Source organism: Streptomyces sp. NPDC013187 (assembly GCF_042899705.1).
Taxonomy (GTDB): Bacteria; Actinomycetota; Actinomycetes; order Streptomycetales; family Streptomycetaceae; genus Streptomyces; species Streptomyces hawaiiensis_A.
The window spans coordinates 76495-132501 of record NZ_JBIBAF010000008.1 but is presented as its reverse complement, the minus strand read 5'-3'; the positions used below and the strand labels follow the sequence as shown (position 1 = coordinate 132501).

The following is a 56007-nucleotide window of genomic DNA, read 5'->3' as shown; positions in this document are numbered from 1 at the left end:
GGCGGAGCTGGTGGACACCTCGGCGACGGCCGGGCTCACTCTGGAGCTGATCAGCGGGCCCGTGCCGGTGTCCGTGGCGGTGAAGTCCGTGGCGGGGAACTGAGGTTCGCGGCCGACGACTCGTCGGGTCCTAGAACAGGGGCAGTTGACCGGGGAAGTCCGGGACCGTGTAGCCGTCCAGGGACGGCTGCTCCGGGCCCGGGCGGGCCTGGCGGCGGGAGCCCGGGCACGAGGTGAGTTCGCCGTGCTCGCGGGCGCCGGGCGGGTCGTGGCGTGCGTACCGCCCGGCGACGACGGCGATCTCGCGGCGGCACTCGGGGCAGAGTCTGCGGCGGGAGGACATGGGGCCAGTGTGCCGCGCGGGTACGACAGTCATGCCCCTCCCCTGCGGCGACGGCCCTTTTCCACGTGCCCGGTGTCACGTTTCCAGCGGCCTCGCCGGGGTGGTGCGCTCCGCGGACGGTGGGACGCCGGTCGCCGAGGCCGCGGTCATCGTGACGGACGCGCGGGGAGGTGCTGGCCACGGATCGGACGGACGTACTGGGCGAGTTCGCGGTCACGGACCTGGTGCCGGGGCCGGTGACCCTCGCGGTCAGCTCTCCCGAACACCGGCCGCTGGCCCAGGTCGTCGAGATCGGCGCGGCCGGGACCACCCGGGTCGCGCTGGAACTGCGACCCGGCGCGCAGGTGCGGGGCACGGTGTGCGCAGGGGGCGCACCGCTGAGCGACGCGCGGGTGACGCTGGTGGACGCGGCAGGCCACGTGGTGGCCACGACACGTACCGGCCTCGATGGTGCGTACGCCTTCTCCGACCTGGACGCCGGCGCGTACACGGTCACCGCGACCGGCTACCCGCCACGTGCGACGCCGCTGACCGTCCTCCTGGGCACCGGCGTGGACGACCACGACTTCGAACTGGCCCACGCCGACAGCGAGTAGGGCGCCCGGGGCGGGGGCGTGCGGGTGCGTGCAGGTGCGTAAGGAGTGCGCTGGGGGGCGCGCAGGTGGGGGTGGGCGCCTGCCCCTCCCGCATGCCCCACCCCCCAACCGCCCGCGCGAAGCCACTTCAGCCGGTTGCCGATCCGAACCACCTGGGCAGCCGGTCGAGCAGATCCTGCTGGTCGTCGCCGACCCATGCCACGTGTCCGTCCGGTCGCAGCAGCACCGCGGGCACGTCGAGTTCCTCGCTGACGTCGACGACGTGGCCGACTCGGTCCGACCAGCCCGCCACCGACAGCCGGCCGCCGGTCTGGTCGAGCAGCAGCCCCCGGCCGTCACGCATGCGCTCGTAGAGGCGGCCCCGCCGCAACTCAACGTCCCGCAGCCTCCGGCCGAGCAGTTCGTGGCCCTCGCCGCAGTCGTAGCGGACGGCGATCGCGGTGACCTTCTCGATCAGGAGCCGGTTCACCTCCTCGAAGTCCATCAGCTCCGCCAGGAGCCGGCGCACGGCCTGCGGTCCCGGCTCGGGCGCCAGCAAGTGCATCTGCGCGCGGGTGTTGTCCAGCACTGCGGCGGCCACCGGATGGCGTTCGGTGTGGTAACTGTCCAGCAGCCCCGCCGGTGCCCAGTCCTGCAGCTGCGCGGCCAGCTTCCAGCCGAGGTTGAAGGCGTCCTGGAGGCCGAGGTTGAGCCCCTGCCCACCGGTCGGCGGGTGAACGTGCGCGGCGTCGCCGGCCAGCAGGACCCGGCCCGTGCGGTAGCGCTCGGCCTGTCGAGTGGCGTCACCGAAGCGGGAGAGCCAGCGCGGCGAGTGCACACCGAGGTCGGTGCCGGCGAACTTGTGCAGCTGCTGCCTGAATTCCTCGAAGGTCGGCGGGGCCGTGCGGTCCTCGGCCACTCCCTCGGCGGGCACGATGACGCGGTGGACCCCGTCTCTGATCGGCATGGCGCCGAACCGGAAGTGGGTCTTGCGGACTTCGGCCATCACGGTCGCCAGTTCCTCCGGTGACGCGGCCACCTCCATCTCGCCCATCAGCGTTTCGACCCTGGAGGGCTCACCGGGAAAACCGATGCCGAGCAGCTTGCGCACCGTGCTGCGACCGCCGTCGCACCCCACGAGGTAGCGGGAGCGCAGCCGCGTGCCGTCAGCCAGTTCGGCGGTCACACCGTCGTCGTCCTGGCTGACCCCGACCAGTTCGCAACCGCGTCGGATCTCGGCGCCGAGCTCGGCCGCGTGCTCGGCCAGCAGGCGGTCGGTGACGGGCTGCGGGATGCCGAGGACGTACCCGTGCGCGGTGTCCAGCCGAGCGGGTGCCGGTTTGGCGAGTCCGGCGAAGAAGCCGCCGAGCGGGTGCTTGCTGCCCTCGGCGAGGAAGCGCTCCAGCAGCCCGCGTTGGTCGAGCATCTCGATGCTGCGCACGTGGAGGCCGAGCGCGCGAACGTACGGGGTCGGCTCCGCCTCCTTCTCCAGCACGAGCACACGCACGCCGTGCAGCCGCAACTCCCCGGCCAGCATCATGCCGGTCGGACCGCCGCCGGCAATGACCACATCAATCAAGGCAGACCCCAATTTTCGCCCGTTTTGACTTCAGGCCGAAGATTGTGCGGCACAACCGGGGCCTTGCCGCAAGGCCCCCCGTGCGCTATATGTTGAGAGTGGCAAGGAGTAGGTGACTCCTTGCCTTTCTCATGTGCGCATTTCTCTGGGGAACGGCAGGTCAGAGGCCTTCATGTAGGCCGCTGCGCACGGTCGTCGATCCTGGCTGGAGGCACTGTGAGGGAACATCGATGAGGGAACATCGATGAGGGAGCGTTGATGAGGGAGCGTTGATTGCGGGAGCGCGATTGCGGGAGCGTCGCATTGAGGGAACGAGGAAAGCCCCTTCTCATCTGCGTCTGCGGAGTTGAGAAGAGGCTTTCCCGGTGTTACGGCGCCAATGGCCGGGCCGGGGAAAGGCTGAACCTCAGATCCCGGCCTAGTTGCCGAAGGCGTCAGCGCACGTCGACGTAGTCGGCCGCGCTGGTGGCGACGCCGGTCGTGGAGTTGCCGTAGTACACCCAGCGGAAGGAGCCGTCGACCGAGGCGGTGACCGTGGTCTTCAGTCCCCCGGTGCTGCTGGTGGTGGCCTTCTTGAGCGTCTTGTAGCTGTCGGCGCCCTTGGCGCGGAACTGGAGGCTGACCGTACGGCCGCTGTAGGCGTCGTACTTCTTCGTGCTCCAGTTCGCCCGGGTCAGCTTGCCCGTGACGGTGATCGTCTTGCCCTTGGTGACCGGCTCCGGCGAGGCGTTGGTGGTGACCTTGGCCGCACGCTTCAGCTGGGCGGTCGTGGACCGCGTCTCCAGTTCCCCGGCCTTGAGGCCGCCGTCGGCCTTCCAAAGCTTCAGCGAGACGCCGACCTCCCAGGTCGTGGCGTCGCTGTTGGAGTCGACATGTTCCTGACTCGGGTGCGGGTCGATGTAGAGGTTGCCCTCACAGCGAGCGTGCTTGGAGTCGATCTCGTAGCAGGTGTAGCTGCCCGGCTGGATGAAGTTCTCACCCGAGTCGGCCGCCGTCTTGATGCTGCCGCGGTAGAGGAAGGGGTACGCGTCGTAGCGGGAGGGGTCTGCGGTGCTGTACCCGGAGGGCAGCGCGACGTTGAAGCTGACGGGCGGCTCCACCACTTTCGACGTGCCGACGACGATCGGCTTGCCGTTGTTGATGACGATGTCCGACACGGTGATACCGGTGTCCGCCGCCTGCGCCGCCGGCGCGTTCAGCACCGAGAGTCCCAGCGCCCCCACGAGCGTGGCCACCGCGACGGTTCGTCTGCCTGTTTTCATTACACCTCTTCAGAAGGGTGCCGTTACGAGAGCCGGCAGCCTATCTGACGCGTTCACGCCCACCGGCCTGGCGAGGTGGAGTGATCATGCTCACCACTGGGAGAGACCCGGGGGCACCGGGGGCCACCGGGGGGCCGGGCGACCAGGAGGGACGACGAGGCGGGTGGTGCCGACCGGAGACACGAAAAACCCCCTCCAGCCAGGTGAGTAACCTGATCAGAGGGGGTCTTCCCCAGTGTGGCGGCGCCAGGATTCGAACCTGGGAAGGCTGAGCCGGCAGATTTACAGTCTGCTCCCTTTGGCCGCTCGGGCACACCGCCGGGGTTGCTGCCCTTCGAGCCGCTCTTCTGCGGCGCTCCGTGGCAACGACGTAAACAATACCTGATGCCGAGGGGTGCTTCGCCACCCGATTGATCGGCGCTCGGAAGGCCTGGGGTGGCTAGGCTTGTCCGGATGCGGCCCGGGACCTGAACGGGCCCTGCGGCCGCCCCCACACGCCGGTACGCACGATACGCACCCCGATACAAGGAGCCACAGGACATGGCCGACTCCAGTTTCGACATCGTCTCGAAGGTCGAGCGGCAGGAGGTCGACAACGCACTCAACCAGGCCGCCAAGGAGATCTCGCAGCGCTACGACTTCAAGGGCGTGGGTGCCTCGATCTCGTGGTCCGGGGAGCAGATCCTCATGGAGGCGAACTCCGAGGACCGGGTGAAGGCCATCCTCGACGTCTTCCAGTCCAAGCTGATCAAGCGGGGCATCTCGCTGAAGGCTCTGGAGGCGGGCGAGCCCCAGCTCTCCGGCAAGGAGTACAAGATCTTCTCGTCGATCAAGGAGGGCATCTCCCAGGAGAACGCGAAGAAGGTGGCGAAGACCATCCGCGACGAGGGCCCCAAGGGCGTGAAGGCGCAGGTGCAGGGCGAGGAGCTGCGGGTCAGCTCCAAGAACCGTGACGATCTGCAGGCCGTCATCGCCCTGTTGAAGGGCAAGGACTTCGACTTCGCCCTGCAGTTCGTGAACTACCGGTAGGTCCGGTCCCGGCCCCGCGCCCGCACGGACGCGTGAAGGGTGGGCACCGCCGGGGTGCCCACCCTTCACGTCTGCCGGCTGCCGTCGGCGGGCCCGTCAGTCGCGGGAGTTGCCGAACAGGAGGCGGTAGGCGATCAGGAGGACGAGCGATCCGCCGATCGCCGCAGCCCAGGTCGCACCGTCGTAGAAACCCTTGGTGATCGGGTGGTCCATCCAGCGGGCCGAGATCCAGCCGCCGATGAACGCGCCCGCGATGCCGATCAGGGTCGTGCCTATGAGGCCGCCCGGGTCGCGGCCCGGCAGCAGGAACTTCGCGATGGCGCCGGCCAACAGTCCCAGGATGATCCAGCTGATGATGGTCATGCCGTGAACCTGCCCTTTCACGCTGTGCCCGCACTGTCCCGCCCGTGTGATCTTGCTTTCGGCAGGCAGGGGCCTGTGCGTCGTACGTCGGGCGTCCCGCGCGCGGCCTCCTCGCCCCGCACGTTCACACCGTCTTGGTGGGGAGGACGCCCCGGCCCCGCCCGTCGGTTGCACTGATCAGTAGGGTGCGACGCATGACAGCCTCCGGCCCTGGATTGCGCCGCACCCTCGGCGTGGGCGACGCCGTCGTCATCGGACTCGGCTCGATGGTGGGAGCCGGGATCTTCGCTGCCCTGGCGCCGGCCGCGCACGCCGCCGGCTCCGGGCTGCTCCTCGGGCTGGCCGTCGCCGCTGTGGTCGCCTACTGCAACGCCATGTCGTCGGCTCGCCTCGCCGCCCTGTATCCGGCCTCGGGCGGTACCTATGTGTACGGGCGGGAGCGGCTCGGGGAGTTCTGGGGGTATCTCGCGGGCTGGTCCTTCGTGGTCGGGAAGACGGCCTCCTGTGCGGCGATGGCGCTCACCGTGGGCACGTACGTCTGGCCGGGACAGGCGCACGCCGTGGCGGTCGCGGCCGTGGTGGCACTGACAGCGGTGAACTACGGCGGTGTCCAGAAGTCCGCCTGGCTCACGCGGGTGATCGTGGCGCTCGTCGTGGCTGTCCTCTCGTGTGTGGTGGTCGTGTGTCTGGCATCCGGTGAGGCCGATGCCGGGCGGCTGGACATCGGGGCCTCGGGTGGGGCGGACGGCGTGCTGCAGGCGGCCGGTCTGCTGTTCTTCGCCTTCGCGGGGTACGCCCGGATCGCGACCCTCGGCGAGGAGGTGCGGGATCCGGCGCGCACCATTCCGCGCGCGATCCCGCTGGCGCTGGGCATCGCCCTGGTGGTCTACCTGTGTGTCGCGGTGGCTGTCCTTTCGGTGCTGGGGTCGGGCGGTCTCGGGGCCACGACGGCGCCGCTGGCCGAGGCGGTACGGGCGGCCGGGGCGCCCTGGCTCGTGCCGGTGGTGCGGGTCGGTGCCGCCGTGGCGGCGCTGGGGTCGCTGCTGGCGCTGATCCTCGGGGTGTCGCGGACGACGCTTGCGATGGCACGGGACCGGCATCTGCCGCGGGCGCTGGCCTCCGTGCATCCGCGGTTCCAGGTGCCGCACCGGGCGGAGCTGGCCGTGGGTGCGGTGGTCGCGGTCCTGGCGGCCACGGTGGACGTCCGGGGCGCGATCGGGTTTTCCTCCTTCGGTGTGCTGGCGTACTACGCCGTGGCCAACGCGTCGGCCTGGACCTTGTCTTCGGCGCCGTCGGCAAGGGTGGTGCCGGCGGTGGGGCTGGCCGGGTGTGTGGCGCTGGCGTTCTCGCTGCCCGGAGTGTCGGTGGTCGTGGGCGCGGGGGTGCTGGTGGTGGGGGTGGTTGCGTACGCGGTGCGGCGGTGGAGGCAGGCAGGGACTGGGACTGGGGCCGGGGAACGGTAGAGCCGGCCTCCACGACGGCCCGGGCCTTCAGGAACCTCTCGGCTCGGGCCTTTCCCGGCCTCTCGAATCGGGCCCTGCACGGTCTCTCGCCACGGGTCCTCCGGGCCCTCTCATCGGGGCGGACGGTTCGGGGCGCGGAGTGCCACCCGCCCAGCGGGCGTTGTGCGTATTGGTCGTCACTCGGGTCGGCAACTGCTCGGTCGCGGTCATGGGTGCATCATGCGGGCCGCCGCTGACAGTCGGGCGGGCCTGTGGACAACCCCCGGCCTGTGGACAACGGAGGGCAGGCGCCCTCTTCGTCAGCGCACCGCGAACGGCTCGTTCGTCCGCACGATGTCTCGGCCGAGCGGGAGCAACGAGACCGGGATGAGCTTGAAGTTGGCGATGCCCAGCGGGATGCCGATGATCGTGACGCACAGGGCGATGCCGGTGGCGATGTGGCCCAAGGCGAGCCACCAGCCGGCGAGCACCAGCCACAGAACGTTGCCCACACAGGACGGCGCGCCCGCGTCACGGCGCTCGATCGTCGTGTACCCGAAGGGCCACAGGGCGTAGACGCCTATGCGGAAGGCCGCGATGCCGAACGGGATGCCGATGATGGTGATGCAGAGCAGCAGGCCCGCGAGCATGTAGGCGAGGAACAGCCAGAAGCCGCTCAGGACGAGCCATATGACGTTGAGTATGGTCCTCACTGGTTCCCACCTGCCATCTTCTCGAGCCGGGCGATCCGTTCCGCCATCGGCGGGTGTGTGGAGAACATCTTCGAGAGGCCCTGGCCGGGCCGGAACGGGTTCGCGATCATCATGTGACTGGCGGTCTCGATGCGCGGCTCGGGCGGCAGCGGGAGCTGCTTCGTGCCGAGTTCGAGCTTGCGCAGGGCGCTGGCCAGGGCGAGCGGGTCGCCGGTGAGCTGGGCACCGGAGGCGTCCGCCTGGTATTCCCGCGAGCGGCTGATGGCCAGTTGGATGAGCGAGGCAGCGAGCGGGCCCAGGAGCATGATCAGCAGCATGCCGAGCAGACCGGGGCCGTCGTCGTCGTCCGAGCGTCCGATGGGGATCAGCCAGGCGAAGTTGACAAGAAACATGATGACCGAGGCGAGGGCGCCGGCGACCGACGAGATGAGGATGTCGCGGTTGTAGACGTGGCTGAGCTCGTGGCCGATGACGCCGCGCAGCTCACGCTCGTCCAGCAGGCGCAGGATGCCGTCGGTGCAGCACACGGCGGCGTTGCGTGGATTGCGGCCCGTGGCGAAGGCGTTGGGTGCCTCCGTCGGGGAGATGTACAGGCGCGGCATGGGCTGGCGCGCCTGGGTGGAGAGCTCTCGGACCATGCGGTAGAGCGCCGGAGCCTCGAACTCGCTCACCGGGCGGGCGCGCATCGCGCGTAGTGCCAGTTTGTCGCTGTTCCAGTACGCGTACGCGTTGGTGGCCAGTGCTACCAGGACGGCGATGACGAGCCCCATGCGGCCGAAGAAGCTGCCGATGACGATGATGAGTGCGGACAGTCCTCCCAGGAGTATCGCTGTCCTGAGCCCGTTGTGCCGGCGGTGCACGGTACGCCCTCCAAGTCGTGCGGCAGGGGAACCCTTGCTTGCTGAATCTGCGGTGCCACTGGTGCCGCGTCGTCACGTCCAGTGGACCCTCCCGTACTGGTCAACGCCAGGCGGGAGGCTCGAGTTCCCTGGTACGTGCGGCGGCGGGTGTGGACCGTCCGGGTTACGGCGCCGACGAGCGGCACGCGCGCGTGGGGGCGAGTGCCCCGCACGCGCGCGGTGTAAGCGGCCGTCTTTCCGGTGGGGCCGCTGTGTCCATTTGGAACGGGGCTCAGAAGAGGCCGGTGTCGGTGAAGCGCAGGACCAGCTGGGGTGCGCCGGACAGGGCGATGCCGAGGACGCCGGTCAGGGCGATCGCTGCGGTGACCGGTCCGGGGACACGGTGCCTCTCGGGTTCGCCCTTGGGGGCGCGGAACAGCAGGGCCGTCCACTGCAGGTAGTAGAACAGCGCGACGACGACGTTGACGGCCATGACCACGGCCAGCCAGCCGAGGCCGGCGTCGACGGCCGCCGAGAAGACGGTGACCTTGGCGAAGAGACCGATGATGCCCGGCGGCAGTCCGGCGAGGCAGAGCAGGAAGAACGCCAGGAGCAGCGCGGACAGCGGGCTGGAGGCGTACAGGCCGCGGTAGTCGGCGACTCGGTTGAGGACCCTCGTGCGGCCCACGAGCGCGGCCACCGCGAAGGCGCCGAGGTTCACGGCGCCGTACATCAGGGCGTAGGCGACGGTGGAGCCGATCGACTTCTCGGCGTCCTTGGAGTACGCGGCGGCGGCGATCGGCACCAGGAGGTAGCCGGCCTGTCCGACGGAGGACCAGGCGAGCAGGCGTACCGCGCTGTACGCGCGCGTGGCCTGCTGGCGCAGCGCTCCGGCGTTGCCCACGGTCATGGTGAGCGCGGCCAGGGCTGCCAGGGCGGGGCCCCAGACGTGGGCGTATGACGGGAGGGCCACGACCGTGACGAGGATGAGGCCGCTGAAGCCGACCGCCTTGCCGATGACCGACAGGTAGGCCGCGATCGGCAGGGGTGCCCCCACGTAGGTGTCGGGGACCCAGAAGTGAAACGGCACGGCGGCCGTCTTGAAGGCGAAGCCGACAAGGGTGAGGACGACGCCTGTCTGGGCGAGCGTGTGGAACTGCCCGTCGACGTCCTGGATGCGGTCGGCGACCTGGGTGAGGTAGAGGGTGCCCGTGGTGGCGTACACGAAGCTGATGCCCATCAGGCTGACCGCGGTCGCGGTGACCGAGGACAGGAAGAACTTCAGGGCCGCCTCGGAGGACTTCCGGTCGCCGTACCGGAGGCCGACCAGTGCGAACGCGGGCAGGGAGGCGACCTCCAGGGCGACGATCAGGGTCGCGAGGTCGCGGGAGGCGGGCAGGAGCGCGGCGCCGGCCGCGGAGGACAGCAGTAGGAACCAGTACTCGCCGTCAGGGAGGTCCTTGCGGGCGTCCTTCAGGGCGGTGACCGACAGGAGGGCGGCGAGGAGGGCGCCGCCGAGGACCAGGAACTGGATGACCAGGGTGAAGCGGTCGGCCGTGTAGCTGCACACGGTGGCGTCACCGGTCAGGCAGAAGGTGCTGCGGTCGCCGTCCAGGAGGGGCAGCAGCGTCAGCGTGGCGGCGGCCAGGCCCGCCACCGATGTCCAGCCGAGCAGGGCCTTGCGCTGCTCTGCGACGAACAGGTCGGCGACCAGGACGACGAGTCCGACGACCGCCACGATGGTGGGCGGGGCGATCGCGAGCCAGTCGACGGACTGGACCAGCGACGCCGCCAGGGTCTGAGCGGGGGAGCTCATCGGGTGCCTCCTGCGAGGAGCTGCTGGACGGCCGGGTCGCTCAGGCCGAGGAGGGCCCTGGGCCACAGACCCGCGAGGACGGTGAGGGCCACGAGCGGGGTCCACGCCGCGAACTCGTAGGAACGGACGTCGGGGAGCGTCGGTGCGTCCTGGGGCAGGGCGCCCATGCAGACGCGGCGGACCACGATCAGCAGGTAGGCGGCCGTCAGCAGCGTGCCGAACGCGCCGATCGCCATGAAGGTGAGGAAGGCCGCGCGGTTGAGGCCCTCAGCGGGCTGGAACGCGCCGAACAGGGCCAGCATCTCGCCCCAGAACCCGGCCAGGCCCGGCAGGCCGAGCGAGGCGACGGCGGCGAAGGCGAGCAGGCCGCCGAGGCGCGGTGCCTTGCCGTAGAGGGCGGCTCCGGTTTCCTCGGCGAGGGTGTCGAGGTCGGTGGTGCCCGTGCGGTCCTTCAGTGCGCCGACCAGGAAGAAGAGCAGGCCGGTGATGAGGCCGTGGGCGATGTTGGCGAACAGGGCGCCGTTCACGCCGGTCGGGGTCATCGTGGCGATGCCGAGCAGGACGAAGCCCATGTGGCCGACGGAGGAGTAGGCGATGAGGCGCTTGAGGTCGCCCTTCGCGCCCTGCTTGGCGAGGGCCAGGCAGGCCAGGGATCCGTAGATGATGCCGACGACCGCCAGGGCGGCGAGGTAGGGCGCGAAGGTGCGGAAGCCGTCCGGTGCGATGGGGAGCAGGATCCGGACGAATCCGTACGTACCCATCTTCAGCAGTACACCGGCGAGGAGGACCGAGCCGACGGTGGGCGCGGCGGTGTGGGCGTCGGGCAGCCAGCTGTGCAGCGGCCACATCGGCGTCTTCACCGCGAGCCCGATCCCGATCGCCAGAACGGCGATGAGCTGCACTGATGCGCTCAGCGACCGGCCGTTGTCAGTGGCGAGTGCCATCATGTCGAACGTGCCCGCCTTGATCCCGATCAGGAGCAGGCCGAGCAGCATGACCACGGAGCCGAGCAGCGTGTAGAGGATGAAGCGCCATGCGGCCTGGCTTCGTCCCACGCCGCCCCAGCGGGCGATGAGGAAGTACATCGGGATGAGGACCATCTCGAAGGCCAGGAAGAACAGCAGCAGGTCGAGGACGGCGAAGGTCGCGAGGGTGCCGGACTCGAGGACGAGCAGCAGGGCGACGAAGGCCTTGGGAGTCGGCCCCGCAGGCATCTTGAAGTACGAATAGAGCGCGCAGAGGAAGGTCAGCAGCGCGGTCAGGACCAGAAGGGGGAGGGAGATGCCGTCGATGCCGAGGTGGATGCGTACGTCGAGTGCGGGGATCCAGCTGATGTCCGTGCCGGCCTGCATCTTCGACGGCTGGTCGTGGTCGAAGCCGAGCGCGAGGACGATCGCCGCGATGAGGACCGCGCCGGTGACGGTGACGCCGTGCCGGAGCACGGCCTGCTCAGGTGACTTTCCCTTCAGCCCGGGTGGGGCGGGCAGGAGAGCCGCGGCGGCGCCGAGGAGCGGGCCGACGACGATGAACGCCAGAAGGAACTGCATCACGGACTCGCTGATATCGATCACGCCTGCTCACGCTCCCGTGGCGACGAGGACGACGGCGACCGTGAGGACGACGGTGCCGGCGAGCAGCGCGCTCACATAGGTCTGGACGTTGCCGGTCTGGGCGCGCCGTACGGCGGTGCCGAGCCAGCGGGGCAGAGCACCCGCACCGCGGACATAGGTCTCTACGACCTCGCGGTCGAGGAACCGGACGAGGCTCGCTCCGGCCTGGACCGGGCGGACGAAGAGGGTCGTGTACACGGCGTCCAGGTGGAAGCCCGCGGCCGCGTGCCGGTGCAGGGGTCCGAGCAGCAGCCGTCCGGGGTCGGCGGGGTCGGGCGCGTAGGCGATGTCGCCGTAGGCGGGCTCGTGACTGGCGATGGCCTCGGCCTCGACCCGAGCGGCGTCGCCCTCGGGGTGGGCCGCGACCGCGCCGAGCGGGACGCGGGCGGTGAGCGCGGTGGTGTGCCGCCAGGCGGCGTAGGTGACGATGCCACCGACCAGGGCCAGGCCCGTGCCAAGTACGGAGGTGGTCAGGGTCGGGCCGAGGTCGCGGCCGTCGAACCAGCCGGGCAGCAGGCGGAACGCGAACCCGCCGAGGGCCAGGGACGGCACGGCGAGGACCCACAGTACGACGGTCATCGTCAGGGGCTGCCTGCCGTGATCGGGAGCCTCGGTACCCCGGCCGCGGAAGGCGAGCAGCCACAGGCGCATCGCGTAGGCGGCGGTGAGCACGGCCGTGAGCAGGCCGGCGACGAGGACGATCCAGCCCGCGGCGGCGGGGGCGCGCTCGGTGTGACCGGTGACGACGTGCTCGGCGACGCCGAGCACGGCCTCCTTGGAGAAGAACCCGCTGAACGGCGGGATCGCGGCGAGCGCGAGCAGCGCCACGGTCATCGTCCAGTAGGCGTCGGGGATGCGGTCGCGCAGGTTCCGCATGCGGGACATCGCGGCGAGCGAATTGGTGCCTGCGGCGTGGATGATCACGCCGGCGGCGAGGAACAGCAGCGCCTTGAAGGCGCCGTGGGACAGGAGATGGAAGACGGCGGCCCCGCGGTCGCCGACGGCGAGGGCGCCGGTCATGTAGCCGAGCTGGCCGATCGTCGAGTAGGCGAGGACGCGCTTGATGTCGTCCTGGGCGAGCGCGGCGAGCGCCGAGCCGGTCATCGTGACGGCGGCCATGACGGCGAGGACGACCATCGCGGCCTGGGAGGCTTCGAAGACCGGGAGGAGACGGGCGATGAAGTAGACACCGGCGGCGACCATCGTCGCGGCGTGGATCAGCGCGGAGACGGGGGTCGGGCCCGCCATCGCGTCGGGGAGCCAGGTGTGCAGCGGGAACTGCGCCGACTTGCCGGCCACGCCCGCGAGGAGGAGCAGGGCGATCAGCGTCGGGTGGTCGAGGGAGCCGCTCGCGACGGTGCCGAGGATGCGGGTGACGCGGAACGAACCGGCGTCGGTGGCCAGGGCGAACAGGCCGATGAGGAAGGGGACGTCGCCGAGCTTGGTGACCAGGAAGGCCTTGAGGGAGGCGGCGCGGGCCTCCGGGGTCTCCCAGTAGTGGCCGACGAGGAAGTAGGAGCAGATGCCCATGACCTCCCAGCCGACCAGCAGCACGATCAGGTCGCCGGAGTAGACGACCAGGAACATCGCGGAGGTGAACAGCGAGACGAGGGCGGCGTAGGAGGGGTAGCGCGGGTCGTCGCGCAGATAGCCCGTCGAGTAGATCTGCACGCAGGAGGCGACCAGACCGACCAGGACGGCGACGAGGGCGGCGAAGCCGTCGATGTGCAGGGCGAGCTCGATCGGGACCGAGCCGGTGGGGGTGAGTTCCGTGGCCGAGTCGACGGCCGCGTCGCCGCCCTGGCGTACGGCGACCAGTGCGGCGAGTGCGAGGGATGTGAGCGTCGGAAGGACGGCGAGGGGACGGACGAAGCCGGGTGCCGTGCGGCCCAGCAGCAGGCCGGCGGCGGCGCCGAGGAACGGAAGGAGGGGGACGAGGACGGCGAGGGTGGTCGTGGTCACGCGGTGGCCTCAGCCTTCTGGGCCTCGTCGGACTGCTCGGCCGGGCGGGCGTCGGGGTTGTCGGGGTCGTGCCGTTCGGCGGTGTCGCGGAGCCTGTCGATGTCCGAGGTGCCGCGGTTGCGGTGAACGGCGAGGACGATGGCCAGCCCGATGCCGATCTCGGCGGCGGCGATGGCGATGGTGAACAGGGTCAGGGCCTGACCGGAGTGCAGGGTCTCCCTGGCGGCCTTGCTGAGCCAGACGTCGAAGGCGACCAGGTTGAGGTTGACGGCGTTGAGCATGAGCTCGACCGACATCAGGACCAGGATCGCGTTGCGGCGGGCGAGGACGCCGTACAGGCCCGTGCAGAAGAGCAGGGCGGAGAGCACGGCGGGGTAGGCGAGGTGCATCAGCGGGCACCTTCCTGCTTGGAACTTTCCGCACTCTCAGCGACCGTCCGGGAACTCTTGGTGACACCCGAGGCGTTCACAGGGGGAGAGCTCGACTCCGCCTTCGCCTTGCGGGACAGGACGATGGCGCCGACCAGAGCGGCGAGGAGGAGGACGGAGAGGGCCTCGAAGGGGAGCACCCAGTTCTGGAAGAGACTCGCGCCGGTGGCCTCGGTAGAGCCGGCGGCGGGGCCGTCCAGGTCGATCCAGGTCGCGCGGAAGGCGTCGACGACGACCCACACCAGGGCGGCGGCAGCGGCGACGGCCACGGTGAGGGCGGCCCAGCGGTTGCCGGAGTCGGCATCCGGGGAGCGGCCGATGGGGGCTCTGGTGAGCATCAGACCGAACAGGAGGAGGACGACGACGGAACCGACATAGATGAGGACCTGCACCCAGGCGATGAACTCGGCGGTGAGCAGGAGGTATTCGACGGCGAGGCCGCCGAGGGTGACCACCAGCCACAGGGCTGCGTGCACCAGCTGCCTGGTGGTGACGGTGACGAGGGCGGCGCCGAAAGTCACCAGGCCGACGAGGAGGAAGGCGACCTCGACGCCGGTCGGGGAGAGGAAGCCGTGGGTCTCCGCGGCGGCCTCGGCGGTCGGGCCGGTCGCGAGGAGAGCGGCGGTTGCGGCGAGGGTCATTCCGAGCCCTCCTGCCCCGGCTTCGGCTGATCGAGCTTGGACTGATCGGGCTTGGGCTGATCGGGGGTCGGGGCGCCCGGCTTCGGGCGTTCCGGCTTCGGCTGGTCGGTCTGCTGCTTGGAGTCGCCCTGGGGCCGGGTGGGCTGTTCGGCGGCGCGGGCCTGCTCGTCGGCGTGCGGCTCGGCGGGCGGCGGGGCCTGCTGGGCGGCCAGCTTGTCGGCGGCCTTGCGGGCGGCGGCGAGTTCCTTCGGTTCCTCCGCGCCGGGGTCGAGGGCCGGCGGGGCCGGGACGGTCCACATCCACTCGCGGAGCTTGTCCCGCTCGTGGGTGAGGTCGCGGATGTCTGTCTCGGCGTACTCGAACTCAGGGGACCAGAACAGCGCGTCGAAAGGACAGACCTCGATGCAGATACCGCAGTACATGCACAGGGAGAAGTCGATGGCGAAGCGGTCGAGGACGTTGCGGCTGCGCTCGCGGCCGCCAGGGGCCGCCGGCGGGACCGTCTCCTTGTGGGAGTCGATGTAGATGCACCAGTCCGGGCACTCGCGGGCGCACAGCATGCAGACCGTGCAGTTCTCCTCGAACAGGCCGATCACACCGCGGGTGCGGGGCGGGAGGTCGGGCTGGGCGTCGGGGTACTGCGCGGTGACGGACTTCTTCGTCATCGTGCGGAGGGTGACGGCCAGGCCCTTGGCGAGGCCACTGCCAGGAATGGGGGCCATGGTTACTGGATCACCACCTTGACGATGCCGGTGAGGGCGATCTGGGCGAGGGAGAGGGGGACGAGGAGGGTCCAGGCGAGCTTCTGGAGCTGGTCCTCGCGCAGGCGCGGGTAGGTGACGCGCAGCCAGATCACGAGGAAGGCGAGGACGGCGGTCTTCAGCAGGGTCCAGACCCAGCCGAGGCCGTCGGCGCCCCAGGGGCCGTGCCAGCCGCCCAGGAAGAGGACGGTGGTCAGGCCGCACAGGACGACGATTCCGGCGTATTCGGCGAGGAGGAAGAGGGCGAAACGGAGGCCGGTGTACTCGGTGTAGGCGCCGAAGATGATCTCCGAGTCGGCGACGGGCATGTCGAAAGGCGGGCGCTGGAGTTCCGCGAGGCCGGCCACGAAGAACACGATCGCGCCGATGATCTGCCAGGGCAGCCACCACCACTCGAAGGCGTCGAGGATGCCGGGGAGGGAGACGGTGCCGGCCGCCATCGCCACGGAGGCGGCGGTCAGGAGCATCGGCAGTTCGTAGGCGAGGAGCTGGGCGGCGGTGCGCAGGCCGCCGAGGAGGGAGAACTTGTTCGCGGACGCCCAGCCGGCCATGAGAGAGCCGAGGACGCCGACGCCCATGACGGCCAGGACGAAGAAGACGCCCGCGTCGATGACCTGCCCGACGGCTCCCTCGCCGGGGCCGATGGGGATGGCCAGCAGGACGAGGAGGTAGGGCAGGAGGGCGACGGCGGGGGCGAGTTGGAAGATGCGGCGGTCGGCGCCCGCGGGGACGACGTCCTCCTTCTGCGCGAACTTCACGCCGTCGGCGATCAGCTGGGCCCAGCCGTGGAAGCCGCCGGCGTACATGGGGCCGAGGCGGCCCTGCATATGGGCCATGACCTTGTGTTCGGTCTGGCCGATGATCAGGGGGAAGGTGAGGAAGACGACGAAGACGACCAGGAGTCGCAGGGCGACGTCGAGCACGTCGTTCACTGCGGGCCTCCTGCGGGGTCCTCAGGGTTCTTGGAGTCGGTGGGCTTCTTGGGGTGCTCGAGGCCTTCGGGGTTTCCGGGCTTTCCGGGGGCTTCGCGGTTCTCGGGGTTTTCCGGGTTACCCGTGGGCTTCGCGGTGTCGTCCGAGGGGCTCGGCTGGTTCGCCGAGTCCGTGGTGCCCGGGGTGTCGCGGGTCTCCGGGGTGTCCGAGGTGTCCGTCGGGCTCGCCGCACGCTCGGGGGGTGCAGACTCCGGTGTCGGCAACTGCGCTGCCTCGGGCGACGGTTCGGGGGCCGGTTCGTCGAAGGCGGGACGGGCGTGGTGCCAGGGGGCGTCCGAGCTGCGCGGGGCGCTCGAAGACGTGGGGGCGGATGTCGGGGATGCGGAGTCGGGTGTCGGCGTCGGACGGCTGGGCTGCTGACTCGCCGATCCCTGCGCCGCCGAGCGGTTTCGCCGCGGTCCCGAAGAAGCCCGGGCAGCCGACTCGCCGGGCGCCGACTGGCTGGCCGAGCCCTCAGCGGCCGTGCGTGCCCGACGCGGAGTTGCCGCCGAACCCGCTGCACCAGCGCCCTGACCCTGCCCACCGGCAGCCGAAGCCTCCGCACCGGCAGCCGAAGTCTCCGCACCCGCAGCCGAAGTCTCCGCACCCGTGGCGGACTGGCTCGCCGAGCCGTCAGCGGCCTTACGCGTACGCCGGGCGACAGCCGGAGTCTCGTCGGCGGCAGCAGACTGACTCGCGGAGCCCTCCGACGCCGAACGTGCCGGACGTGGGGCAGCCGGACCGCCCGCTTCGGCTGTCGGGGTCTCCGCCTCGGCAGCGGACTGGCTCGCCGACCCCTCCGACGCCGAGCGAGTGCGTCGTACGGGGCGTTCTCCCGCGGGGCGTGCCGCGGCTCGGGCCGGGCGGTCGCCTGCGGCGCGGGCCGGGCCACGGGCCGGGCGGGCTGGGGCCGGCGGGAGCTGGCCCTTGAGGGGGCCCCATTCGTTGGGGTCGGGCACGCCGGGTGGGAGCATCTGGCGGCGCTTGGGTCCGCCGTGTTCCGACTCGCCCGGCTCCTTCGCGCCGGGCCAGGCCTTGGCGACACGGGCGGCCAGGACGAAGTCCTTGCGCAGGGGGTGGCCTTCGAAGTTCTCGGGCAGGAGCAGGTGGTCCAGCGCCGGGTGGCCTTCGAAGGTGATGCCGAACATCTCGTACGTCTCGCGTTCGTGCCAGGCGGTGCCCGCGTAGACGTCGACCGCCGAGGCCAGGGTGGGGGCCTCGTGCGGGACGGTCGTGCGCAGCAGGAGGCGTCGTACGGGAGAGAGCGCGGCGACGTGGGCCGTGACGCGGAAGCCGGTGCCCGGTTCGTCGACGGCGCTCAGCCAGTCGAAGTAGGTGCAGCCGAGGCGGTCGCGGGCGGTCTCCAGGGCGGTGATCCAGGCTGCCGGGGGGACGTCGACCGTCAGGACCTCGTAGGACTCCTCGGCCGTGGCGTCCGGGCCGAAGAGCTCCTCGGCGGTGGCGGGGAGCCAGCCGACGGCGGTCATCGGCCCTCCCCCGAGGTCGTCTCCGGTGCGGGCGGCCGCACCAGTCCGCTCTGCAGCGCCGCCGCCGAAGGACGCCCCGTACCGCTGCCGTACCGCTCCCCCAGCGACTCGCGGGCGATCTTCTCCTGGAGCTTCAGGATGCCCTGGAGCAGCGCCTCGGGGCGGGGCGGACAGCCGGGGACGTAGACGTCGACGGGGATGATCTGGTCGACGCCCTTGGTGACGGAGTACGAGTCCCAGTAGGGGCCGCCGCAGTTGCTGCACGCACCGAAGGAGATGACGTACTTCGGTTCCGGCATCTGCTCGTAGAGGCGCTTCACGGCCGGGGCCATCTTGTCCGTGACCGTGCCGGAGACGACCATCAGGTCGGCCTGGCGGGGGCCCGGGGCGAACGGGATGACGCCGAGGCGGATGAAGTCGTGGCGGGCCATCGACGCGGCGATGAACTCGATCGCGCAGCAGGCGAGGCCGAAGTTGAAGACCCAGAGGGAGTAGCGGCGGCCCCAGTTGAGGACGACCTTCATCGGCTCGGGGGCGAGTCGGGCCAGGGCGCCCAGCCGCTTGGGCTCGGGCAGCAGAACAGGCTCGGACACCGAGGGGTTCACGTCCATGCCAGGACGCCCTTCTTGTAGGCGTAGAGCAGGCCGACCGCCAGGAAGCCGAGGAAGATGAACATCTCGGCCAGGGTCGTCGCGCCGTAGCCGGGGGCGGCGAAGACGGTCGCCCAGGGGAACAGGAAGATCGAGTCCACGGCGAAGATCACGTAGAGGAACGCGTACACGTAGTAGCGGACCTGGGTGTGGGCCCAGCCCTCGCCGACGGGGTCGACGCCGCACTCGTACGTCAGGAGTTTCTCGGGGGTGGGGACCACGGGCCGCAGCAGGCGGCCGGCCCCGAAGGCGACGGCCACGAACAGCACACCGATCACGGCGAGCAGTCCGACGACCGAGTAGGACTGGAAGTAGTCCGCCGCGACGACGGTCGTGGTGACGACGGTCGGTTCCGGCACGTCCGTCCCTCGCTCCCTCAGAATTCGGACCTGGATCCTTCGCCGATGCCGCGGCTCACGGGGATGCCGCCGTTCGACGATCTGTACGCACGGGAGTCTAGGCCCTGATAAGGGCAGGGTAAGCAGCCCGTCACCGCCGGGCATACGGGGGGTGGGGTTTTCCTCAGTCGATCCTGGCGGTCCACCTCATGGCGCAGCCGTGCGCCGCCGGGCACGCTAACGCACATGACCCAACGTATCCCGTCCCCGGGCACGACGGCGGCCCGGTCGGCCGCCGGGCCGGACGACCGTCAGCCGCCGGCCCGGCTCGCCTACGACCGGCACACCTGGCAAGAGATCGCGCACCTGCTGGCCAACCTTCCGGTCGCGCTGCTCGGTTTCACCTATGTCGTGACGATGCTGTCCATCGGTTTCGGGCTGACCGTCACGGTGGTCGGGTTCCCGCTGCTCGCGGCCGGACTCATGGGCGCGCGGCAGTTGGGCAGGCTGGAGCGGGCACGGGCCCGGGCGCTGCTCGGGGTGCGGATCGAGGAGCCGAGCCGCCTGCGGCTGCGCGGCAGGGGCGGCTTCTTCCAGCGGCTGTGGCTGCAGCTGAAGGACCCGGTGGGCTGGCGCACGGTCCTGTACGAGTTCATCCGGCTGCCCTGGGGCGTGCTCACCTTCAACGTCACACTGGTCTCGCTGTTCGTGCTGTGGCCGGTGCTGCCGTTCATCGCCCGGGGGCTGACCAACGCCGACCGGGCCATGGTGCGGGCGCTGCTGTCGCCCTCCGACGAGCTGGAGCGGCGGATCACCGAGCTGGAGTCGGACCGGGGGGTCGTGGTGGACACGGCCGCGGCCGACCTGCGGCGCATCGAGCGGGATCTGCACGACGGGGCACAGGCCCGGTTGGTCAATCTGGCGATGGGGCTCGGCCTGGCGAAGGAGAAGGTGCTGGAGGATCCCGACGCGGCGGCGGCGATGGTCGAGGAGGCGCACGGCGAGGTGAAGCTGGCGCTGCAGGAGCTGCGGGACCTGGCGCGCGGCATCCACCCGGCGGTCCTGACCGACCGGGGTCTGGACGCGGCCCTGTCCTCGGTGGCCACGCGCTGCACGGTCCCGGTGAAGGTGACGGTCGATCTGCCGGAGCGGCCGGCCGCGGCCATCGAGGGCATCGCCTACTTCACCGTCTCGGAGCTGCTGCAGAACGTCAGCAAGCACAGCAGGGCGAAGTCGGCCTCGGTGGATGTGTGGCGGACCGACACCCGGCTGCTGATTCAGGTGTGGGACGACGGGGGTGGCGGCGCGAGCCTGGACGGCGGTACGGGGATGAAGGGCCTGGCGGAGCGGCTGGACGCCGTCGACGGGCTGTTCGTCCTGGAGTCGCCCGAGGGCGGCCCGACGACGGTCACGGCGGAACTGCCGTGGCGTGACCGGTCCGCCGCCCGGGGGTAGGGAAAACCCCCCGTTCAAGACGCCGACGTACTCCATGGTCCGCCGACCTGCGGCGGAGCAGGGTGGAGGTACGGGAGCACAGCCGCGGGACGAGGAGAAGGACGGCGCCGATGGCCACGGAGTACGGACAGGGGTACGGGCTCGACGGTGGAGCCGGGTTCCCCGGGAGCACCGAACGGCGGCACCGGCTGCCGGCCGCGCTGCGGGCGCCGGTCGAGGGCCGCACCTGGCGTGAGCTCGCCCATGTGCTGCTCGGCCTGCCGGTCGGCATCCTGATGTTCACCTACGCGGTCACGATGGTGTCGCTGGGGGCGGGGTTGCTGGTCACGTTCATCGGCATTCCGGTGCTGGCGGTGGCGCTCGCCGGGTGCCGGGGCTTCGGGGCGCTGGAGCGGGCGCGGGCGCGGGCGCTGCTCGGCATGGAGGTGGGTGAGCCGGAGCCGCTGCGGATGGCCAGGCGGGGGGCGGCGGTGTGGATGGGGGCCGTCCTCAAGAGCGGCGTCTCGTGGCGGGCCCTGCTGTACGCGGTGCTGCAGCTGCCCTGGGCGGTGTTCTCGTTCGCCGTCGCCGTGAACGTGTGGGTGCTGGGCTGGGGGCTGCTGACGTACCCGCTGTGGTTCTGGGCGCTCCCGATGCACGCCGGGCCGGACGGATTTCAGCTGTACAGCGACGAGACGCGCGGGATCCGCCTCGACAACCCCTTCGAGCTCACGGTGACCGCGCTGGTGGGGCTGCTGTTCACGATCGCCGCGCCATGGATCGTGCGGGCGCTGACGATGGTGGACCGGCTGCTGGTGCACGGGCTGCTGGGGCCGTCCCGGCTGGCCTCGCGGGTGGTGGAGCTGGAGTCGGACCGGGGGGTGGTGGTCGACACCGCGGCGGCCGACCTGCGACGCATCGAGCGGGATCTGCACGACGGGGCGCAGGCCCGGCTGGTGGCGCTGGCCATGGATCTGGGGCTGGCGAAGGAGAAGCTCCAGGAGGACCCGCGGGCGGCGGCGCGGATGGTGGACGAGGCGCACGGCGAGGTGAAGACGGCGCTGCAGGAGCTGCGGGATCTGGCGCGCGGCATCCACCCGGCGGTTCTGACCGACCGGGGGCTGGACGCGGCCCTGTCCTCGGTCGCCTCACGCTGCACGGTGCCGGTGCAGGTGGAGGTCGACCTGGCGGAGCGGCCGGCGCCGGCGATCGAGGGGATCGCGTACTTCACGGTGTCGGAGCTGCTGCAGAACATCAGCAAGCACGCGCGGGCCACTTGGGCCGGCGTGGAGGTGTGGCGGACGGAGAACCGGCTGATGCTGCAGGTCGTGGACAACGGCGTGGGCGGGGCCGACGTGTCCCGGGGGTCGGGTCTGGCGGGGCTGGTGGACCGGCTCGACGCGGTGGACGGGGTCCTGGTGGTGGACTCGCCGGCGGGCGGCCCGACCCGGGTGACCGCGGAGCTGCCGTGGCGCGGAGCGCATGTGCGGTGACCTCCGGCCGAGTCGTGATGCCGGGGCTCCGGCCCGGTGACCCGCAGGGGGCTCCGCCCCGGTGACCCCGCAGGGGGCTCCGTCCCCTGGGCCCCCGGCCTTCGCCCACCCACCACCCGACACGGTCGGGACAGGAAGCAAGGCCCCCTCTCCCGACCGGCACGAAAAGGCACCGCCCGGACGAGAAGGCACCGCCCGGACGAGGAGGCCACCACCCCGCCGGGAAAGCACCGCCCGGACGAAAAGGCACCACCCCGTCGGGAAAGCACCACCCGGACGAGAAAGCACCACCCCGTCGGGAAAGCACCACCCGGACGAGGAGGCCACCACCCGTCGAGAAGGCACCGGCCGGACAGAAAAGCAAGGCACCGGCCGGACGAGAAAAAGCAGGCACCCTCCCGATTCCGCCGGAGAAGAAGCCGCTCCCTCCCCCCAACCACCCCCCGACCCTGGAATGCTGGACCCGTCGCACGGGTGGGCGCGTAGCCGTTGTGGGTTGCGGACGGGCGGCATCGGGTTGTGGGGGCCGGACATCGTGGAGGACAGGGTGCGGGTGGTCATCGCCGAGGATTCAGTGCTGCTCAGGGAGGGCCTGACCCGGCTGCTGACCGACCGGGGGCACGACGTCGTCGCCGGTGTGGGTGACGGCGAGGCGCTGATCAAGACCATCACGGACCTGGACGCGCAGGGCGAGCTGCCGGACGTGGTCGTCGCGGACGTCCGTATGCCGCCGACGCACACCGACGAGGGGGTGCGCGCGGCGGTGCGGCTGCGCAGGGCCCACCCGGGGCTCGGCGTGCTGGTGCTGTCGCAGTACGTGGAGGAGCGCTACGCCACGGAGCTGCTCGCGGCGTCCAGCCGGGGTGTCGGCTACCTGCTGAAGGACCGGGTCGCGGAGGTACGGGAATTCGTGGACGCGGTGGTGCGGGTGGCGGAGGGCGGTACGGCGCTCGACCCGGAGGTGGTCGCGCAGTTGCTGGGCCGCAGCCGCAAGCAGGACGTGCTGGCGGGGCTCACTCCGCGGGAGCGTGAGGTGCTGGGGCTGATGGCCGAGGGGCGGACGAACTCGGCGATCGCGCGGCAGCTCGTGGTCAGCGACGGGGCGGTCGAGAAGCACGTCAGCAACATCTTCCTGAAGCTGGGGTTGTCCCCGAGCGAGGGGGACCACCGCAGGGTCCTGGCCGTGCTGACGTATCTGAACTCCTGACGTTCACGACGCCTGACCCCGGAAACCCGGACAAAAACGGATGCATAGCCATGCCGAAGTCGTGTCCAAGATGCGAATGACCCCAAGAACCCGACCCTTGCGGTCGTAGTGTTGATCCTGGGAGGGCCTGCGGGAAGGCCTGTCCCGGACAGCGTCCTCGAGGGAGGTCCAGTTCAGTGACCAGCCAGGTCAGTAGCCCGGAGCAGGCCGACGAAACAGTCGTGGGAGAGCAGCGCAAAGCGGCGGGCGCGAAGGACGTGCGTCGCCTCGACCGGGTGATCATCAGGTTCGCGGGGGACTCGGGTGACGGTATGCAGCTCACCGGTGACCGGTTCACCTCGGAGACCGCGTCGTTCGGCAACGACCTGTCGACACTGCCGAACTTCCCGGCCGAGATCAGGGCGCCCGCGGGGACCCTGCCGGGTGTGTCGTCCTTCCAGTTGCACTTCGCCGACCACGACATCCTCACGCCCGGCGACGCGCCGAACGTGCTGGTGGCGATGAACCCGGCCGCGCTGAAGGCGAACATCGGCGACCTGCCGCGCGGCGCCGAGGTGATCGTCAACACGGACGAGTTCACCAGGCGGGCGATGCAGAAGGTCGGCTACGAGACGTCCCCGCTGGAGGACGGGTCGCTGGACGGCTACCACCTGCACCCCGTGCCGCTGACGACGCTCACGGTCGAGGCGCTCAAGGAATTCGACCTCAGCCGCAAGGAGGCCGAGCGCAGCAAGAACATGTTCGCGCTGGGCCTGCTGAGCTGGATGTACCACCGGCCCACCGAGGGCACCGAGAAGTTCCTAAAGTCGAAGTTCGCGAAGAAGCCCGACATCGCGGCGGCCAACATCGCCGCGTTCCGGGCCGGCTGGAACTTCGGCGAGACGACGGAGGACTTCGCCGTCTCCTACGAGGTCGCCCCGGCGGCCACGGCGTTCCCGCCGGGTGTGTACCGCAACATCTCGGGCAACCTCGCCCTGTCGTACGGGCTGGTCGCGGCGAGCCGGCAGGCGGATCTGCCGCTGTACCTGGGGTCGTACCCGATCACTCCGGCCTCGGACATCCTGCACGAGCTGAGCAAACACAAGAACTTCGGCGTGCGGACCTTCCAGGCGGAGGACGAGATCGCAGGCATCGGGGCCGCGCTGGGCGCGGCCTTCGGTGGTTCGCTGGCCGTGACCACGACGAGCGGTCCCGGTGTGGCGCTGAAGTCGGAGACGATCGGCCTCGCGGTCTCGCTGGAGCTGCCGCTGCTGATCGTGGACATCCAGCGCGGCGGCCCGTCGACGGGTCTGCCGACCAAGACCGAGCAGGCGGACCTGCTGCAGGCGATGTACGGGCGCAACGGTGAGGCTCCGGTGCCGGTGGTCGCGCCGCGCACCCCGGCGGACTGCTTCGACGCCGCGCTGGAGGCGGCGCGGATCGCGCTGACGTACCGGACGCCGGTGTTCCTGCTGTCCGACGGCTACCTGGCCAACGGCTCCGAGCCCTGGCGGATCCCGGACATCGAGGAGCTGCCGGATCTGCGGGTGCAGTTCGCGCAGGGGCCGAACCACACGCTCGACGACGGCTCCGAGGTGTTCTGGCCGTACAAGCGGGACCCACAGACGCTGGCCCGCCCCTGGGCGATCCCGGGCACACCGGGCCTGGAGCACCGGATCGGCGGCATCGAGAAGCAGGACGGCACGGGCAACATCTCCTACGACCCGGCCAACCACGACTTCATGGTGCGCACCCGGCAGGCGAAGATCGACGGTATCGACGTCCCGGACGTCGAGGTGGACGATCCCCACGGGGCGACGACGCTGGTCCTGGGGTGGGGCTCGACGTACGGGCCGATCACGGCGGCGGTGCGGCGGCTGCGCAGGGCCGGGGAGTCCGTCGCGCAGGCGCACTTGCGTCATCTCAACCCCTTCCCGCGGAATCTGGGTTCCGTGCTGGAGCGTTACGACAAGGTGGTGATCCCCGAGATGAACCTCGGGCAGCTCGCCACGCTCATCCGGGCGAAGTACCTGGTCGACGCCCACTCGTACACCCAGGTCAACGGCATGCCGTTCAAGGCGGAGCAGCTCGCCGCGGCTCTGAAGGAGGCCATCGATGGCTGAGACGTCCACGCACGGCACGGGCACCATCGAGGCGCTTTCCCTCGTCCCCAAGGCCGAGGGCAGGCAGTCGATGAAGGACTTCAAGTCCGATCAGGAAGTGCGCTGGTGCCCCGGCTGCGGCGACTACGCCATCCTCGCGGCGGTGCAGGGCTTCATGCCGGAGCTGGGGCTGGCGAAGGAGAACATCGTCTTCGTCTCGGGCATCGGCTGCTCGTCGCGCTTCCCGTACTACATGAACACGTACGGGATGCACTCCATCCATGGCCGCGCCCCCGCCATCGCCACGGGTCTGGCGAGCTCCCGCCGGGATCTGTCGGTGTGGGTCGTCACCGGTGACGGCGACGCGCTGTCCATCGGCGGCAACCACCTGATCCACGCGCTGCGCCGCAACGTCAACCTCAAGATCCTGCTGTTCAACAACCGGATCTACGGTCTGACCAAGGGCCAGTACTCGCCGACCTCCGAGGTCGGGAAGATCACCAAGTCGACGCCGATGGGTTCGCTGGACGCGCCGTTCAACCCGGTGTCGCTGGCGCTCGGCGCGGAGGCGTCGTTCGTGGCGCGGACGGTCGACTCCGACCGCAAGCACCTGACGGAGGTGCTGCGCCAGGCCTCCGCCCACCAGGGCACGGCGCTGATCGAGATCTACCAGAACTGCAACATCTTCAACGACGGCGCCTTCGACGCCCTCAAGGACAAGCAGCAGGCCGAGGAGGCCGTGATCCGGCTGGAGCACGGCAAGCCGATCCGTTTCGGCGCGGACCAGGCCAAGGGGGTCGTGCGGGATCCGCAGACCGGTGATCTGAGGGTGGTGGCGGTGACACCGGACAACGAGGGCCAAGTGCTCGTCCATGACGCGCACTCCCCGTCCCCGACCACGGCGTTCGCGCTGTCCCGCCTGGCCGATCCGGACACCCTGCACCACACCCCGATCGGTGTCCTGCGCTCCGTCGAGCGGCCCGTCTACGACACGCAGATGGCCGACCAGTTGGACACCGCGATCGAGCAGCACGGCAAGGGCGACCTGGGCGCGCTGCTGGCGGGCGGCGACACCTGGACGGTCGTGGGCTGACCTGCCGGACGCCCCCGAGGCCCGGGACCGCTAGGAGGCGGCCCGGGCCTCGTCGTATGCCTGCCGCGCCTTCTCCACGTCGCCCATGCGGTCGCGTGTCCACTGCGACAGGGCCCGCACCTGCTCGGCGGCCTCGCGGCCCAGGCCGGTGAGGGAGTAGTCGACGCGCGGCGGGATCACGGGCTTGGCGTCGCGGTGGACGAGTCCGTCCCGCTCCAGGGTCTGAAGGGTCTGCGTGAGCATCTTCTCGCTCACGCCCCGGCCGCCGTTTCCGCTGATCGTCCGGCGCAGCTCGCTGAACCGGTACGGCCGGTCCAGGAGCTCGATCAGGACGAGCACGCCCCAGCGGCTGGTCACGTGCTCCAGGACCAGCCGGTACGGGCACAGGGCTTCGTTCTCACTTACCGCCATGCCAGTACCTTACTTCAAAGTGGGTACTTTCCCATAGTTAGCGCACCTCCTATGGTTAGTTACAACGCACCCCACAAGGAGAGTCCCACCATGAGCATCGTCGTCACCGGAGCCACCGGAAACCTCGGCCGTCACGTCGTGGAGCAGCTGCTGGAGAAGGTCCCGGCCGAGCAGATCACCGCGGTCGTGCGCAACGCGGACAAGGCCTCCGACTTCGCCGACCGCGGTGTGAAGATCGCCCTCGCCGACTACAACACCCCTGCCTCCTTCGACGGCCTCTTCTCCGCCGGTGACAAGGTGCTGCTGGTGTCCGGCAACGAGTTCGACAAGGGCCGTGTGCAGCAGCACAAGGTCGTCATCGACGCCGCCAGGGCCGCTGGTGTCGCCCTGCTCGCCTACACCAGCGCCCCCGGCACCCTGACCGCCGCGCTCGCCGACGACCACCGCGGCACCGAGGAGATCCTGCTGGACTCCGGTGTGCCCTACGCGCTGCTGCGCAACGGCTGGTACCACGAGAACTACACCGAGAACCTCGCCCCCGTGCTGGAGCACAACGCGGTCGTCGCCGCCGCCGGTGAGGGCAAGGTCTCCTCCGCCTCGCGCGCCGACTACGCCGCCGCCGCGGTCGCCGTGCTGACCGGTGAGGGGCACGAGAACAAGACGTACGAGCTGGGCGGCGACACCCCCTGGAGCTTCGCCGAGTACGCGGCGGAGCTGAGCCGGCAGACCGGCAAGGACATCGCCTACAACGCCGTCTCCCCCGAAGCTCTAGTGGCGATCCTGACCGGCGCGGGTCTGCCCGAGCCGTTCGCGCAGATCCTCGCGGGCGTCGACGCCTCCATCGAGAAGGGCGAACTGGTCGTCTCCACCGGTGACCTGTCGCGTCTGACCGGCCGCCCGACCACCCCGTTCTCCGAGGCCATCGCCGCGGCGCTCAAGGGCTGAACTCCCCCGGCGGGCCCTTGAGCCGCCCCACCCCCGGCTGTCATGACCGTATGCCGATACGGGCATGACAGCCGGGGGTACTCGGCGTTACCGTCGTGAACGCGGACGCACGCCAGGCGCGGAGGAGGGGCACGTGAGCGGCAAGCCGAGGGGTGAGCGGCACATAGGACTGCTGAACGGCTTCGCGGCCTACGGGATGTGGGGGCTCGTCCCCCTGTTCTGGCCCCTCCTGAAGCCGGCCGGCGCGATGGAGATCCTGGCCCACCGGATGGTGTGGTCCTTGGTCTTCGTGGGCGCCGCCCTGCTCGTGCTCCGCCGCTGGGCCTGGGCCGGTGAGCTGGTGCGCCGGCCCCGCAAACTGGCGCTGATCACGGTCGCCGCGGCGGTCATCACCGTCAACTGGGGCCTGTACATCTGGTCCGTGAACTCCGGGCACGTCGTCGAGGCCTCGCTCGGGTACTTCATCAACCCGCTGGTCACCATCGCGATGGGCGTGCTGCTGCTCAAGGAGCGGCTGCGGCCGGTGCAGTGGGCGGCGGTCGGGACCGGCGGCGTGGCGGTCGTCGTGCTGACCATCGGCTACGGCCGGCCCCCGTGGATCTCGCTCTGTCTCGCGTTCTCCTTCGCCACCTACGGGCTGGTGAAGAAGAAGGTGGGCCTGGGCGGCATCGAGTCGCTGGCCGCCGAGACCGCGATCCAGTTCCTGCCCGCGCTCGGCTTCCTGGTCTGGCTGACCGCGCAGGGCGGCTCCACCTTCGCGGCCGAGGGCGCGGGGCACGCGGCGCTGCTCGCCTCGGCCGGCATCGTCACCGCGCTCCCCCTGGTCTGCTTCGGCGCGGCCGCCATCCGCGTGCCGCTGTCCACCATCGGCCTGCTGCAGTACTCGACGCCGGTCCTGCAGTTCCTGCTCGGCATCTTCTACTTCCACGAGGAGATGCCGCCGGAGCGCTGGGCCGGGTTCGTGCTGGTGTGGCTGGCGTTGACGCTGCTCACCTGGGACGCGCTGCGCACCGCCCGCCGGGCCTCCCGGACGCTCACCAGCGAGATCAGCGTGCCCAGCACCACGAGCACGACCGGCACGGTCAGTGCCGCGCGGAACGCCGAGAGCGTGGCCTCCGGGCCGGACCCGGTGGACGCCAGGCCGTAGACCGCGGTCACCGCCGAGATGCCGATGGCGGAGCCGAACCGCGTCGCCGTGGTCAGCCCAGCGGGAAGAAGGCATTCGCAGTCACCGAGTCACTGCGCGAGCACCGTGGACTACGGCGGTGCCGATCCCTTCCAGTGGGACACGCGCGAGGACCGTCAGGTCCGGCAGATCCTCGACCGGATCGCCGGCAAGTCGCTGCTGGTCATGCGCCTGCCGGAGAACCGGCGGCTGCGCTTCACGGAGCTGCGCCGGGAGATCGACGGGGTCAGCCAGCGGGATGCCGACCGTGACCCTGCGCTCGCTGGAGCGGGACGGCCTGGTGAAACGGACGGTGCACCCGGTGGTGCCGCCGCGCGTCGAGTACGAGCCGACCTCACTCGGCAGGACGCTGCACGCCGCGATCCGGTCCCTGGTGACCCGGACGGAGAAGCATCAGGAGGAGATCGCGGCGGCCCGGACCGCGTACGACACCCGCGCGGCGCAGGCCGCGGACGCTACGGCGTCGTAGGAGCGTGGCGGGCCCGGTGCACCCGGGCCTTCTCGCGGTTCCCGCAGTGCTCCATCGCGCACCAGCGGCGGCGGCCCGGGCGGGAGGTGTCGACGAAGAGCAGGTAGCAGTTGCGCCCGCCGCACTCCCGGACGCGGTCGGCGTAGGCCCCGGTGAACAGGTCGATCGCGTCGCGGGCGACGGTCGCGAGCAGCCGGCTGCCCGTGGCGCCCGGGGCCCAGGAGCGGGTGCCGTCGGGCTCGATGCGGGCGACGAGCGGGGGCGCGGCCGCGGCGGCGTTGACGACGTCCAGGTGGGCGGCCTGCAGGGGGCGGCCGTGAGCGCGGTCGGCGGCGAGCAGGAACACGGCGTCGCGCAAGGTGCGGGCCCGCCGCAGTTCCTCCGCCGAGACGGTGAGGTCGAGCCCGTCCGGCAGTCGGCTGCGCGCGGCCCAGGTGACCAGGTCGGCGGGTTCGTGCAGCACTTCCCAGCGGGCGAAGGTCCCCGGGCCGCCCGTCGTCGTCAGCTCCAGGCACAGGGTGCCGGGGTCGAAGCGGTAGGGCTTGCCCCCGCCCGAGACCAGCATCAGGCCCGGCGCCCGATCCGGCGTTTCCCCTGCGCGTCCACTCACATAACCAGTATAAGTGGTTACATGACGCAGACACCCGCATCGCCCACGCCCGTGCACTGGAAACTCGTCATCGACGCGAACGACCCGCACGCCCAGGCCGACTTCTGGGCCGCCGCCCTGAGGTACGAGGTCGAGGACAACAGCGCCCTGATCGGGAAGCTGCTCGGCTTCGGCGCCCTGCCCGAGGAGGCCACGGTCGACTTCCACGGCCGCCGCGCCTTCAAGGACCTGGTCGCCGTACGGCACCCCGAGGACCCCTTCGAGGAGGAGAGCGGGACCGGGCTGGGGCGTCGGCTGCTGTTCCAGCGGGTGCCGGAGGCGAAGACGGTCAAGAACCGGCTTCATCTCGATCTGCACCCGGGCGAGGGGCGCCGCGACGAGGAGGTCGCTCGGCTTGAGGGGCTCGGGGCCAGTGCGCTGCGGCGGGTGAAGGAGCAGGGCGGCGAGTGGGTCGTGATGGCGGACCCGGAGGGGAACGAGTTCTGCGTGCAATGACCTGCTCGGCGGAGGCCCTGGCTCCATAACGCCTGGCCGAATACGCACCTTGACGGAGAGTCAGTACCAGCTTCACCATCCAGGCACCCCATTCACTCTGGGCGGCCCGTGGACACCCCACGGGCCTCCTGACGGAATCCGGAGCCCCCACATGAAGCTCTCCGTTTCCGCGCGCGCCGTCGCCGCGGGCGGCATGGCAACAGCCATGCTCCTGACCGGCGGTGCCGTAGCGGACGCCGCGTCATCCGCTCCCTCCAGATCCGCCGCCGCGCCGGACATCCCCGTGGCGAACGTCAAGACCCACCTGTCCCAGCTGCAGTCCATAGCCACCGCCAACGGCGGCAACCGGGCGCACGGCCGGGCCGGCTACAAGGCCTCGCTCGACTACATCAAGGCCAAGCTGGACGCGGCCGGATACACCACCACGATCCAGCAGTTCACCGCCTCCGGCCGCACCGGCTACAACCTGATCGCCGACTGGCCGGGCGGCGACGCGAACCAGGTCGTGATGGCAGGCTCGCACCTCGACAGCGTCACCTCCGGGCCCGGCATCAACGACAACGGCTCGGGCTCCGCCGCCGTCCTGGAGACCGCCCTGGCCGTGTCCCGGGCGCAGTACAAGCCCACCAAGCACCTGCGGTTCGCCTGGTGGGGAGCGGAGGAGCTGGGCCTGGTCGGCTCCCGCTACTACGTCAACCGACTGGCCACCGGCGACCGTTCGCGGATCAGCGCCTATCTGAACTTCGACATGATCGGCTCCCCGAACCCCGGCTACTTCGTCTACGACGACGACCCGGCGATCGAGAAGACCTTCAAGGACTACTTCGGCGGCATCGGCGTCCCGACCGAGATCGAGACCGAGGGCGACGGCCGCTCCGACCACGCGCCGTTCAAGAGCGCGGGTGTGCCGGTGGGCGGCCTGTTCACCGGCGCCAGCCGGACGAAGACGGCGGCGCAGGCGGCCAAGTGGGGCGGTACGGCCGGGCAGGCTTTCGACCGCTGCTACCACTCGTCCTGCGACACCACCGCCAACATCAACGACACCGCCCTGAACCGCAACAGCGACGCCCTCGCGTACGCGGTGTGGGGGCTGTCGGAGTAGCCCCCACCCGGGGCGGCGCGCCTACTGCCTGCGGGCACGTTCGGTGAGTCGGCCCATGCGGGCGCGGGCCGACTCCAGCTGCTCGACTTCTTCGGCGGCCGGGCCGTCCTCGGCGGCGAGCTCCGTCCACAGACCGATCAGGTCGCGCCCGAGCTCCAGCCCGAGCGCCGGGTCGCGCACCGCCCGCCAGGCGGTGGCCGCGCTCTCCACGTTGCCGTAGGCGGCCTCCGCGTCGCCGGCCCGGCGGTGGACACCGGCCAGGTCGAGCGACAGATGGAAGGCGCGGAGCGGATCACCGGCCAGATAGGCGATGTACGCGGTGAGTTCGCTGAGCCGGAGCACCTCGGGGTGCTCCGGCCCCAGCGTCCCCGACGCCTGCACGAGAGTCTGCTCCGCCAGGCCCGCGGCCTCTTCGATCCTGCCCTCCTTCACCGCCTCGTTGATCCGTCCGATCGGCTCCGCGAGGAGCGCGGGTGCGGCGGAGTCGCCCGGGGCGGTGAGGGGTTCGTCCCCGAGCACGGCCTCGGCGACGGCGTCGAAGCCGCGGGGAGGCGTGGGCTTGGGGTCGGGGTCGGCGGCGATCAGGGCGTCTTCGGGGACCGGTGCGGGACGCGGAGCCGGCCGGGCTTCGGGGACGGGCAGCGGCCGCGCGTCCATGGGCGGGGGCGGGCCGAACGCGCCGGTGGGCGCAGCGACCGTGCCGGGCGGCATCGCCGGACCCGGGGCCGGGGGCGCGTCTTCCGGCGCGGGTTCCGCAGACTCCGGCACGGCCCGCAGCTCGAACGTCGGTACGGGTTCCGCGGCGGGCTGCGGCTCGGGCACGGCCCGCAGCCGGAACGTCGGGACCGAGCCGTGGCCGGAGTCCGGCAGGGGACGCAGCAGGTGCGTGGCGCTGTCACCGGGCGGGTGCGGCGGCTCGGGCGGCGTCGCCATGGCACCGCCGCTCCGGTCGTGGAGCGGCTCGGGCGTGGTCGTCACGTCGGCGCCTCGGGCGTGCTGCGGCTCGGGCGGGGTTACGGCTCCGGCACCCCGGGCAGGCTGCGGCTCAGGAGGCGTCGCGGCGCCGGTGCCCCGGGCGGGCCGCGGCTCGGGCGACGTCGTGGCGACCGGCTCGGACGTGAAGTGGCTGGAGCCGTCCGGGTCGACCTGGAGCGGGACGACGTAACCGATGCGCTCGTCGCGGATGGTGGCGAGGACGGGATGGCCGGTGGCGAGGGCGATGTGATGGAGGCGGTTCAGGACGGCCCGCTGGATCTCCTCGCCGGGGGCCGCGAAGACCGGGACCCCGCCGACGGAGGCGCCGTCGGACACCCCACCGGCTCCCCCGCCGACATCCGTACCGGCCCCGGGGACATGGACGTCGATCGGCGCCGCCGGGGTCTCCGCGTGTGCGGCCTGCTTCTGTTCCCGCTTCTTCTCGCGGCTGAGTCGCGACATCGTCCCCTCACTCGGCGTCGTACACCTACTGTCGAGTGTGTCCGCTCGCCCCCGTTTCTCACGTCACCACGGTGTCACAGGCTCGTCCCAAGGCCCGTCGGTCCCGGCGCGGTCCTCGGGGAGGGCATGAGAACCGGACGTACGAGGGAGGAGAGGGGCATGCACACAGGCATGCGACAGGGGCCGGAGATCTGGCTGCGCGGTCCGGTGACCACCCCGGAGCCGGGGCCGCCGGAGCCCGCGCACGGCCATGCCGCGGCACGGCGTTTCTCCTGGGTCGGCACGCACGGCGGCGCGGGCGTCTCCACCCTCGCTGCGGTCTACGGCGGCCATGACAGCGGACGGTCCTGGCCCGGGCCCGGAGATCCCCCGTCGGTGCTGCTGGTCGCCCGGACCCACGCGGCGGGGCTCGACACGGTCGCCGGGGTGGTGGAGATCTTCCGGCGCGGCCAGGCCCCGCCGGGGCTCGACCTGGACGCCGTCGTGCTCGTGGCCGACGCCCCGGGCCGACTGCCGCGCCCGCTCGCCCAGCGCGTCAGATCGCTGGAGGCGGTGATCGACGTGTACCGCGTGCCGTGGGTGGCGTCCTGGCGGCTCGGCGAGCGGGGCCACCCGCCGCGCGAGACGGAGGCCCTGGCCCGGCTGACGGGAGCGGCACGCTGACGGCCGTCCCCGGGCCGGCCGCACCCCTGTCGGCCGTACCGCTGTCGGCCGGGGAGATCGCGGCGGGCGTACGGGCCCGCGAGCTGCGCGCGACGGACGTGGTCGCGGCGGCCCTGGACCGGATCGAGCGGGCCGATCCGCACCTGTGCGCGTTCGCCGAGGTGTGGAGGGAGGAGGCGTTGCGGCGGGCGGCTGAGCTGGACACCCGGCTAGACCGGAGGGGGCGGACCGGTGAGGTGGACACCCGGCTCGACCTGTGGAGAGGGGCCGGTGACGCGGACAACCGGCTCGACCTGCGGGGAGGGGCCGGTGAGGTGGACACCCGGCTCGACCTGCGGAGAGGGGCCGGTGACGCGGACACCCGGCTCGCCCTGCGGGGCCCGGGGTCATCCCTGCCGCTGGCTGGTGTGCCGATCGCGGTGAAGGGGCGGAACGGGCTGCGTGCGGCGGGTCCGCTGCTCGCGGCCGGTGGTGTGGCCGTGGGCGCCACGTCCGTGCCCGGGCCGGGGACGCCCTGGCAGACGTGGGGGCTCGGGGCAGGGGGCCGGACCGTCAATCCGTGGCGGGCCGACCGTACGCCGGGCGGCTCGTCGGCCGGGGCCGCGGCAGCTGTGGCGGCCGGGCTGGTGCCGCTGGCAACGGGCAGCGACGGAGCCGGGTCGGTGCGGATCCCGGCGGCGTGGTGCGGGGTGCTCGGTCTGAAGCCGACCGGTGGGCGGCTGCCGTCGGGTGACCGTACGGGACTCGCCGTTCCGGGGGTACTCGCCCGCTCGGCGGCGGACGCCGGGCTGTGGTGGGCGGTGGTGTCCGAGGAGCCGGTGCCGGCCGAGGCCGCCCTTCCCGTCACCGCCGTCTGGTCGCCCGACCTGGGGTTCGCCGGACCCGACCCGGAGCCCGTGGCGCTGGCCCGGGCCGCTGTGGAACGACTGGAGGCGGCAGGGGTCGTGCGGCTCGTACGGCCGCGGGTGCCGCTGCGGCTGGCGGACCCCGGGCCGGCCTGGCTCGCCCTGCGCACTGCCGGTGCGGATGCGGCCGGTGCGGATACGGCCGGGGCCGAGCGCGTCCGGGCGGAGAACGACCGCCGGCTCGCCGGAATCTTCAGCGAGGCCGAGCTGTTGCTGACCCCGACGGCGCCGACCGCCCCGCACGGTCACGACGGGCCCGGGGAGCGCTACTCCACCTCTCTCACCTGGGCGTTCAACCTCAGCGGGCACCCTGCGCTGAGTCTGCCCGCGGGGTTCGGCGCCGATGGCTGCCCGGCCGGGCTCCAGCTGGTGGCGCCGCACGGGCGGGAAGCGCTGCTGCTGGCCGTGGCGCAGGCGGCGGAGACCCGCGTCGCGGGCTGACACCCCGGGCGGAGACGCGCGCCGGGGCGCCCCGGGCGAAGACCCGCACCACCGCGCAGGGCCGCCACGGACGTAGACCCGCGCAGGGGCGCCCCGGGCGGAGACGCGCGTCGAGGGCTGGCCCCAGGGCGGAGATCCCTCGTGCGCGCACCTGACGGACACCCCCTGGCACCCCTGGCAGATTTACTTGCGTACGCATATGATGCACACGCGTGTAATTGACTACGCCGAGTTTTCAGAGGGGCACCCCATGACCCGCCGTTTCCTTTTCGTCCTGGGCAGCGCTCGCGCCGAGGGCAACTCCGAGCTGCTGGCCCGCCGGGCCGCCGAGCAACTGCCACCGGACGTCGAGCAGGAGTGGGTCGACCTCACCGAGCTCACCGTGCCGGACTTCGAGGACCTGCGGCACGACAGCGACCACGTCCGCCCGACCGAGGGCAACGTGGCCCGGCTGCTGGACGCGACGCTCGCGGCGACGGACATCGTGATCGTCTCGCCGCTGTACTGGTACTCGGTCTCCGCGCAGACCAAGCGCTACCTGGACTACTGGTCGGGCTGGCTGCGCACGCCCGGCCTCGACTTCAAGGCGACCCTGGCCGGCCGCACCCTGTGGGGCGTCACCGCCCTGGCGCACACGCAGGAGGTGGTCGCCGACCCGCTCGTCGGGACGCTCCACAACTCCGCGGCGTACATGGGGATGCGCTTCGGCGGAGTGCTGCTCGGCAACGGCAGCAAGCCCGGTGACGTGCTGAACGACGACGCCGCCCTGACCCGCGCCAAGACCTTCTTCGCGCAGGAGGCACCCCTGGCCAGGTTCCTTTACGAGGACTGAGCGCTACGCGGTGATGTCCTTCGCCGTGAAGCGCGCCCACGCCGCCGACCCGAACACCGCCGCGTACAGGGCCTGCAGGCCGAGGTTCTTCGCCAGGTCGTCCCAGTAGACCGGCTCGCGCATGAGGTCGGCGAAGGACAGCCAGTAGTGGGAGAAGAAGTACGGCTGGAGCGCGTGCAGTTGCGGGATCTGGTCGAGGATCTGGACCGTGATCAGCAGGCCGACCGTCGTCGCCATCGCCGCGATGCCGCTGCCCGTCAGCGTCGAGACGAACAGGCCGAGCGCGGCGACGCCGATCAGGGACGCGGCGACGGCCAGGGCGATCAGCAACGCCCTGCCCAGGCCCTCGGCGAAGCCGATCCGCGTACCGGAGATGGTCGTCAGGTCCCCCAGCGGGAAGAGCAGCGCCCCGACCGTCAGCGCCGAGACGGCGACCACGAGCGTGGCGGCCAGGCAGAAGACGACGACCGTCGCGAACTTGGTGAGCAGCAGGCGGCTGCGGCCGGCCGGGGCGACCAGGAGGTACCGCAGCGTGCCGGAGTTGGCCTCGCCGGCGATCGCGTCGCCCGCGACGACCCCGACCGCCATGGGCAGGAAGAACGGGAGCGTGGCGGCCAGGGCGGTGAAGACGAGGAACAGGCCGTTGTTGGTGATCTGCGAGATGAAGGCGGGTCCGCCGCCCCCGCCTCCGGGACCGGCCGAGGAACCGCCGCTGGTCTCGATCTTCACCGCGATGCCCACGAGGACGGGGACGGCCGCCAGCACCGCGAGCAGGGCCACTGTGCGCCAGCGGCGGAACGTGGTGAGCAGTTCGTTGCGGAGCAGGGTGGCACGGAAGGTGGTGCGGCGCGTGCGGGCCGTCTGTGGCCGGTCGCGCAGTTCCCCGCGCCCCTGAGGGGCGCTCGGCTCAGCCCGCGGCATCGAAGCCCTCCCCGGTCAGTGCCACGAACGCGTCTTCCAGCGAGGCCCGTTCGACCGTGAGGCCGCGCACCCGGACCCCGGCCGTCACCAGCGCGGCGTTCACCTCGGCGAGGTCGCGCTCCGGTGGTTCGCCGGTCACCCGGTCGTCGTCGACGATGACGTCGGCGACGCCCTGCTCCTTCAGGATCCGGGCCGCCTCCGCCGGGTCCGGCGTGGTCACGACCAGCCGGCCGCGCGCCCCGGCGGACAGCTCGGCGACCGGGCCCTGCGTGATCAGCCGGCCCTGCGTCATCACGGCCGCGTGCGTGCAGACCTGTTCGATCTCGTCGAGGAGGTGGGAGGAGAGGAAGACGGTCGTGCCGTCCGAGGCCAGTTCCCGGACGAGGGTGCGGATCTCGCGCATGCCCTGTGGGTCGAGGCCGTTGGTGGGCTCGTCGAGGACGAGGAGCCGGCGTGGCTGGAGCAGCGCGGCCGCGAGGCCCAGACGCTGTTTCATGCCCAGGGAGTACGCCTTGGCCTTCTTGCCCGCGGCGGCCGTCAGGCCCACCCGGTCCAGTGCGGCGGCGACCCGGGCCCGCCGGGTGCGTGGATCGGCGGCCGGGTCGGCGCTGTCGTAGCGGATCAGGTTGTCGCGGCCGGAGAGGAAGCCGTAGAGGGCCGGGCCCTCGATGAGGGCGCCGACGTGCGGCAGCACGGCGCGGGTGGCGCGGGGCATGGGCTGCCCGAGCACCCGGGCCGTGCCGGAGGTGGGCTCGATGAGACCCATCAGCATGCGGATGGTGGTGGTCTTGCCGGAGCCGTTGGGGCCGAGGAAGCCGAAGACGCTGCCTGCCGGGACGGTCAGGTCGAGACCGTCGACGGCGAGCTGTCCGCCGCGGTAGCGCTTGGTGAGCGCGCGGGTGGCGATGACCGGTTCCGCGCTCTGGTCCCGCGCCTCCCCGAGCTCCGGTTCCCCGGCCTGGTCCCGCGCCTCCCGCTGCTCCGGTTCCCCCGCGGACACCTCGCCCATCGGCTTCCTCGTTCTCTCGACGCCCCGTACGCCTACGGGGCTCACTTGCCGGCGTCGGCCGCCTTCACGAGCGCGTCCTTGGTGACCAGGCCCGCGTAGACCTTGCCGTCGTCGGTGACGAGGGCGTTGACCAGGCGGGTCGAGAAGACCGTGCCCGAGCCGAACTTGCCGTGGACCTTGTCGCCGAGCGAGTCGATGAAGCCGCCGAACTCGCCGCCGGCCTTGCCCGAGGGCACGCCCTCGCCGCCGGTGTCGAAGGTGGCTATGGCGGTCCAGCCCTCGCCGATGGTCTTCATGCCGTCGTGGCCGCCGAGGCCCTTGCCGAAGTCCTTCCCGGCCTTGGGGGCGTGACCCGGTGCCTCACCCAGGTCGAAGGACTTGCCGGGAGCCTTGCGCGGGGTCTCTCCCGAGGTCTTGCCCGCGTCCTTCTCCTCGGTGACCTTCGCGCCCTTGGGCGGGGTGAAGTCGAAGGTCGAGGCGGCCGGCTTGGCGAAGTCGACCTTCGTGAAGCCGGCGTCGACGACGGCCGCGCCGCCGCTCGCCGGGGTGAGCGTGAACTTCAGCGGCATGCCGGTCTTCGCGTCCACGGCCACGGTGATCGCGCCGACCGTCGAGCCGGACTGCTTGGGCTTGACGACGAGCTTGTAGGCGTCCCGGCCGGCGACCTGGGCCGTGCCGTCCACGGTCACGGACGTCGTGTCGTCGACCGCCTTCAGCGCCTCCTCGGCGAAGTCCTTCGGCATGGCCGGCGGCTGCTGGTCCTTGCCCCGCTCCGGGCTCTCGGAGGCGGTGCCGTGGTAGACCTCGTTGGACTTGCTGTCGTAGCCCCAGACGTCCTTGCCGTTGTGGATGACGCTGTACTCGGCGGCGTTCTCCAGCAGCGACAGCTTCTGCTTGTCCGGGCCGTCGGCGGCGACGCGCAGGGTGTGCGTGCCGGAGGCCAGTTCGGTGAGCTTGGCCGTCGGGTCGGCGGAGGAGCCTCCCTCGCCCTGACCCGCGGCGCCGGACAGCAGACCCGACTCCAGGCCGCCGAGGTCCGGCAGGCCGAGGTCCGTGCTGATCTTCACCGTGCCGGACAGCTGCTGGACGTCCGACTTGGCGATCTTCTCGATGAGCTGCTGTGCGGTGATCTTCGGGAGGTCGGGGTCACCGGAGTCGGCGAGTGCGGGGACCAGCCCGATCGTCGCGGCGGCCACCCCCACCACCGTGACCGGGACGATGTACCGCGCGGCTTTGCGCCGCCCGGAGCGCTGCTCGTCGACCTCTCCGGCGGTCGTGCTGTCGTCGGATGCGTACGGTGCCATGTGTGCCCTACCTCCGTGGTCGGCGGCGGCTGTCCGTGTCGTCCACGCACTCGTCCCTGAGCCGCCATTCTCACCCGAACGGGTGAGGAGTGGTGTTTTCCGTGGTCACCATCTGACCAAATCGGCCAGGGAGATACGTCAGACCCCGGACTCAACTCCGCGTACTGCTGGGGTATGACACGGGAGGGCGGCTTCTCCCCCGACCCGTAGGGGTCGCAGGGGGTGTCAGGGGGTCCGGGTCGCCGGGAGGGACGGGCTAGCCGGCCCGGTGCACCACCGCGTCGCACAGCTCCTGGAGCGCCGTCTTCGCGGTGCACTCGGGCAGCGGTGCCAGCGCCGAACGGGCGTCCCGGGCGTAGCGGACGGTGTCCCGCCGGGCCTGCTCCAGCGCCGGGTGGGCCCGCAGCAGGCGCAGGGCCTCGGTGTGCCGGTCGTCGTCGGTGAGGTCGGAGTCGAGCAGCTCGCACAGGGCGATGTCCTCGGCGAGCCCGAGCCGGGCCGCGCGCTCGCGCAGCCGGAGCACCGGCAGCGTGGGGATGCCCTCACGCAGGTCGGTGCCGGGGGTCTTGCCGGACTCGTGGGAGTCGGAGGCGATGTCGAGGACGTCATCCGCGAGCTGGAAGGCGACGCCGAGCCGCTCGCCGTACTGGGTCAGCACGTGCACGACGGTCTCGTCGGCGCCGGACATCATCGCGCCGAACCGGCACGACACCGCGATGAGCGAACCGGTCTTGCCGCCCAGCACGTCCAGGTAGTGCTCGACGGGGTCGCGGCCGTCCTGCGGTCCGGCCGTCTCCAGGATCTGGCCGGTCACCAGACGCTCGAACGCCTCGGCCTGCACCCGGACGGCCTCCGGGCCGAGGTCGGCCAGGATGTGCGAGGCGCGGGCGAAGAGGAAGTCGCCGGTGAGGACCGCGACGGAGTTGCCCCAGCGGGTGTTCGCGCTCGCGACTCCGCGGCGCACGGCGGCCTCGTCCATGACGTCGTCGTGGTAGAGCGTGGCGAGGTGGGTCAGCTCCACGACGACGGCCGACGGCACGATCCCGGGCGCGTGGCGGTCACCGAACTGGGCGGAGAGCATCACGAGCAGCGGGCGGAACCGCTTGCCGCCGGCCCGCACCAGGTGCTGGGCGGCCTCCGTGATGAAGGGCACCTCACTCTTGGTGGCCTCGAGCAAGCCTTCCTCGACAGCCGTCAATCCGGCCTGGACGTCGGCTTCCAGAGCCTGGTCCCGCACGCTCAGCCCGAACGGCCCGACGTCGGTCACGAGGGGTCTCCTGTCTGCTGTGTCTGCCGGTCTTTACGCGGATTGTCGATAGGTCGCTGCCCTCACTCGAGTCAGCGTATCCGGTCACGTTTCGATCACCGCCAGCGCCCGTGGTTACAGGCCGGGTGGTATCCGATCACGACCGCTATGTTTTCGATCAACCTATAAGAACAGATATTTATCGACTTACCCAGGGGTAGCGAGTTATGCACGATTTGCCGTGATGAGTCGATTAATTCCCTTTGGCGGAAATTGCCCCACGGACTCGTGATCAGTGAGTTGAATCACTCCTTCCCCTTTTCCGCCCCGCCTCCGCACCGGCCCGTACCGCCTTCCCCCGAAAGCCAGTTGAGCCTTGGCTCCCGCAAAGGATCAAGCCACCCAAACACCCCCGACCAAGGTCAACCGCGCGATATGTGACTGAGGTGCTTGTTCCCGACATGTGCTCTCGCATACGTTCCGGCCCTGTCCGGCGGACGCCTAATCCTGCCGCCGCCCGGACTCCCCACAGAAACCAACTCACTCACGCGTGGCAGGAGCGGGGGACCCAGGTAAGTCGCCGGTCCGCACAGCGGCACGGCTCGGGGTGAAGCCGCGTACGGCACACAGCGCCGTAGGCGGCCGGGCACCTCCCGGCCCGAACCCGACAGCTCACCTCGCAGGCGCCGGAGAGGAACATCGCCATGGCCGGACGAGGCAAGCACCGTCGCCCCAGAACCAACCCGCTGACCCGAGGCGTCGTCGCCGTCGGCACCGGCGGAGCCGCACTGACCCTTCCGCTCCTCGGCGCCACGCACGCGAGCGCCGCCGAACCCCAGAGCGCCCCCGCCGCCGCACAGTCCGTGCCCCGGGCGGCCCAGCCCGCCAAGTCCCTGACGTACACCGTGACCAAGGGCGACTCGCTCGCCCGCATCGCGGACAAGTACGACGTCCGGGGCGGCTGGAAGCAGCTCTACAAGGACAACCGCGCCGCCGTCGGCGACAACCCGAAGCTGATCCACCCGGGCCTGAAGCTCAAGGTGAAGACCACGAAGTCCGTCGCGCCGAAGAAGACGGCGACCAAGTCGTCCGCCCCCGCCAAGCCGGCCGCGAAGCCCGCCGGCGGTGTCGCCCAGGCCACCCAGGCGTCCGCGAAGACCTACGCGAACAACCTCGACGGGTGGATCCGCGAGTCGCTGGACATCATGGCGCAGCGGGGCATCCCGGGCTCCTACGACGGCATCTACCGCAACATCATGCGGGAGTCGTCCGGCAACCCCCTGGCGATCAACAACTGGGACTCGAACGCGGCCGCGGGCACCCCCTCCAAGGGGCTGCTCCAGGTGATCGACCCGACGTTCGCCGCCTACCACGTGCCCGGCACCTCCTTCGACCCGTACGACCCGGTCGCCAACATCACGGCGGCCTGCAACTACGCGGCCGACCGTTACGGCTCGATCGACAACGTCAACGGCCCGTACTGAGCCGCCTCGCCCAGCAGTCGCTCGAGGACGACGGCGATGCCGTCGTCCTCGTTCGACAGGGTGACCTCGTCGGCCACGGCCTTGAGTTCGGGGTGGGCGTTGGCCATCGCGACGCCGTGGCCGGCCCAGTCGAACATCGGGATGTCGTTGGGCATGTCGCCGAAGGCGATGGTGTCCGCCGGCCGCAGCCCCAGGTGCTCGGCGGCCAGCGCCAGGCCCGTCGCCTTGGTGACCCCGCACGGCTGGAGCTCGACCGTGCCGGGCCCCGACATCGTCACCGTCGCCAGTGAGCCGACCACCGAGCGGGCCGTCGCCGCCAACTCGTCGTCCGTCAGGTAGGGGTGCCGCAGCAGCACCTTGCTGATGGGCTCGCCCCACAGCTCCTCGCGCCGCTCGACCCGGACCGCGGGCAAGGTCGGGTGCGGCATCAGATAGCCCGGCTCGATCAGCGTGAGCCCGTCCACCCCGTCCTGGTCAACGGCCGCATAGACCTGCCCCACCTCGGCCTCGATCTTGCCGAGGGCGGTCTCCGCCAGCTCCCGGTCCAGGGTGATGGACCACAGCAGCCGGTCCGCGCCGGCGTCGTACACCTGCGCGCCCTGCCCGCACACCGCGAGCCCCGTGCAGGCGAGGTCGTCCAGGAGCGGCCGCACTCTCGGCGCCGGCCGGCCCGTCACCACGAGGTGCTGGGCGCCGGCGTCCGCCACCCGCGCGAGCACGGCGAGAGACCGGTCGGACAGGGTGTCGTCGCCGCGCAGCAGCGTCCCGTCCAGATCGGTGGCGATGAGTGAATATGCGAGGGGTGCGGCCATGATCAGAGAATACGGACAGCGCGCCCCTTCGTTTCATCGCACGGCGGTCGCCGATTGCCCGGTTGAAGGCCTCTGCACCAGTTGGCAACAACATGCTCCGCTACCTACCCGTGGGGCCGCATAGAGCGGTACCTTCCAAGTGTCCAGGGGGGACTTGATCGGGGGGTCGGGTTGAGCAGTGGACGCATTCGCGTGGCTGGGCCCGGGGAGCTCGGCGAAGGGGAGAGGGAGCGCTGGCGTGCGCTGCGCGCCGCCTCGGTGGCACCGCGCAACCCTTTCATGGAGCCGGAGTTCACCGAAGCCGTCGGCCTGTTCAGGCCGGGGGCCCGCGTCGCGGTGGTGTACGAGGGGCCGGAGCCGGCCGGCTTCCTGCCCTATGAGCGGGGCCCGTTGGGGCAGGGCCGGGCGATCGGGCTGGGCGTCTCGGACGCGCAGGGCGCGATCCTGCGGCCGGGCCTGGACGTCGGGACGGGCGAACTGCTGAAGGCCTGCTCGGTGTCGAGCTTCGCCTTCGACAATCTGGAGGCCGAGCAGCGGCTGTTCGTCCGGTACGCGGCCGAGGAGCACGCCACCTACGTCATCGACGTGGAGAAGGGCTACGAGACGTACGAGTCGGTGCTGCGCGCGCAGTCGCCGAAGTTCCTGAAGACGACCCTGGCCAAGGAACGCAGGCTGGGCCGGCAGGCCGGTGAGCTGCGGTTCGTCTTCGACGAACGTGCCCCGGCCGCGCTGCGCACACTCATGGAGTGGAAGTCCGCGCAGTACCGCCGGACCGGGCGCCGGGACCGGTTCGCCCAGGAGTGGATCACCCGGCTCGTCGGGCAGCTGGCCCGGACCCGGGCGCCGGAGTGCAGTGGCACGCTGTCGGTGCTGTACGCCGGTGAGCGGCCCGTCGCCGCGCACTTCGGGCTGCGTTCGGCCTCGGTACTCGCCTGCTGGTTCCCGGCCTACGACCCGGAGTTCGCGAAGTTCTCGCCGGGTCTGGTGCTGCACCTGCGCATGGCCGAGGCGGCGGCCGCCGCCGGCATCGGCACGCTCGACCTGGGGCGGGGCGCGGCCGAGTACAAGGACGCGCTGAAGACGGGCGAACTGCCCGTGTACGAGGGCGCGGTGACCCGTCCGGGGGTGGGCGCGGCGCTGCACTGGCTGAGCCGCGAGCCGGCACGCCGCGCGCACAGCTTCGTCCGCGGCAGGCCGCAGCTCGCGTCGCTGGCCGCGCGGACGCTCAAGGGCGCGGCTCGGCTGCGCCGAACCTGACACACGAGGGGGGTGGGCGCATGTCCCGTTCGGAGCGTGCGCAGGAGGAGATACGGCGGTTCCTGGACATCGGGGCGGTGCAGATCGCCGAGCTGGACCTCGACGGTGACGAGGCGGTGCTCAGACCCGGCCCGGGCAGCCCGCCCGTGACGCACGGAGAGGTGTTCGTGCTGGTCAGGAGGGGCGGCCGGCCTGTGGGGACACTGCTCGGGCGGGTGCCGGAAGGGGCGGATCCGAGGGCCGTGCTGGCGGAACGGGCCCGGGCGGAATGCGGGCCCGCCGACCTCGGCGAAGCCGGGGAGCCGCCGTTCACGAGCGTCGTCGTCGCCACTCGGGAGCGGTCCGGGCAGCTGGCCCGGGCGCTGGACTCGCTGCTGGCGCAGGACCATCCGCGGTTCGAGATCGTCGTCGTCGACAACGCGCCCGTCACGGGCGAGACACGGGAGCTGGTCGAGCGGAAGTACGCCGAGCGGGTGCGGTACGTCTGTGAGCCCGTTCCGGGGCTCGCAGCCGCCCACAACGCCGGGCTGGACGTCGTCGGCGGCGAGGTGGTCGCCTTCACCGACGACGACGTGGTCGCCGATCCGCGCTGGCTGACCGAGCTGACCGCGCCCTTCGCCGCCGACCCCGGGCTCGGGTGCGGCACCGGGCTGATCCTGCCCGCGCGGCTGACCACCCCGGCCCAGGTGCTGCTGGAGAGCCACGGCGGCTTCGCGAAAGGCTTCACTCCAAGGACGTACGACCCGGCGCGCCCGCCGGGCGACGAGCCGCTGTTCCCGTTCACGGCCGGGCGGTTCGGCTCGGGCGCGAACATGGCGTTCCGCACGGCGGTGCTGCGTTCCGTCGGCGGATTCGACCCGGCCACCGGTGCCGGGACGGCGGCCCGGGGCGGCGACGACCTCTACGGCTTCGTGCGCGTCCTGGCCCAGGGGCACCGGCTGCGCTACACGCCGTACGCCCTGGTGTGGCACCACCACCGGGAGACCTGGCGGGACCTGGAGACCCAGGCCTACGGCTACGGCGCCGGGCTCACCGCCTACCTCACCGCGGTGCTCGTGAACCGGCCCGCACTGTTGCCGGCGTTCCTCGCGAGGCTGCCCCGCGGCCTCGCCCACGCGCGCACGCTGACGGCGGTACGCGAGACGGACGGGGCGGACGGGGCGGACGGCCCCGGCACGCCGGGCGACCACGACGCCCGCACGCATCCCTGGCCGCGGCGGCTGTCGCGGCTGCAGCGCAGGGGGATGCTGTACGGGCCGGTGGGCTATGTGAAGGCGCGGCGTGCGCTGCGCGCGGCCGCTCGTGAGAAGACGGCCCGGGGGGCGAGATGAGGACGGACGGCAGAGGCCGGGCGGAGCGGGGTGCGCAGGAGGGCGAGGGGCCGATAGGCCCGCCCCCCGCCGCAGGCACTCCCGCCGTCCCCGTGTTCCTGTACCACTCCGTGATGGACGATCCGCCGGACTGGATCGCCGAGTTCACGGTCACGCCGAAGCAGTTCGCCGCGCACCTCGACGCCGTGGTCCGCAGCGGGCGTACGCCCGTCACGATCAGCGCGGTCGCCGATCATCTGGCCGGCCGGGCGCCGCTGCCGCCCCGGCCCGTGCTGCTCACCTTCGACGACGGGTTCGCCGATCTGCCCGGCCCCACCGCCGAGGCCCTGGCCGAACGCGCGCTGCCCGCCACCGCCTACCTGACCACCGGCGCCATCGCCCCGGGCGGCCGCAGTCTGCTGCCGCCCGCCCCGATGATGAGCCTGGCCGGCGCGGCGGAGCTGGAACGTTCCGGCATGGAGATCGGCAGTCACACCGTGACGCACGCGCAGCTCGACACCCTGTCCGCCAAGGCCCTGGCGTACGAACTGCGCACCTCCAAGGCCGTGCTGGAGGACGCCCTCGGGCACGAGATCCGGCACCTCGCCTACCCGCACGGCTACAACAGCCCCCGGGTACGGGCCATGTCGGCCCGGGCGGGCTACGAGACGGCGACCGCCGTGCGGCACGCGCTCAGCTCCGACCGCGACGAGCGGTACCGCATCGCGCGGCTCATCGTCCGGCGTACCCACACCGTCGCCGATGTCGAGGGCTGGCTCGCCGGGGCGGGCGCGCGGGTCGCGCCGTACCGGGACGGGCCGAAGACCATCGCGTGGCGGTGGTACCGGCGGGCCCGTGCCGTGCTCCACGGGCCCGAGTTCGCCGGCTGACCCCGGCGGGGGTCACCGCAGCGGCTGGTTGAGGTACGGGTCGGAGACGGCCTTGCGCAGGCTGTCCCAGGCCGCGCCGTTCGCCACCGCGAGGTCGCAGTGCGGTCCGGGGTCGCGGTAGTTCCACTGGAGGGCGGCCTTGACGCCGTCCAGGCCCTTCAGCACCCCGGGCACCTGCGCGTACCACTCGGCCTGCCGCTGCGGGCGGTTCGCGTCCGCAGCGGTGCCGAACTCGGAGAGCATCAGCGGCTTGTCGTCGGAGATGTTCGCGCGGATCCAGTCGTGCGTGGCGTGCTGCGTCTGCGCGAAGGTCAGCCAGCCCGCGTCGTGACAGCGGTAGTAGTTGTACTGGTTGTAGCCGATCCAGTCGACGTAGTCGTCGCCCGGGTACATCTTCTCCATCTCGTCGGCGTGGTCGAGGTATCCGGTGGTGATCCACGTCCACACCACGTTGTCCACGCCCAGGGCGCGGAACCGGTCGTGGATGTGCCGGTAGGCCTTCACGTAGTCGCCGGGAGTGCCGCTCGCCGGGGTGCGGGTGTCCATCTCCAGGTCGAAGGAGAGGAACACCTTCTTGCCGTAGTCCTTGATGCGCCGGGCCTGGACGTCGATCACCCTGTCGTCCAGCTCGCCGGCCGCGATCTGCTTCCAGGTCGGCTGCTGCCGCTTCGTGCCGCCCCACCACTTGCTCTCCCAGGAGAGCAGCAGCAGGCGGTCCTCGCCGACGCGCCGCTCCTCCGGGGTGAGCAGCCGGCCCTCCCGCCGGGTGCCCGAGGGCAGGGACATGTCGTGGTACGTGTACACGATGTCCAGCTTCCGGCCCACGTGCTTCTCGTAGGCGCGCACCTTCTCCGGCAGATCGTCACGCTCGTGCGGCACGAACGCCCCGAACCAGGCGCCGCAGGGCGGTTCCAGAAGGGCTGTCGGGCGGCAGTCCGCCCGGGACCCGGCTGCTCCCTGCTCCTGCGGTCCGGAGGCGTTCCGCAGGGCGAGTACGGCTACCAGGACCGCGCTGACGACTGTGGCGGACGTGATCAGCAGTCGGCGGCGGCTCGATGCCAACGGGCCGGCGGCCTGCGCCTGGTGCGGATCTTTTCGGTGCTGTCCTCCGGTCGTGCTCGGCGTGCGGCGAAAGGGACGGTGGGGGCGGTTGAACCTCACTGAGCGGAACCCTTCGGTGTCCTCGGTGTCGTCCTCGGCTGCGGGGAGGCGCGCAGCGGCGGGCAGAACGCGGTGAGTGTGGTCAGCAGCGTCAGCGTCAGCAGCACCCGCTGCGCGCTGAAGGTGTGCGTGGCGATCAGCACGGTCGCGACGAGCATCACGGCGCCGATGCTCAGGAACAGCGTCAGCATCAGCCGTTCCAGCAGGTCGGAGTGGCGGGCGAAGTCCGGGTCCCGGCGCTCCACGGGCCCCTCGGCGGGCCGTGCTCCCAGGGCGGGGGCGCAGACTCTGACCACGGCCGCGCCCGGCCCGGCCGCCAGGAAGAGCACGACCGCGGCGCCGCGCAGCGGTGATCCGCCGGGCAGGGCGAGCGCCGCCAGCGCCAGCCAGCCGCCGAACGGGGGCAGCATGCGGACCACGAGTTCCTGCGGTGTCATCGCTCCGCTCCCTCTGACTGCTTCAGTACGTAAAGCCATCCGGCGCTGTTCTCCGCCACGAGCCGGAACCTCGGCGATGCGGCGACGGACTTCTGGATGCGCTGCAGCTGCGCGTGGTCGAGCTGCCCGTTCATCTCGGAATTGGCCACCTGTCCTTGGGTGAGCAGGAAGTAGGCCCGGGCGGGCCGCTCCACGCCGGCCATGTCCCGCGCGAGAGTCGCGGCGGGGCTCTTGACGATCTGGTCGACGTGACCGCGGCCGTCGTCGAGGAACCAGTAGTGGTCGACGCTCCAGTACTCGGCGTACGCGTCGGGGTAGTTGCGGTTGGCCGCCACGACCAGCGAGCCGTCGGGTGCCTGGTCGAAGAGCTGCCTTACGAGGGCCACTTCCTGGGGCGGGAAGTAGTTGATCCGGTCCTTGCCGGAGTAGGCGGGGACGAACGCCAGGGTTCCGCCGAGCAGCGCGGCCAGCGGCACCCAGGTGCCGATGCCCCACCGGCGGGCCTTGGCGGTGCCGGTGGCCTGCCGGTCGCCGGTCCCCTGCGCTGCGGCGTCGGCGGCCAGTGTGCGGACCTTGGGCAGCAGTGCCGCGGCGGCGAAGAAGGCCGCCCCGGGCAGCATGAACAGCAGCACCCGGAAGATCATCTCGCTGCCGTAGCTGCTCGCCGCGAACATCGGCAGCGGGGCCGCCGCGACCAGCAGCAGGGGCCGGGCGCGGTGGCGCAGCACCCGCTGGCGCCACACGCCGACGGCCGCGAGCAGCAGGACCGAACCGGACAGCAGCCGGGCCGCCCAGGACGTCGCGATCGCCCCGGTGCCGGTCGGGGTGGCGCCGTAGCCCGTCTCGACGTTGGCGCCGACATCGCCGATGGAGCGGATCATGTCCGGCATCGCGGCGGACAGGAACGGCAGCGCGGCCGTGAGGCACCAGGCCAGGAAGATCACGACGGTCGTGACGACCGGGACCCAGTCGCGGTAGCGGCGGCTCAGGCACAGGGCGAGCAGGCAGACGACCAGCATGCCCGGGGTGAGCTGGTGGGAGATGACGATCGCCACGATCATGACGGTGATCACCACCGTCCACACCGCCTGCCGCGGCTGTCCGCGCCGCACGGCGGACCGGCCGAAGCGCCGCAGGACGACCGCGAGCACACCCACATGCAGCGCGTACGCCACGGACTGGGGGGAGAAGTAGTCCTGGCCGACCCAGTTGGCGACGTAGAAGAGCCAGACCGAGGTCCAGATCAGCCGCCGGTCCTCGGTGAAGGTGCGGTAGATCAGCAGCAGCGGGAGCAGCAGCATCAGGCTGGAGACCAGAGGCCACCAGGCCATGAACATCGCCGTCGAGTCCACGCCCAGCAGCCGCTGCAGGGCGGCCTGGGCGGCGAAGAAGCCCGGCCACTGGTCGTACACCGCCATGTCCCCGACCTGATCGGCCGTCTGCAGACCGCCGGCCGTCAGCAGATGGTCGATGACCGCTTCGTGCTTCCACGCCCACGCGTACAGCGGGGTCGGGTAGAGCACGGCCTGGGTGGCCCGCTCCATCACCAGCAGACCCAGCACGTACGCCGCCGACCAGGCCGCCGGGCGGCGCGCGTCGCGGACCGTGAACCAGAAGCCGGTGGTGAGCACCGCGAGCCCCGCCCAGAACGTCGGGTGCAGCGCGCTGACCAGACCGTAGTCGTCGAGCCGGGAGACGTCGGTGTGCCGCACGGCGTACGCCCAGAGCGCGAGCGCGACGAGCAGCGGAACAGCGGGCCAGGCCAGTGCGCTGCGCCCGGACCGGGCCGGGGGCAGGTCGGACAGATCCGTCACGGGCTCATGGGCGGGGCTGGACGACTCCGAGGAGGAGGGGCTGGAGGACTGGCTGGCCGTCTCGGGGCCGCCGGCGGGGGTGTTCGCGCCGTCCCGTGCGGGTGTGGGTTCCGGCGTGGATCTCTCCCTCGGTGTGACTGGCGGACGCACGGTGGTTCCCCCCTGGCTGTTGCTCTCTTCGGCTCTGTGCGGCTCCGGTGGGGCCTGAGCTCGGTTCGGTCTCGGCTTCGGTTCGGCTTTCGGCTTCGGTTCGGCTTTCGGCTTTCGGCTTCGGTTCGGCTTTCGGTTCGGCTTCGGGTGTGATCAGTCGCGGGGCCGGCCGGTCGTTGGTCCGTCGGCCGTTCGGTGGGCCAGGGGGCCGGTTGAGGCCGTGGTGCGGGAGCGCGCCCACGCCGACGCGGCGCGGTGGAGCAGCAGGAGCAGCGTGAGGGCGACGAGCAGGGGCGGCGCGAGGGGTGCGAGCGCGTCGCGCCACACCCAGCCGCCGACCGCGACGAGATACAGAACCCCCCAGCGCCCCGGCCACGTCAGCCGCGCGCCCGCGCTCGCGAGCAGCAGCCCCAGCGGTACGAGACACAGCAGCTGGCAGACCGGCGGCGCCCAGCGCAGCAGCGGCTCGGGCCCGTCGAGCCCCACCGCGTCCGCCAGGAAGCCGGCCGTCTTCTCGTACAACGCCCCGTGCACCGGCCCCGGTTCCCGTCCGAGGGCGACCGGTGCGGCGTACAGGGCGCACAGGACGGCGCACAGTGCCGTGCCGGGCAACCACGGGTCGCGCCGGGTGCTCAGCGTGACGGCGGCGACGAACACCACGAGCAGCAGGCCGCCCGCGGTGAGCGACGGCAGGGGCAGGCCCCCCAGCAACTGACGGCCGGTCAGGGCCGCTTCGGACGCCCGGTCGAGCCACGGCAGGTCCCGCAGCGGGGCCCAGAAGAAGACGACGGCGACACCGAGCAGGCTCCACAGGGCACCCCTCAGGCGGCGCTCCGGTGGCTCAGGGTCCGGTTCCCCCGGCTCGGGGGGCGATGGTTCCCCGGTCGGTCCGTCCGGCCGCACGATGAGCGCCAGTGTGTCGGCCTGCAGCGCCTCGCGCTCGTACCCGGGGCGCCCGATGAACAGCGTGACCGTGTCCTGGTCGCCGTCCTTGGACTGGTAGGCGGCCCGGCGGGCCCAGGTCGTGCCGTATCCGGCGGTGGCGTTGAGTTTCGCCCAGTGGGTGCCGTAGGCGGGGCCGGCCGGTGGACGCACGGCGGGGGTGCTGTCGTCGTGGCGCAGGGCCGCGCGCAGTCCGGCCATGGAGACGACGGCGATCAGCGTCATGCTCAGCAGCACCGCCCAGCCGGCGCCTGCGATCCCGGACGGGGTGAACAACATGGCCGCACTGCCCAGCACCAGGGCGCACATGGCCCCTTGGAGCGCGGCCAGCACACCCGTGCGCCCCTGGACGCGCAGTACGCCGATGTAGAGCTCCACCACCACCCGCGGCAGTGCGCCCAGGGCGAGCAGCCGCAGCACGGTCGAGCCGTGCTCGGCGTAGTCCGGGCTGAAGGGCGTGAGGATCTGCGGGGCGAAGACGACCAGCACGGCCACGACCGGGACCAGCAGCAGTGTCATGCGCCGCAGGGCGCCCCGGACGCCGTCGGCGAGCTGGCGCGGGTCGTGCGAGGCGTGCGCGGTGAGCGACGAGGCCATGTTGATGGCCATGAACTCCATCGTGCCGCCGACGGTGTAGGCCACGTAGAAGTAGCCGTTCTCGGCGGCGCTGAAGCGGACCGCGACCATCACCGGCAGCAGGTTGATCATCGCGAGGCTGAACAGGGCGCCCAGCGAGTCCCCGGCCAGGAAGCGGCCCATGTCCCGGATCTTCGGGGGTTCCTTGTCACGGTCGGCCGCCGCCTGGCGCGGGATGAGCCGACGGAAGATCAGCCAGCCCAGCGGCAGGGTGGAGAAGGCGATCGCCACCGCCCAGGAGACGAAGATGCCGAGGACCGGCAGCGTGCCGGCGAAGACGGCCAGGAGGGCCAGCTTCCCGACCGAGAAGACGGCGTTCCCGGCGGGCACCCACTCCGCCTTGCGCAGCCCGGTGAGCACCCCGTCCTGGAGGGTGAGCAACGCCCAGGCCACGCAGGCCGCGACGAACACCGCGCCCGCCATGGGCGTGCCCAGAGGGGCGTAGGACGCTCCCCACGCGTCGAGCGTGAGCAGGAAGACGGCGGCGGCGAGCGCCACGACCAGCGAACTGGCCACGTACGTGCCCCACACCAGCCGTCCGGTCTCGCGTCCCGCGCGCGGGACGAAGCGGACGACGGCGCCGATCATCGTCGTCGCCGTGATGCTGGCGAGCAGCCGCATGGCTGCGATCGCGGCCGAGCCCTGGCCGACGGCCTCCTCCGTGTAGTAGCGGGCGGCCACCAGCCAGAACCCCAGGCCCAGCACGGCCGAGACGCCGGTGCTGAGCATGAGGAAGTAGGCGTTCTTGAACAGCGAGTCGTGGGTGAGGTCGCTGTCGGCAGGCTTCGGCCCGCCGCCGTCGGTACGCGCGGCGGCGGGCTCGTGCACCTGGATCTCAGCCACGGGAGCGTCCCAGCCCTCCCGGTGTCGGCCGGTCGTCGGGCGGCTCTCCCGGTGCCGGGGCCGGTTGCGCCCCTGACCGCTCCAGCACCTCGATGGCCGTCCGCGCCCGCAGCGGGTCCACGGGCAGCGCGTGCCGCGCGAACCAGCGGGCGGCCTCGGGGGCCGGTGAGGGGTCGGTGAACTCCGCACCCGCGTAGTCGTCCAGAGGCGGGTCGTAGAGATAGCCGACGACGATGCCCTGTCGCGCCAGCGCCGCCACCGCCGCGTCCCGGTCGGCCACGAACAGCGGCACTCGGAACAGCGGCTGCGTCCCGTGGCCGTCGCGCGGCTTCGCCCAGGGGGTGGACAGCAGCAGTTCCGTGCCCGCCCGGCAGGCATCCAGCACGTCGTCCAGCCGGTCGAGCTTGTGGCCGATGCGCCGCAGCCTCAGCCGACCGGGCTTCAGGCGGTAGTCGTGCATGTCGACGCGCACCCACGGGTGGTGGGCGTCGAGCCCGGGCGTGTGGCGGGCGGCGAGGGCGAGTTCGTCCGGGCGCAGCGGCATCCGGATCTCCTCGCGGTCCGCCAGCCCCAGCAACCGGATCGCGGCCCAGGCGGCGCGCCGCAGCCGCAGCCCGCGCACCGCCGCCTCCGCGTACGGCCGGAGCAGATAGGCGAGTTCGGCGCTCGCCCGGCGTGGCGCGAGCAGTCCCTCGCAGGTCTTCTCCACCGCCTCCCGTAACCCCGGATCGGCGAGCGAGAGCATGCCTCCGGCCTTGGCGCCGACGTGCTTGGACAGGCTGAACACGGATGCCTCGCCCCACGCGCCGACCGGCCGGTCCCCCACCCGGCTGCCGATGGCGTGCGCCCCGTCCTCGAACAGCGGGATCCCCAGTGCGTCGCACTTCTGCCTGAGGCGCGGCGCCGGGTCCGGGTTCCCGTACAGGTTCGTCGTGAGCACGGCCGACACCGAGCCCCACACCTCGTCCGGCACGGCATCGATGTCGATGGACGCGTCGAGCGGGTTCAACGGCGCCTGTACCGGTCGCAGTCCGGCCGCGAGCACGACGAAGAAGATCACGTCGTCGTTGACCGGCGACATCAGCACCCGTCCGCCGGGTGGGCACCAGTGGCGCAGCGCCACGTACAGCCCGAAGCGGCACGACGGTACGTACACACATTCCCGGCCGAGCCGGACGCGCATGGTCTCTTCCAGCCGCTTCGGCTGTGCACCACGCCGTACCGAACCCGGACCGGCCTCCCCTATGGCCATCCGCCCCCCAGATGTGCCGTGGGAAAGCCCCCTCCCCGAGGCCTTCCGGCACCCGCCCAGAGTCGCCCCGTTCGCACCGCTCCGTCAAGATTGCGTCGCGTCCTGTGGATAACTTCCGGCACGCACGAATGTGACGTCCCGTCCGCCGCGCCGGAGTCGCCCCGTCCGGTCCCACCCGGGCCCACCTGCCCCGTTCGCCCGGCTCCGCCTCCTCGGACTCTGCCCAGGACCGGCGCGTCACCCGTAACGTGTGGTACGACCACGAACACGTGGCGACGACATGGCACACCCGAAAGCGAGGCAGCACCCGATGCCCCCCTTCGATGTCCCCGAGGGCGACCCCTTCGGCCCGCACAACCTGCCGTACGGCGTGTTCTCCCTGCCCGGCTCGTCCCACCGGACCGTGGGCGTCCGGCTCGGCGACCACGTGCTGGACGCGGGCGCCGCGGCCCACGCGCTCGGTTCGCCGTACGCCTCCCTGCTCGCGCAGCCGACCCTCAACCCGCTGCTGGCCGCCGGCCGCACGGCCTGGTCGGACGTCCGCCGGGCGCTGACCGCCTGGGTGACCGTGCCGTCCCACCGCGAGACCGTCGCACCGCTGTTCCACCCCCTGTCGTCGGTGACCCTGCACCTGCCGTTCGAGGTCGCGGACTACGTCGACTTCTACGCCTCCGAGAACCACGCCCGGAACGTCGGGCAGATGTTCCGGCCCGACGCCGAGGACTCCCTCACCCCCAACTGGAAGCACCTGCCCATCGGCTACCACGGCCGCTCCGGCACGGTCGTCGTCTCCGGCACGGAGGTCCCGCGGCCGTCCGGCCAGCGCAAGGCCCCCGCCGACGCCGCTCCCGTGTTCGGGCCGTCCGTCCGCCTGGACATCGAGGCCGAGGTCGGTTTCGTCGTCGGCGTGCCCTCCCGGATGGGCGCGCCGGTGGCCCTCGGCGACTTCCGCGAGCACGTGTTCGGGCTGTGCCTGCTCAACGACTGGTCCGCGCGCGACATCCAGGCCTGGGAGTACGTGCCCCTCGGCCCGTTCCTCGGCAAGTCCTTCGCCACGTCGGTGTCGGCGTGGATCACCCCGCTGGACGCCCTGGAGGAGGCTCTCGTGGCGCCTCCGGCCCGGACGCACGAGCTGCTGCCGTACCTGGACGACAGCGACGAGGAACCCGGCGGCTACGACCTGCGGATCAGCGTCGCCGTCAACGGCCACGTCGTCTCCGAGCCCCCCTTCTCCACGATGTACTGGACGGCCGCCCAGCAGCTGGCCCACATGACCGTCAACGGCGCCTCCCTGCGCACCGGCGACCTCTACGGCTCCGGCACGGTCAGCGGCCCGGCGGAACGGGAGCGCGGCTCCCTGCTGGAGCTGACCTGGAACGGCCGCGATCCGCTCGAACTCCCCGACGGCAAGCGCACGTTCCTGGAGGACGGCGACGAGGTGACCCTTACGGCCTGGGCCCCGGGACCCGACGGTGTGCGGGTGGGGCTCGGCGAGGTGACCGGGCGGGTGGTCCAGGGCTGAGTCCGGGTGGGGCCTCGTCCCGTCCGGCGACGGTCCGAGTCCTCGGAACCGGCCGGGGGACAGTCGGCCGGCGTCCTTTCCGGTTCCCTCCGTCGGTGCTCGTCCCGTTCGGATGTCGTTCGACCCCTGACGCACACCGCCCGGCCCGTCATACTGGGCGCGGGGCGGTGTGCCCGCACGTCCGCCACGCTCGTCGTGGCCATCGGTGCGCTCGGCGACCGCCCTCCCCCGCACGATCCGTAGCCGCCCCTCTTGTGACGAGGAACCGGAGCCCGTGGCCATGACCGTCTGCCTGCTCCTGCTGAGCGCCGTCGCCGTGACGGCCGCCGTCCCCGTTCCCCGTGCGCTGACCCGGGCGTCGTGGCCCGAGCGGGAACCGGTGGTCGCGCTGTGGGTATGGCAATGCCTCGTCGCCACCGTCCTGCTGGCGTGCGTGACGGCGCTCTCCCTGGGCGCCGCCGCCGTCTTCGGCACCGTCCGCGCGCAGCTCTTCGCGCCGGCACCCCCGGCGGTGACCGCGGCGTACGACCTGTCCGCCGCACCGCCGTGGGCCGCCGCGCTCACCCTGCTGCTGGCCTGCGGCGCCGCCTGGACCACCGCGATGCTCGCCCGGGAACTCGTCGAGGCGCGGCGACGCCGGGCCCGGGCCCGGGCCCATCTGCGTGAGCGCGCCCCCGACCTGCCGGCCGGCCTGCCCGCGGCCCGGGGTCCGCTGCTGGTCCTGGAGGACGAGTACCCGGACGCCTGGTGGATGCCCGGCCACCCGCCCCAGCTGATCGTCACCACGGGCGCCCTGCACCGTCTGACCGGCCACCAGCTCGACGCCGTCCTCACCCACGAGCGGGGCCACGCCCGCGCCCGCCACGACTGGTTGCTGCACCTGTCCACCGCCCTGGCCACCGGCTTCCCCCGCATCCCGCTGTTCGCCCACTTCTGCGACCAGACCCACCGCCTGGTCGAACTGGCCGCCGACGACACGGCCTCCCGCCGCTGCGGCCACCTGACCACGGCCCTGGCCCTGATCGAGCTCAACCAGCACCGCGGTGTCCTTTCCTGCGCCTCCAGCCACCGCCTGCTGGGCGAGCGGGTCGACCGGCTCCTGGAACCGCCGCCCCGGCTGGGCCGCCGGCACCGGGCCCTGACCACCACGACGGCCGCGCTGGTGCCGCTGGTGCCCCTGCTGATCGCGTTCGCGCCGGGCCTGACGGCGCTGTCGTAGCCGCATCGGCCGCGTGACGGCGGGCTGTCGGAGCCGCATAGGCCAGGAGACGGCGGTCTGTCGGAGCGGCGCCGGCCGAAAGGCGGCCGCCTGTCGGAGCCGCATAGGCCAGGAGACGGCGGTCTGTCGGAGCGGCGCCGGCCGAAAGGCGGCCGCCTGTAGGAGCCGCATAGGCCAGGAGACGG

50 protein-coding genes, 1 tRNA gene, 2 pseudogenes and 1 riboswitch (1 of these 54 only partly in view) are annotated in these 56007 nt (G+C 71.7%); of the genes and pseudogenes, 23 read left to right on the top strand and 30 right to left on the bottom strand.

Annotated elements, in window-relative coordinates:
- Positions 1–103, top strand: the final stretch of a protein-coding gene (locus tag ACFY5B_RS18400) for an NAD(P)H-binding protein (protein WP_389970156.1). The gene continues 554 nt to the left of window position 1, outside the view; 103 of the gene's 657 nt are visible here — the last part of the coding sequence; its start codon lies off the left edge, out of view; the stop codon is at positions 101–103.
- Positions 104–130: 27 nt separating this feature from the next.
- On the opposite strand, the gene ACFY5B_RS18395 is transcribed toward ACFY5B_RS18400, so the two are convergent.
- A complete protein-coding gene (locus tag ACFY5B_RS18395; protein ID WP_053674492.1) occupies positions 131–343 on the bottom strand; it encodes a hypothetical protein in 213 nt (70 codons plus the stop codon).
- An 82-nt stretch (positions 344–425) separates the two neighbouring features.
- On the opposite strand from ACFY5B_RS18395, the pseudogene ACFY5B_RS18390 reads away from it, so the two are divergent.
- A pseudogene (locus tag ACFY5B_RS18390) lies at positions 426–939 on the top strand (collagen binding domain-containing protein); the annotation flags it as partial.
- 127 nt (positions 940–1066) lie between these two features.
- On the opposite strand, the gene rox reads toward ACFY5B_RS18390, so the two are convergent.
- From rox to ACFY5B_RS18375, 3 genes are all read right to left on the bottom strand, one after another.
- Positions 1067–2497 carry a rifampin monooxygenase gene (gene rox / locus ACFY5B_RS18385; RefSeq protein WP_389970153.1) on the bottom strand — a complete coding sequence of 477 codons (1431 nt, stop codon included), beginning with the start codon at positions 2495–2497 and terminating at the stop codon, positions 1067–1069.
- Positions 2498–2931: 434 nt separating this feature from the next.
- Positions 2932–3759, bottom strand: a complete 828-nt coding sequence (locus tag ACFY5B_RS18380; RefSeq protein ID WP_389970150.1) for a hypothetical protein — start codon at positions 3757–3759, stop codon at positions 2932–2934.
- Between the two features lie 238 nt (positions 3760–3997).
- A tRNA-Tyr gene (locus ACFY5B_RS18375) sits at positions 3998–4079 on the bottom strand.
- Positions 4080–4299: 220 nt separating this feature from the next.
- On the opposite strand from ACFY5B_RS18375, the gene ACFY5B_RS18370 reads away from it, so the two are divergent.
- Positions 4300–4788 carry a YajQ family cyclic di-GMP-binding protein gene (locus tag ACFY5B_RS18370; protein WP_031108414.1) on the top strand — a complete coding sequence of 163 codons (489 nt, stop codon included), beginning with the start codon at positions 4300–4302 and terminating at the stop codon, positions 4786–4788.
- 96 nt (positions 4789–4884) lie between these two features.
- Here ACFY5B_RS18370 and ACFY5B_RS18365 read toward each other — a convergent pair whose 3' ends face one another.
- Positions 4885–5151 (bottom strand): GlsB/YeaQ/YmgE family stress response membrane protein, encoded by a 267-nt coding sequence (locus ACFY5B_RS18365; RefSeq protein WP_030839776.1) that lies wholly within the window; start codon positions 5149–5151, stop codon positions 4885–4887.
- A gap of 194 nt (positions 5152–5345) precedes the next feature.
- Between ACFY5B_RS18365 and ACFY5B_RS18360 the strand changes: the two genes are divergently transcribed.
- Positions 5346–6614, top strand: coding sequence for an APC family permease (locus ACFY5B_RS18360; RefSeq protein WP_389970147.1), 1269 nt, complete (start codon positions 5346–5348; stop codon positions 6612–6614).
- A 299-nt stretch (positions 6615–6913) separates the two neighbouring features.
- On the opposite strand, the gene ACFY5B_RS18355 is transcribed toward ACFY5B_RS18360, so the two are convergent.
- The 12 genes from ACFY5B_RS18355 to ACFY5B_RS18300 all read right to left on the bottom strand — a co-directional run bounded on the left by ACFY5B_RS18355 (position 6914) and on the right by ACFY5B_RS18300 (position 18830).
- Entirely contained in the window at positions 6914–7306 is a 393-nt protein-coding gene (locus ACFY5B_RS18355; protein WP_344459202.1) for a YccF domain-containing protein, read from the bottom strand.
- Positions 7303–8166 carry a zinc metalloprotease HtpX gene (gene htpX / locus ACFY5B_RS18350; protein WP_033309007.1) on the bottom strand — a complete coding sequence of 288 codons (864 nt, stop codon included), beginning with the start codon at positions 8164–8166 and terminating at the stop codon, positions 7303–7305. The genes ACFY5B_RS18355 and htpX overlap by 4 nt, the downstream gene beginning before the upstream one ends.
- Positions 8167–8437: 271 nt before the next feature.
- Entirely contained in the window at positions 8438–9961 is a 1524-nt protein-coding gene (locus ACFY5B_RS18345) for an NADH-quinone oxidoreductase subunit N (protein ID WP_389970144.1), read from the bottom strand.
- Positions 9958–11532, bottom strand: a complete 1575-nt coding sequence (locus ACFY5B_RS18340; protein WP_389970141.1) for a NuoM family protein — start codon at positions 11530–11532, stop codon at positions 9958–9960. Before ACFY5B_RS18340 ends, ACFY5B_RS18345 begins: the two co-directional genes overlap by 4 nt.
- 6 nt (positions 11533–11538) lie before the next feature.
- On the bottom strand, positions 11539–13533 hold the full coding sequence (locus ACFY5B_RS18335) for an NADH-quinone oxidoreductase subunit L (protein ID WP_389970138.1): 1995 nt from the start codon (positions 13531–13533) through the stop codon (positions 11539–11541).
- Positions 13530–13922, bottom strand: coding sequence for an NADH-quinone oxidoreductase subunit NuoK (gene nuoK / locus ACFY5B_RS18330; protein WP_389970135.1), 393 nt, complete (start codon positions 13920–13922; stop codon positions 13530–13532). The genes ACFY5B_RS18335 and nuoK overlap by 4 nt, the downstream gene beginning before the upstream one ends.
- Positions 13922–14602, bottom strand: coding sequence for an NADH-quinone oxidoreductase subunit J (locus ACFY5B_RS18325; protein WP_389970132.1), 681 nt, complete (start codon positions 14600–14602; stop codon positions 13922–13924). Before ACFY5B_RS18325 ends, nuoK begins: the two co-directional genes overlap by 1 nt.
- Positions 14599–15324 carry a 4Fe-4S binding protein gene (locus ACFY5B_RS18320; protein WP_389970129.1) on the bottom strand — a complete coding sequence of 242 codons (726 nt, stop codon included), beginning with the start codon at positions 15322–15324 and terminating at the stop codon, positions 14599–14601. The genes ACFY5B_RS18325 and ACFY5B_RS18320 overlap by 4 nt, the downstream gene beginning before the upstream one ends.
- Positions 15325–15326: 2 nt before the next feature.
- Positions 15327–16295, bottom strand: coding sequence for a complex I subunit 1 family protein (locus ACFY5B_RS18315; protein WP_104785612.1), 969 nt, complete (start codon positions 16293–16295; stop codon positions 15327–15329).
- Positions 16292–17821, bottom strand: a complete 1530-nt coding sequence (locus ACFY5B_RS18310) for an NADH-quinone oxidoreductase subunit C (RefSeq protein WP_389970126.1) — start codon at positions 17819–17821, stop codon at positions 16292–16294. The genes ACFY5B_RS18315 and ACFY5B_RS18310 overlap by 4 nt, the downstream gene beginning before the upstream one ends.
- Positions 17818–18432: an NADH-quinone oxidoreductase subunit B gene (locus ACFY5B_RS18305; RefSeq protein WP_389970123.1), complete on the bottom strand. Its 615-nt coding sequence runs from the start codon at positions 18430–18432 to the stop codon at positions 17818–17820. The genes ACFY5B_RS18310 and ACFY5B_RS18305 overlap by 4 nt, the downstream gene beginning before the upstream one ends.
- Positions 18423–18830 carry an NADH-quinone oxidoreductase subunit A gene (locus tag ACFY5B_RS18300; protein WP_104785621.1) on the bottom strand — a complete coding sequence of 136 codons (408 nt, stop codon included), beginning with the start codon at positions 18828–18830 and terminating at the stop codon, positions 18423–18425. The genes ACFY5B_RS18305 and ACFY5B_RS18300 overlap by 10 nt, the downstream gene beginning before the upstream one ends.
- A 225-nt stretch (positions 18831–19055) precedes the next feature.
- On the opposite strand from ACFY5B_RS18300, the gene ACFY5B_RS18295 reads away from it, so the two are divergent.
- The 5 genes from ACFY5B_RS18295 (at position 19056) to ACFY5B_RS18275 (ending at position 26117) form a co-directional block, all read left to right on the top strand.
- Positions 19056–20264: a sensor histidine kinase gene (locus ACFY5B_RS18295; protein ID WP_389970120.1), complete on the top strand. Its 1209-nt coding sequence runs from the start codon at positions 19056–19058 to the stop codon at positions 20262–20264.
- 110 nt (positions 20265–20374) lie between these two features.
- The gene (locus ACFY5B_RS18290) at positions 20375–21736 is read left to right on the top strand and encodes a sensor histidine kinase (RefSeq protein WP_389970117.1); all 1362 of its coding nucleotides are present in this window, start codon (positions 20375–20377) and stop codon (positions 21734–21736) included.
- A 547-nt stretch (positions 21737–22283) separates the two neighbouring features.
- Positions 22284–22943: a response regulator transcription factor gene (locus tag ACFY5B_RS18285; protein WP_344459317.1), complete on the top strand. Its 660-nt coding sequence runs from the start codon at positions 22284–22286 to the stop codon at positions 22941–22943.
- A gap of 176 nt (positions 22944–23119) precedes the next feature.
- A complete protein-coding gene (locus ACFY5B_RS18280) occupies positions 23120–25045 on the top strand; it encodes a 2-oxoacid:acceptor oxidoreductase subunit alpha (protein ID WP_389970114.1) in 1926 nt (641 codons plus the stop codon).
- Positions 25038–26117, top strand: a complete 1080-nt coding sequence (locus ACFY5B_RS18275) for a 2-oxoacid:ferredoxin oxidoreductase subunit beta (RefSeq protein WP_389970111.1) — start codon at positions 25038–25040, stop codon at positions 26115–26117. The genes ACFY5B_RS18280 and ACFY5B_RS18275 overlap by 8 nt, the downstream gene beginning before the upstream one ends.
- A 30-nt stretch (positions 26118–26147) precedes the next feature.
- Here ACFY5B_RS18275 and ACFY5B_RS18270 read toward each other — a convergent pair whose 3' ends face one another.
- On the bottom strand, positions 26148–26528 hold the full coding sequence (locus ACFY5B_RS18270; RefSeq protein WP_389970107.1) for a winged helix-turn-helix transcriptional regulator: 381 nt from the start codon (positions 26526–26528) through the stop codon (positions 26148–26150).
- Positions 26529–26618: 90 nt separating this feature from the next.
- Here ACFY5B_RS18270 and ACFY5B_RS18265 point away from each other — a divergent pair, with 90 nt between their 5' ends.
- The 3 genes and pseudogenes from ACFY5B_RS18265 to ACFY5B_RS18255 all read left to right on the top strand — a co-directional run bounded on the left by ACFY5B_RS18265 (position 26619) and on the right by ACFY5B_RS18255 (position 29128).
- Positions 26619–27473, top strand: coding sequence for an SDR family oxidoreductase (locus tag ACFY5B_RS18265; protein ID WP_389970104.1), 855 nt, complete (start codon positions 26619–26621; stop codon positions 27471–27473).
- Between the two features lie 133 nt (positions 27474–27606).
- Positions 27607–28620 (top strand): EamA family transporter RarD, encoded by a 1014-nt coding sequence (gene rarD, locus ACFY5B_RS18260; protein WP_389970101.1) that lies wholly within the window; start codon positions 27607–27609, stop codon positions 28618–28620.
- 24 nt (positions 28621–28644) lie between these two features.
- Positions 28645–29128 (top strand): annotated as a pseudogene (locus ACFY5B_RS18255) (winged helix-turn-helix transcriptional regulator).
- Here ACFY5B_RS18255 and ACFY5B_RS18250 read toward each other — a convergent pair.
- Positions 29115–29693: a CGNR zinc finger domain-containing protein gene (locus tag ACFY5B_RS18250; RefSeq protein WP_389970836.1), complete on the bottom strand. Its 579-nt coding sequence runs from the start codon at positions 29691–29693 to the stop codon at positions 29115–29117. The pseudogene ACFY5B_RS18255 and the gene ACFY5B_RS18250 sit on opposite strands and share 14 nt — an antisense overlap.
- 66 nt (positions 29694–29759) lie before the next feature.
- On the opposite strand from ACFY5B_RS18250, the gene ACFY5B_RS18245 reads away from it, so the two are divergent.
- Together ACFY5B_RS18245 and ACFY5B_RS18240 are read left to right on the top strand one after the other, a co-directional pair.
- The gene (locus ACFY5B_RS18245) at positions 29760–30233 is read left to right on the top strand and encodes a VOC family protein (RefSeq protein ID WP_389970098.1); all 474 of its coding nucleotides are present in this window, start codon (positions 29760–29762) and stop codon (positions 30231–30233) included.
- 151 nt (positions 30234–30384) lie between these two features.
- Positions 30385–31335, top strand: a complete 951-nt coding sequence (locus ACFY5B_RS18240; protein ID WP_389970095.1) for a M28 family metallopeptidase — start codon at positions 30385–30387, stop codon at positions 31333–31335.
- A gap of 21 nt (positions 31336–31356) precedes the next feature.
- Here ACFY5B_RS18240 and ACFY5B_RS18235 read toward each other — a convergent pair whose 3' ends face one another.
- Complete coding sequence (locus ACFY5B_RS18235; RefSeq protein ID WP_389970092.1) at positions 31357–32772, bottom strand: tetratricopeptide repeat protein; 1416 nt, start codon at positions 32770–32772, stop codon at positions 31357–31359.
- Positions 32773–32931: 159 nt separating this feature from the next.
- Here ACFY5B_RS18235 and ACFY5B_RS18230 point away from each other — a divergent pair, with 159 nt between their 5' ends.
- From ACFY5B_RS18230 to ACFY5B_RS18220, 3 genes are all read left to right on the top strand, one after another.
- Positions 32932–33435, top strand: coding sequence for a DUF6668 family protein (locus ACFY5B_RS18230; RefSeq protein WP_389970088.1), 504 nt, complete (start codon positions 32932–32934; stop codon positions 33433–33435).
- A gap of 83 nt (positions 33436–33518) precedes the next feature.
- Positions 33519–34781, top strand: a complete 1263-nt coding sequence (locus ACFY5B_RS18225; RefSeq protein WP_389970833.1) for an amidase family protein — start codon at positions 33519–33521, stop codon at positions 34779–34781.
- Between the two features lie 250 nt (positions 34782–35031).
- Complete coding sequence (locus tag ACFY5B_RS18220) at positions 35032–35613, top strand: flavodoxin family protein (RefSeq protein WP_389970085.1); 582 nt, start codon at positions 35032–35034, stop codon at positions 35611–35613.
- A gap of 3 nt (positions 35614–35616) precedes the next feature.
- Here the strand turns inward: ACFY5B_RS18220 and ACFY5B_RS18215 are convergent, their stop codons facing one another.
- The 4 genes from ACFY5B_RS18215 to ACFY5B_RS18200 all read right to left on the bottom strand — a co-directional run bounded on the left by ACFY5B_RS18215 (position 35617) and on the right by ACFY5B_RS18200 (position 40114).
- Entirely contained in the window at positions 35617–36534 is a 918-nt protein-coding gene (locus tag ACFY5B_RS18215; RefSeq protein ID WP_389970082.1) for an ABC transporter permease, read from the bottom strand.
- Complete coding sequence (locus tag ACFY5B_RS18210) at positions 36521–37543, bottom strand: ABC transporter ATP-binding protein (protein WP_389970079.1); 1023 nt, start codon at positions 37541–37543, stop codon at positions 36521–36523. Before ACFY5B_RS18210 ends, ACFY5B_RS18215 begins: the two co-directional genes overlap by 14 nt.
- A gap of 41 nt (positions 37544–37584) precedes the next feature.
- Positions 37585–38847, bottom strand: a complete 1263-nt coding sequence (locus ACFY5B_RS18205; protein ID WP_389970076.1) for an outer membrane lipoprotein carrier protein LolA — start codon at positions 38845–38847, stop codon at positions 37585–37587.
- 256 nt (positions 38848–39103) lie between these two features.
- Entirely contained in the window at positions 39104–40114 is a 1011-nt protein-coding gene (locus tag ACFY5B_RS18200; RefSeq protein ID WP_389970073.1) for a polyprenyl synthetase family protein, read from the bottom strand.
- A gap of 502 nt (positions 40115–40616) precedes the next feature.
- Positions 40617–40792: riboswitch (cyclic di-AMP (ydaO/yuaA leader) on the top strand.
- A 5-nt stretch (positions 40793–40797) separates the two neighbouring features.
- On the opposite strand from ACFY5B_RS18200, the gene ACFY5B_RS18195 reads away from it, so the two are divergent.
- On the top strand, positions 40798–41577 hold the full coding sequence (locus tag ACFY5B_RS18195; protein ID WP_389970070.1) for a LysM peptidoglycan-binding domain-containing protein: 780 nt from the start codon (positions 40798–40800) through the stop codon (positions 41575–41577).
- Here ACFY5B_RS18195 and ACFY5B_RS18190 read toward each other — a convergent pair.
- Entirely contained in the window at positions 41541–42389 is an 849-nt protein-coding gene (locus ACFY5B_RS18190) for an HAD family hydrolase (protein WP_389970067.1), read from the bottom strand. The genes ACFY5B_RS18195 and ACFY5B_RS18190 overlap by 37 nt on opposite strands.
- Positions 42390–42575: 186 nt before the next feature.
- Here ACFY5B_RS18190 and ACFY5B_RS18185 point away from each other — a divergent pair, with 186 nt between their 5' ends.
- From ACFY5B_RS18185 to ACFY5B_RS18175, 3 genes are all read left to right on the top strand, one after another.
- Positions 42576–43646 (top strand): GNAT family N-acetyltransferase, encoded by a 1071-nt coding sequence (locus tag ACFY5B_RS18185; RefSeq protein WP_389970830.1) that lies wholly within the window; start codon positions 42576–42578, stop codon positions 43644–43646.
- 20 nt (positions 43647–43666) lie between these two features.
- The gene (locus ACFY5B_RS18180) at positions 43667–44977 is read left to right on the top strand and encodes a glycosyltransferase (protein ID WP_389970064.1); all 1311 of its coding nucleotides are present in this window, start codon (positions 43667–43669) and stop codon (positions 44975–44977) included.
- A gap of 113 nt (positions 44978–45090) precedes the next feature.
- Positions 45091–45846, top strand: a complete 756-nt coding sequence (locus ACFY5B_RS18175; RefSeq protein ID WP_389970061.1) for a polysaccharide deacetylase family protein — start codon at positions 45091–45093, stop codon at positions 45844–45846.
- Positions 45847–45858: 12 nt separating this feature from the next.
- Here ACFY5B_RS18175 and ACFY5B_RS18170 read toward each other — a convergent pair whose 3' ends face one another.
- The 5 genes from ACFY5B_RS18170 to ACFY5B_RS18150 all read right to left on the bottom strand — a co-directional run bounded on the left by ACFY5B_RS18170 (position 45859) and on the right by ACFY5B_RS18150 (position 53081).
- Positions 45859–46908, bottom strand: a complete 1050-nt coding sequence (locus ACFY5B_RS18170) for a glycosyl hydrolase (protein WP_389970059.1) — start codon at positions 46906–46908, stop codon at positions 45859–45861.
- A 95-nt stretch (positions 46909–47003) separates the two neighbouring features.
- The gene (locus tag ACFY5B_RS18165; RefSeq protein ID WP_389970057.1) at positions 47004–47444 is read right to left on the bottom strand and encodes a hypothetical protein; all 441 of its coding nucleotides are present in this window, start codon (positions 47442–47444) and stop codon (positions 47004–47006) included.
- Positions 47441–49258, bottom strand: a complete 1818-nt coding sequence (locus tag ACFY5B_RS18160) for a glycosyltransferase (RefSeq protein ID WP_389970055.1) — start codon at positions 49256–49258, stop codon at positions 47441–47443. Before ACFY5B_RS18160 ends, ACFY5B_RS18165 begins: the two co-directional genes overlap by 4 nt.
- Before the next feature lie 303 nt (positions 49259–49561).
- A complete protein-coding gene (locus ACFY5B_RS18155; protein WP_389970053.1) occupies positions 49562–51829 on the bottom strand; it encodes a lipopolysaccharide biosynthesis protein in 2268 nt (755 codons plus the stop codon).
- On the bottom strand, positions 51822–53081 hold the full coding sequence (locus ACFY5B_RS18150) for a DegT/DnrJ/EryC1/StrS family aminotransferase (protein WP_389970051.1): 1260 nt from the start codon (positions 53079–53081) through the stop codon (positions 51822–51824). The genes ACFY5B_RS18155 and ACFY5B_RS18150 overlap by 8 nt, the downstream gene beginning before the upstream one ends.
- Positions 53082–53391: 310 nt before the next feature.
- Between ACFY5B_RS18150 and fahA the strand changes: the two genes are divergently transcribed.
- Together fahA and ACFY5B_RS18140 are read left to right on the top strand one after the other, a co-directional pair.
- Positions 53392–54603 carry a fumarylacetoacetase gene (gene fahA / locus ACFY5B_RS18145; RefSeq protein WP_389970049.1) on the top strand — a complete coding sequence of 404 codons (1212 nt, stop codon included), beginning with the start codon at positions 53392–53394 and terminating at the stop codon, positions 54601–54603.
- Positions 54604–54883: 280 nt separating this feature from the next.
- The gene (locus ACFY5B_RS18140) at positions 54884–55822 is read left to right on the top strand and encodes a M56 family metallopeptidase (RefSeq protein ID WP_389970827.1); all 939 of its coding nucleotides are present in this window, start codon (positions 54884–54886) and stop codon (positions 55820–55822) included.
- The last annotated feature ends 185 nt before the right edge of the window (positions 55823–56007 follow it).

Excerpts from the sequence above, each read along its gene's own strand:
- ACFY5B_RS18230 (WP_389970088.1), top strand. The coding sequence starts at position 32,932 with ATGCACACAGGCATGCGACAGGGGCCGGAGATCTGGCTGCGCGGTCCG.
- ACFY5B_RS18395 (WP_053674492.1), bottom strand. The coding sequence starts at position 343 with ATGTCCTCCCGCCGCAGACTCTGCCCCGAGTGCCGCCGCGAGATCGCC.
- ACFY5B_RS18360 (WP_389970147.1), top strand. The coding sequence starts at position 5,346 with ATGACAGCCTCCGGCCCTGGATTGCGCCGCACCCTCGGCGTGGGCGAC.
- ACFY5B_RS18210 (WP_389970079.1), bottom strand. The coding sequence starts at position 37,543 with ATGGGCGAGGTGTCCGCGGGGGAACCGGAGCAGCGGGAGGCGCGGGAC.
- ACFY5B_RS18180 (WP_389970064.1), top strand. The coding sequence starts at position 43,667 with ATGTCCCGTTCGGAGCGTGCGCAGGAGGAGATACGGCGGTTCCTGGAC.
- ACFY5B_RS18320 (WP_389970129.1), bottom strand. The coding sequence starts at position 15,324 with ATGGCCCCCATTCCTGGCAGTGGCCTCGCCAAGGGCCTGGCCGTCACC.
- ACFY5B_RS18175 (WP_389970061.1), top strand. The coding sequence starts at position 45,091 with ATGGACGATCCGCCGGACTGGATCGCCGAGTTCACGGTCACGCCGAAG.
- ACFY5B_RS18295 (WP_389970120.1), top strand. The coding sequence starts at position 19,056 with ATGACCCAACGTATCCCGTCCCCGGGCACGACGGCGGCCCGGTCGGCC.
- ACFY5B_RS18265 (WP_389970104.1), top strand. The coding sequence starts at position 26,619 with ATGAGCATCGTCGTCACCGGAGCCACCGGAAACCTCGGCCGTCACGTC.
- ACFY5B_RS18275 (WP_389970111.1), top strand. The coding sequence starts at position 25,038 with ATGGCTGAGACGTCCACGCACGGCACGGGCACCATCGAGGCGCTTTCC.
- ACFY5B_RS18270 (WP_389970107.1), bottom strand. The coding sequence starts at position 26,528 with ATGGCGGTAAGTGAGAACGAAGCCCTGTGCCCGTACCGGCTGGTCCTG.
- ACFY5B_RS18305 (WP_389970123.1), bottom strand. The coding sequence starts at position 18,432 with ATGGACGTGAACCCCTCGGTGTCCGAGCCTGTTCTGCTGCCCGAGCCC.
- ACFY5B_RS18370 (WP_031108414.1), top strand. The coding sequence starts at position 4,300 with ATGGCCGACTCCAGTTTCGACATCGTCTCGAAGGTCGAGCGGCAGGAG.
- ACFY5B_RS18235 (WP_389970092.1), bottom strand. The coding sequence starts at position 32,772 with ATGTCGCGACTCAGCCGCGAGAAGAAGCGGGAACAGAAGCAGGCCGCA.
- ACFY5B_RS18220 (WP_389970085.1), top strand. The coding sequence starts at position 35,032 with ATGACCCGCCGTTTCCTTTTCGTCCTGGGCAGCGCTCGCGCCGAGGGC.
- ACFY5B_RS18345 (WP_389970144.1), bottom strand. The coding sequence starts at position 9,961 with ATGAGCTCCCCCGCTCAGACCCTGGCGGCGTCGCTGGTCCAGTCCGTC.
- ACFY5B_RS18325 (WP_389970132.1), bottom strand. The coding sequence starts at position 14,602 with ATGACCCTCGCCGCAACCGCCGCTCTCCTCGCGACCGGCCCGACCGCC.
- ACFY5B_RS18165 (WP_389970057.1), bottom strand. The coding sequence starts at position 47,444 with ATGACACCGCAGGAACTCGTGGTCCGCATGCTGCCCCCGTTCGGCGGC.
- ACFY5B_RS18190 (WP_389970067.1), bottom strand. The coding sequence starts at position 42,389 with ATGGCCGCACCCCTCGCATATTCACTCATCGCCACCGATCTGGACGGG.
- ACFY5B_RS18140 (WP_389970827.1), top strand. The coding sequence starts at position 54,884 with ATGACCGTCTGCCTGCTCCTGCTGAGCGCCGTCGCCGTGACGGCCGCC.
- nuoK (WP_389970135.1), bottom strand. The coding sequence starts at position 13,922 with ATGCACCTCGCCTACCCCGCCGTGCTCTCCGCCCTGCTCTTCTGCACG.
- ACFY5B_RS18250 (WP_389970836.1), bottom strand. The coding sequence starts at position 29,693 with ATGCTGGTCTCGGGCGGGGGCAAGCCCTACCGCTTCGACCCCGGCACC.
- ACFY5B_RS18380 (WP_389970150.1), bottom strand. The coding sequence starts at position 3,759 with ATGAAAACAGGCAGACGAACCGTCGCGGTGGCCACGCTCGTGGGGGCG.
- ACFY5B_RS18245 (WP_389970098.1), top strand. The coding sequence starts at position 29,760 with ATGACGCAGACACCCGCATCGCCCACGCCCGTGCACTGGAAACTCGTC.
- ACFY5B_RS18195 (WP_389970070.1), top strand. The coding sequence starts at position 40,798 with ATGGCCGGACGAGGCAAGCACCGTCGCCCCAGAACCAACCCGCTGACC.
- ACFY5B_RS18365 (WP_030839776.1), bottom strand. The coding sequence starts at position 5,151 with ATGACCATCATCAGCTGGATCATCCTGGGACTGTTGGCCGGCGCCATC.
- fahA (WP_389970049.1), top strand. The coding sequence starts at position 53,392 with ATGCCCCCCTTCGATGTCCCCGAGGGCGACCCCTTCGGCCCGCACAAC.
- ACFY5B_RS18150 (WP_389970051.1), bottom strand. The coding sequence starts at position 53,081 with ATGGCCATAGGGGAGGCCGGTCCGGGTTCGGTACGGCGTGGTGCACAG.
- ACFY5B_RS18240 (WP_389970095.1), top strand. The coding sequence starts at position 30,385 with ATGAAGCTCTCCGTTTCCGCGCGCGCCGTCGCCGCGGGCGGCATGGCA.
- ACFY5B_RS18310 (WP_389970126.1), bottom strand. The coding sequence starts at position 17,821 with ATGACCGCCGTCGGCTGGCTCCCCGCCACCGCCGAGGAGCTCTTCGGC.
- ACFY5B_RS18205 (WP_389970076.1), bottom strand. The coding sequence starts at position 38,847 with ATGGCACCGTACGCATCCGACGACAGCACGACCGCCGGAGAGGTCGAC.
- ACFY5B_RS18290 (WP_389970117.1), top strand. The coding sequence starts at position 20,375 with ATGGCCACGGAGTACGGACAGGGGTACGGGCTCGACGGTGGAGCCGGG.
- ACFY5B_RS18215 (WP_389970082.1), bottom strand. The coding sequence starts at position 36,534 with ATGCCGCGGGCTGAGCCGAGCGCCCCTCAGGGGCGCGGGGAACTGCGC.